Source organism: Streptacidiphilus sp. MAP5-3 (assembly GCF_041262505.1).
Classification (GTDB): domain Bacteria; phylum Actinomycetota; class Actinomycetes; order Streptomycetales; family Streptomycetaceae; genus Streptacidiphilus.
In genome coordinates this window covers 57,672-110,565 of sequence record NZ_JBGCCL010000025.1, presented here as the reverse complement: position 1 = coordinate 110,565, position 52,894 = coordinate 57,672, and the positions used below count along the sequence as shown (strand labels likewise).

Here is a 52,894-nt window from a genome sequence, read left to right as displayed (position 1 = left end):
CCCCCGCCGCGGGCCCCCCCCCCCCCCCCCGCCGCGCGCCCCCCCCCCCCCCCCCCGGGGGGCGCCCCCCCCCCCCCGCCCCCCCCCCCCCCCCGCGGCCCCCCCCCGGGGGGGGGGCCCCCCCCCCCCCCCCCCCCCACTGTCGCGTATATCACACACCGGCCGCACACCGCCTGTGCGATGTCCGGGCACTGCCCACCCACCGCACAGGCACTCCCGGTGTGACGGTTGTCACACGGACCGTCAGAACTGGCTCCGGACCTCGTCCGCAACCGCCGCGACGCGGGTGTAGACGCCCGGATGGCCCGGTTGGGCACAACCCGTGCCCCACGAGACGATGCCGACCAGCCGTCCGGCCACCACCAACGGCCCGCCGCTGTCGCCCTGGCAGGCATCCCGGCCACCCAGGGTCTGCCGCCCCGCACAGACCATGCTCTCGGCCCGGAAGGTGCCGTCCGATCCTGACGCGTAGTCGGACGCGCACGTGCTGTCAGCGAGGATCGGCACCTGCACCTGGTGGAGCGTGGTCGGGTAGTCGCCGTTGCCGCGCAGATCCCCCCAGCCGTAGACGGTGGCCGAGGTGCCGGGGGCATAGGGAGCCGTGGCTCCCTCGGGGACCATCGGCAGCACGTCGTGCGGGTTCTGCGGGGTGGCCAGCGTGAGCACCGCCACGTCCCACATGTTGGTGTTCATGTCGTAGTTCGGGTCGACCCAGGTGGAGACGACCGGAACCTCCCTGCCGGCAGAACCGCCCAGGTCGGTGCGCCCGACGATCACCTTGAGGTCGGGACGGTCCACCCGCTGCATGGTCTGCTCGTCGTAGAGGCAGTGCGCGGCTGTCACCACCTTGTTCGGCGCGACCAGCGTGCCGCCGCAGAACTGCCCGGAGCGGGTGCCGCCGTAGACCGAGCGGCTGGCCACGGCGACCATCCACGGGTCCTTGGCCGTGGTCGTCGGGCCACCGCCGACGATGGCCTGCGCCGGAACGGCGGGGGTGGCGAGCGCCGTCGGCACGGACGCGAGCAGGACCAGCAGCACGCGCCTGCGCCGCCAGAACCCCCGGCCGGCTCTGCCCTCGCCGCGGCCCGCTCCGCCTCCGACGCCGCGAAGCACGTCCCGATCCGCTCCCTGATCGGGTACCCGGTCGACTCCCACCCTTGATCCTTCCGCCGCACAGACTCCTGCCGCGCCACAGCGTAGGGATCCGGACACGCAACGTGCCCACCCGCCACGCCGGGTGACGGATGGGCACGTGTGCCCGAAGGGTGATGACCTTCGAGAAACGCCTGTTCAGACGGGTCGGCCCGGATCAGTGGATCCGGGCCGGTCGGTCCCGCTCAGTGGGCCGGATCAGTCCAGGTAGTCCCGGAGGACCTGCGAGCGCGACGGGTGGCGCAGCTTCGACATGGTCTTGGACTCGATCTGGCGGATGCGCTCACGGGTGACCCCGTAGACCTTGCCGATCTCGTCCAGCGTCTTCGGCTGACCGTCGGTCAGACCGAAGCGCATGGAGACCACGCCGGCCTCGCGCTCGCTCAGGGTGTCCAGCACCGAGTGCAGCTGCTCCTGGAGCAGGGTGAAGCTGACCGCGTCGGCCGGGACGACCGCCTCGGAGTCCTCGATGAGGTCACCGAACTCGCTGTCACCGTCCTCACCGAGCGGCGTGTGCAGCGAGATGGGCTCGCGACCGTACTTCTGGACCTCGACGACCTTCTCGGGCGTCATGTCCAGCTCCTTGGCCAGCTCCTCCGGAGTGGGCTCGCGGCCCAGGTCCTGGAGCATCTGGCGCTGGACGCGGGCCAGCTTGTTGATGACCTCGACCATGTGCACCGGGATACGGATGGTGCGGGCCTGGTCCGCCATGGCGCGGGTGATCGCCTGACGGATCCACCAGGTGGCGTAGGTCGAGAACTTGTAGCCCTTGGTGTAGTCGAACTTCTCGACCGCACGGATCAGACCGAGGTTGCCCTCCTGGATCAGGTCCAGGAAGAGCATGCCGCGACCGGTGTAGCGCTTGGCCAGCGAGACGACCAGACGGAGGTTGGCCTCCAGCAGGTGGTTCTTGGCGCGGCGGCCGTCCTCGGCGATGATCTCCAGCTCGCGCTGCAGACGCGGCGCCAGCTTGTCCTCGGTGGCCAGCTTGTCCTCGGCGAAGAGACCGGCCTCGATGCGCTTGGCCAGCTCCACCTCCTGCTCGGCGTTGAGCAGGGGGACCTTGCCGATCTGCTTGAGGTAGTCCTTGACCGGGTCGGCCGTGGCACCGGCGACGGCGACCTGCTGCGCCGGGGCGTCGTCCTCGTCCTCGTCGGAGAGCACGAAGCCCTCGGACTCGCCCTCCTCGCCACCTTCGGCGGGCCCACCCTCGGCCGGGGCGGCCGAGTCCTCGGTCAGCTCGTCCTCGCCGGCGGCCTGCTCGTCGCCGTCCGCGTCCTTGCCGGACCCGGCCTTGGCGGCGGTCTTCTTGGCGGCGGTCTTCTTGGCCGGGGCAGCCTTCTTGGCGGCGGCGGCCTTCTTGGCCGGGGCAGCCTTCTTGGCAGCCGCCTCGGCTGCTGCCACGAGCTCCTGGACCTGGTCGACCTCGGCCGGAGCAGCGGACTTGGTGACCGAGGTCACCGACGCCGCAGCGGCACGCGGGGCAGCGGTTCGGGTCGTGCTCGCGGCAGCCGCAGGGCGCGGAGCGACGGACTTGGTCGCCGTCGTCTTCGTGGCAGTGCTCTTCGCCGCGACGCTCTTCCGGGGGCGCTTGGGGGCGGACGACTCCGCCGCGCTCACCATCAGCGTCACACCTTCCTCATCGAGGACCTGGTTGAGGCTGCGCATGACGTTCTTCCACTTGGTGACCGGAATCTGGTCCACCTCGAAGGCATGGCGCACGTCATCGCCGGCGATCTGCCCCTGTGCCTTACCCCGCTCAATGAGCGCCATGAGAGCGGCAGACTCGGTGATCTCGGGTGGGAGCGAACGGGATGTGCTTGCCGACACGAACAACCTCTCGGACGTGAGTGGACAGAAGGCCGGCCGCAGGGACGGCCCTCTGAAAACTGCAAAGCTTTGGCTGGCGGTTCTGGCACCGCCTTCGTACACATCGCTCGGCACGGGAAAGCGTTACGCACCACTTACGTGGTGCAGGTCACAATGCCCCGGGGCGAGTCCTTGTATGGGGTCTACCCCGTTCAACCATGCCAGATGGGCGGTGATTCCGAGTGTCGCCTGAATCGGGTAGCGGACGGCCGAGGCCGCCACCCGGTGGTCGTCTCTCCGGGGGCGGCCTCGGCCGATCGGTGTGCTGCCTCGATGAACCGCGTCGGTGCAGTCGGTGCAGCCGTTGTGCGGGGCTTTCGGGTCCTGCGGCGGCGGGTCGTGCGGAGGTGGCGGGTCGTGCCGCTGTGCGCTCAGTGCTCGCGGGGGCCGGGGACGAGCGGGTCGACCTCCGGCTGAACGGTCAGCAGCGCACGCATCGCCTGCTCGGCCGCGGTCCCGTCACCGGTGCCGAGGGCGTCGACCAGGCGCACGTGCAGTCCGACCGAGGGCTCGGACGGGCGGTCGCACGCGGTGAACGGTCCGCCGGAGACCTGGAGGGCGGAGCCGACGATCCCGGCCAGGTGCTCCAGCATCCGGTTGCCGGCCAGCGCCAGCAGCACGGCGTGGAACTCGGCGTCGGCACGACCGTAGGTGAGCGCGTCGCCCTGGGCCGCGGCGTGGCTCATGATCTCGGTCATGTCGTGCATCCGCTGCTGGACCTCGTCCCGGCCGTGGCCGGCGGCGAGGCGGGCGGCGAGCGGCTCGATGGCCCAGCGCAGCTCGAACAGCTCACGACGCTGGTCGTCACGCTGCGGGCCGTAAGCGCGCCACTCGATGATGTCCGGGTCGAGCAGGTTCCAGTCAGCGACCGGCCGGACCCGGGTGCCGACGTTGGGGCGCGCCGAGACGAGGCCCTTGGCCTCCAGCACGCGCAGCGATTCACGGACGACGGTGCGGGACACCTCGAACCGCTGTCCGATCTCCTCGGGGACGAGGGGACGGTCGGCGCCGAGGTCACCGGAGACGATCATCTGCCCGAGCTGCTGGACCAGCTGACCGTGCAGCCCGCGGCCACGACTGCCGGCGGCGCGACGTCCGCTGCGGCCGAGATCGGGGTCGGAGCCGTCCCAGTGCAGTGCGGCGGCGCTGGTCGCAGCCGCGGCATGGGGCGAGGCGACGGGGTGGGATGCGGGGAAGCGGTCCAGCTGAGCGGACGTCATCTGGGCGGGGGTCATGGTGGGGTGCGCAACGGTACTCACGTCTCCTTTGTCGGCTATGCGGCGCACAGGCTTGAGGACTTTCGTGAAAAGCACACGAAAGGGTGATCGCCCATCACTACACAATTGACGCCATATCGGCAGTTATTGCCCAACTGAGAGGCGAGGGCCGCTGAGAGCCCACGGCCCCCGCGCGATCCCGTGCGGCCCCGCGTCAGTCGTGAGCAGCCAGCACCGGCTCGTTCCGGTCGTTCGTGGAGACGACCGTCGAACCCGAGCACGCCCAGGAAGGTTCGCCCTGGTCAGAGTGCGCTGCGGCGCGGGAGGAGGAGCAGGTAGGCACCGAGCAGCAGCAGGATCGGGGCGGCCACGGCGACGGCCAGATCGGCCGACGAGAGCGCGGTGCCGCTGCGGAGCCCGGAAAACGTCCCGTAGAGCCAGTCGTGGCCGCGGTCGACCGGGAAGAGCGCACGCCAGTGGAGGGCACGCAGACCGCCGGAGGCCAGGGCTCCGCGCTCGACCAGCGCGCCGGCCACAGGCTCGGCCAGGATCGGCACGGTGATCAGCAGCAGCATGCCTGCCGCCGCACTGCGCAGCAGCACCCCGCCGAGCAGCCCGATCCAGCCGCCCGCGACGGTCAGCGCCAGATACCCGACGAGCGCGGCCGGAACGTGACCGTGCCGGGCGGCGGCCTCGAGCGGCGCTGCGGCGGCGTGGTCCCCGAGCCGGAGCAGCAGGCCGTCCACCGCGAGGGAGACCGCACCGAGGAGCCCCGCGAAGACCCCGACCACCAGCAACTTGGCCAGTAGCAGCCCGAACCGCCGACGCAGCGGACGCAGGATCCCGCCCGGAGCCGGGTAGCGGAACTCGTGCCCGGCCGACAACGCCCCCACCGCACCCGCTCCGAGCGCCGCCAACGGCAGCGGCAGCAGTGGCACCCCGGCAGTCAGCACCCGGATCGGGTCCGTCAGCCCCGGCTGGCGCAGCGTCAGCTCGGCCACGACGGCGTCGGCCGCCAGCACCGCGACGGGGATCAGCCAGCTGGAGCGCACCCCGATGAGACGGCGGCGCTCGTAGGTCAGTGCGTGCACGGCTGCTCGTCTCACTCTCGGTTCGGGCCCGCCCCCGGTCTAGGAGCGGGTCGCGTGGATGCGCTGGGTGGAGGGGTACGCGGGCGGCTGCGCGGCGGTTCGGGTACGCGGGCGGGTGCGCGGCGCGGCGGGGTACGCGAAGGGGCGGGGAAGGCGAGGTCGGGGCTGCCCCGGTCGCGAGCGGCCGGTCAGTCGTCCTCGTCGCGGAAGAGCGGCGCGGCAACCCTGGTGTCGCGGCGGGACAGGACTGCTGACGCTCCGGACATCCCGGTGAACGGGGGCACCACCATCGGCGCCAGCACCGTCTCGCCCTTGCCGACCGACACCGTGGTCCGGACGGAGGGCGACTCGGGATCCGGATCGGCGGTCCGCCCGCCGCCGGGGACGCCCGGCTCCAGGGCAGACGCTCGCCGTGGCGTCGTCGGGGCGTGGTCGACGGTCTGGTCAGCCAGCTCGTGCAGCAGGATCCCGTGACGGAACGCCAGTTCGCCGATCTCGGTCCGGGAGAGGCCCTCGACGGAGATGGCGTTCCCGCTCTCCCGCCGGACTGCGACGCCCGACTCGCTCAGCAGGTCCCCGAGGCGCGCGACCTGGGGGCCGCGCACCGAGACCTCGTCGCGCAGCCGGGTCCGCCGGAACTCGTCGATCGGCTGGTCCGCCCGCAGCCGTCCGTCGTCCAGGGTGACCACCCGGTCGGCCAGCACAGCCGCCTCCTGTGGGCTGCGCAGCGTCACGACAACCGCCCCACCTCCGGTGGCGAACGCCCGGAGGAAGGCGTGGAACCACTCGACGTTCTTGGGCGAGAGGCCCTCGGTGGGCTCGTCCAGGACCAGCGTGCACGGGTCGCCGAGGAGCGCCTGGGCGAGCTGCAACCGTCGTGTCATACCGGGCGAGTAGGTGCGCAGCCGGTGCTCGGCCGCCGGACCGAGGCGTGTCTGCTCCAGCAGCTGGTCGGCACGGCGCGCGGAGACGCCCGCCGCAGCCGCCATCATCCGCAGATGGGCGCGGGCCCGGCGCCCCGGGTGCCCGGCGGGACGGTCGGCGTCCCCCAGCACGACGCCCACCTCCCGCTCCGGGTGAGGCAGCCGCCGGTACGGACGCCCATGAAAGAGGGCGGCTCCCTGCCCGTTCTCCAGACCGAGGGCGAGGCGCAGCGCCGTGGTGCGCCCGGATCCCTCCCGACCGAGCAGGGCGGTCACCTGGCCGGGACGCGCGTCGAAGGACAGGTCCAGCAGCGCCGGAGGACGGCCACGCCGGTAGCTCTTGGTCAGTCCGATCGCCTGAAAGGACTGGTACGTCGACTGGTGGGCCTGCGTCTGGGCTTTCTGGGCGTGGGCCTTCTGGGCGTGGGCCTTCTGGTTTTGGGCCGTCTGAGCCACGGTCGGACTCCTCCGTGCTGGTCTCCCCCGTCGCCAGCACGATAGACCGACATAGTTACTTTGCGTGGTATTGACCGATACGGCGCGTAGGAGTCGCCGGAGTCATCCACGGCCCCGTCTCCGAACGACGGCCCGTCAGCTGTCGGGCCGCAGCATGGGCGGGTTGAGCACGGTGGCCCCGCCGGCCCGGAACAGCTGGGCCGGGCGACCACCCTGACGCGTCGTGGTCCCGCCCGCGGGGAGCAGGAACCCGGGAGTACCGGTGACCTTGCGGTGGAAGTTGCGCGGGTCCAGCTGCACGCCCCACACCGACTCGTACACGCGCCGCAGCTCGCCGACGGTGAACTCCTCCGGACAGAAGGCCGTGGCCAGTGCCGAGTACTCGATCTTGGATCGGGCCCGCTCCACACCATCGGCCAGGATCTCGGTGTGGTCGAAGGCGAGCAGCATCCCGTCGTCCCCCTTGCCCCGGCCGAGGAGCTCCTCGACCGGCGCCCACCTCGCGCTGCGCACATCCCCACCGGGGCGCGGTGTGGGCAGGTCCGGGGCGAGCGCCAGGTACGCCACGCTGACCACGCGCAGGCGCGGGTCGCGCTGCGGGTCGCCGTAGGTGGCGAGCTGCTCCAGGTGGGCGCCGACCCCGGGACCGGTCCCGGGGGCGCCGTGGGTGCGCAGACCGGTCTCCTCGGCCAGCTCGCGGGCCGCCGCCTCGATCAGGCCCTCGTCCGGGCGGACGAAGCCACCGGGCAGCGCCCAGAACCCCTGGAACGGCGGCTCGCCCCGGCGGACCATCAGCGCGCACAGGGCATGGTCGCGCACGGTCAGGACAACCAGGTCGACAGTGACCGCGAAGGGAGGGAAGGCCGACGGATCGTAACGCGACATGCGCCGCATCTTAGTCGTCTCTGTGACGATAAACAGCGTCGCGTTCCGAAGGGACGGCCATCCGGCCCGCCGGATCCACACAGATGCCCATGAATCCCCGCAGATGGGCCCAGAGATGCATGCGGATGCACGGGGCTCCGCACGGCTACCCGTCGGAATCCGGATCCCGACGCTGGTGCGGCATCGAGCCGGACGCACTGCCCGGATTGCCCGAGGTTTCGGGATCGGCGCCCGCGCAGCTGCCACCGGCTCCCTCCGGGCCGCGGCCGAGGCGGCAGCGTCGACGGCGACGGGAGCCGCGCTGTCGGGCCGCCCGCTCGGCGCGCAGCGTGGCGCAGAGGGAGTCGGGAACGGCTCCGCAGTTGATCGCCTCGTAGAGCAGCGCGGCGAAGGTGTAGTCGGGATCGGCGGTCAGTGCCCGCCCCAGGGCCACCCGGGCCGTCACGGTGTCGCCGGTGACCCACGCCGTCCAGCCCAGCAGTGAGAGCGGGGCCGCCGCGTGGTCCGCGAACGGGCCCACACAGCGGCGGGCGAGGTACCGCCAGACGTCGGCCGCGTGGTGGACGTCGGGCGGGTCGAGCCACTCGGCCGCCCGGTCGCGAGCAAGCCTGTCCTGCAGACCCAGCACGATCCGGGCCGCGTGCTCGTCGTCCAACGTCCGCTCGCCGGAACGGAACCGGGCGACCGCCGCCGCGACCAGGTCGGCGGTGGCCGAGCGCAGCCGTTCGCAACCTCGCTCCCGGCCGATCTCGGCGGCGACTGCGGGCATCACCCGCTCGAAGGCGCGCATGAGCGGTTCGACCGTGGCGACCGGCACCGGCGCCAACTCACGATGGAGATCCCGCAGGTTGCCGCGTACCTGGATGCCCGCGAACGCCGCCGCGGCGGCCACGGCCGACGTGCTGCCGGGAGGACGGATCGGCGCGCCCTCGGCCGGACAGCACTCGGGATCGTCGCAGGTGTACGAGAACCACCGGCCTTCGGAGAGGCAGAGCGACTCGTGCACGGGGATGCCCGCCGCCCCGAAGGCCTCGCCCAACAGCAGGGCCAGCGGACGCAGGGACTCGGCCACCGCACGCGGGCTGCCGCCGATGACCGGGTCCTGGCAGAGGTAGAGGATGACGGCGTCCGGCAGCGTGTCCCGCTGCTCGGAGAGGGCGAGCAGGTACCGCATGACCTCCTCGGCCGCCCCGGGCCAGGCCGCGCGGGCGGGAAGATCCACCCGGACGGAACCGCCCTGCCGTCGCCTCGGCCCCTGCAGGCCGAGCGCCACGATGCTGTCGTTCGGGAAGAAGCCCAGCAGGAAGGGCAACGCCTCGGCGATGTCGGCCGGCGTCTTCATACGGACGACGGGGCGCTCGAACGGGGAGAAGGACGGTTCCGGAACCGGCGGGGGAAGCGGGGCGGACGCGGAGGGCATGTCGTGCTCGTTCATGGCGCCGAGCCTGCCCCTGGCCGACGACGACGCCGAACGGCTTCTCACGCGCCTGTGGAGAACTGGCGGGTGTGGAAAACCTGCTCATCCGATCGGGCGAAGGGACAGGACGCTCCCACCCGAACCAACGTTTCTCCACAGGCTGGTGAGGCCCCGTTGGCTTTTGTCGGTGGTCCCGACTATCAAGGACATCACGAAGACACGAGAACACGAGAAGCGAAGCCACGAAGCCGCGCAGGTGTGCAGCCGCGCAGGCATGAAGCTGCGTCAGGGGCGGCCCTACCCCGCGACGGCGAGGACCATCGGGAGCACCTGACCGGCGCCGTTCTGGCGCAGCAGACGTGCGCCCACGGCCAGGGTCCAGCCGGACTCGGTGTAGTCGTCGACCAGCAGGACCGGCCCGGGTGTGGCGGCCAGTGCGGCGGCGAGGTCCTCGGGGACGGAGAAGGACGAGGCGAGGGCCCGCAGCCGCTGGGCGGAGTTGCTGCGGTGGGCGGCCAGTTCGTCCGCCTGCGGCGTGTAGGTGAGGCTGCCCAGCAGCGGGAGCCGACCGACCCGGGCCAGCCCCTGGGCCAGGGCGGTCACCAGTTGCGGACGGGTGCGCGAGGGCATCGCGACGACGCCCACCGGCCGGGCGGCCGCGTCGGCGCCGCCGGCGGCCCAACCACCGGGCGAGCGCGCCCAGTCGGCGACCACGGTGACCACCGCGGCCAGCACGTCGTCCGGCACCGGAGCGTCGGGAGCCTGGGCGGCCAGCAACGGACGGAGGCGGTTGCCCCAACCGATGTCCGAGAGGCGGCCCAGGGCGCGGCCGACGGCCGCCTGCTGGCCCTCGGGGATGCGTCCCTTGAGGTCGACCCCGACGGCCTGCATGCCCGAGGGCCACATCCGGCGCGGCTCGACCTCGACGCCCGGCCGGGCCAGCTCGCCGGTCGCGGCCGCGACCGCCTGCGGGGAGACCGCGGCGTCGAGCCAGGGCCCGGCGCAGTTGTCGCAGCGACCGCACGGGGCCGCCTTCTCGTCGTCGAGCTGCTGCTGCAGGAACTCCATCCGGCAGCCTGTGGTCGCGACGTAGTCCCGCATGGCCTGCTGTTCGGCCTCGCGCTGCCGCGCGACCCAGGCGTACCGCTGGGTGTCGTAGGTCCAGGGCCGGCCTGTGGCGGTCCAGCCGCCCTTCACCCGGGCGACGGCGCCGTCCACGTCCAGCACCTTGAGCATCGTCTCCAGCCGGGAGCGCCGCAGATCCACCAACGGTTCCAACGCGGGGAGCGAGAGCGGGCGTCCCGCCTGCTCCAACGCCCCGAGAGTGCGGCGCACCTGCTCCTCGGGCGGGAAGCCGACCGAGGCGAAGTAGGCCCAGATCGCCGCGTCCTCCCGGCCCGGCAGCAGCAGGACGTCGGCGTGGTCCACCCCGCGCCCGGCACGGCCGACCTGCTGGTAGTAGGCGATCGGCGAGCTGGGCGAGCCAAGGTGCACGACGAAACCCAGGTCGGGCTTGTCGAAGCCCATGCCCAGCGCGGAGGTGGCCACCAGTGCCTTCACCCGGTTGGCCAGCAGATCCTCCTCGGCCTGCAGCCGGTCCGCGTTCTCCGTGCGGCCGGTGTAGGACGCCACCCGGTGGCCGCACTGCCGCAGGAAGGCCGCGACCTCCTCCGCCGCCGCCACAGTGAGGGTGTAGATGATCCCGGACCCCTGCAGATCGCCCAACCGCTCCCCCAGCCAGGCCAAGCGGTGGGCCGCGTCGGGCAGTTCCAGCACCCCGAGCCGCAGGCTCTCCCGGTCCAGCGGCCCGCGCAGGACCAGCGCGTCCGCTCCGCCGGTGCCCAGCTGTTCGGCGACGTCCGCCGTCACCCGCGCGTTGGCCGTGGCGGTCGTGGCCAGCACGGGGACGTCTGCGGGCAGCTCCGCCAGCATGGTCCGCAGCCGGCGGTAGTCCGGGCGGAAGTCATGGCCCCAGTCGGAGATGCAGTGCGCCTCGTCGACCACCAGCAGACCGGTGGTCGCGGCCAGGCTCGGCAGCACGGTGTCCCGGAAGTCGGGCGAGTTCAGGCGCTCGGGACTCACCAGCAGGACGTCCACGTCCCCCGCCGCGACCTCCGCCTGGATGGCGCCCCACTCCTCGGGGTTGGCCGAGTTGATCGTGCGGGCGGCGATCCCCGCGCGCGCGGCCGACTCCACCTGGTTGCGCATCAGGGCCAGCAACGGCGAGATGATCACAGTCGGCCCGGCTCCGCGCCGCCGGAGCAGCGAGGTCGCCACGAAGTAGACCGCGGACTTGCCCCACCCCGTGCGCTGCACCACCAACGCGCGGCGGTGGGCCACCACCAGCGCCTCGATCGCCTGCCACTGGTCCTCGCGCAGGCGCGCCTCCGCACCTCCGCTCCCCACCAGGCGGGCGAGTACGGCGTCGGCCTCGGCACGCAGATCCACGTCACTCATGCCCCCATGCAACCCGACAACACCGACAAGAAGCGAACCCACCGCTTGGCGAGGCGGGAAGAGAGACCGGGAGACACGGCCGGCGGCGGACCGGAGGGACCACCGGTTGCCGGGGCGCACCCCACCGGTCGGGGGGCGGCGCTGCGCCGGTCGGGTCGGCTTCCCGCCCGAACGGACCAGCTGGGACCGCTCGCCGGGGGGACTTATCCGCCTGATCTTCGGAACCGGGGACACTTCCGGCGGGGTCACCGTTGCCGCATGGTCCGTCGGACGTGAGAATTGGCAGGTATCCCGGCCCGGACGCGTCGTTCCTGACCGGTGTGCGAGGTGCCCGCGCGGGCACGGGGAAGGAGGATCTTGAGCATCGGCCATCCCCCCGAGCTGCCCATGGGCTCGCACTCCCCGGCCGTCCCCCGCTCGCTGGACGCGGCCACCTGGGCCGATGCCGACCTTCCGCTGCTGCCGGAGCCCCGCACGGTGATCGAGGACCTCCACCGGATCCACCAGCCGCTGCCGGGCGCGACCGTGCTGGGTGTGCTGTCGACGGACTCGCGGGTGGTGGCGGGTGCGTCCTTCACCGTGCCGGAGCGGCTCACCGACGGCTGGCACCTGCGCAACATCCTGCTGGCGCACCTGCGCCACACCGTGCCCCACGGCCTGCGCCGCCGCGCGCCGCTGCACACCGCGGTGCTGATCCAGTGCCGCCGCGGACCGTCCGGGTGGACCGAGCAGGACGGCGCCTGGATGTGGGCGCTTCGCGACGCCGGCCAGCTACACGGAATACGGTGCGGCGGCTACGTCACTCTGACGGACGAAGGCTGGCAGCTGATCGGAGACGCCCGGCGCGGCCGGAGCCCGCACGCGGGCTCGTGGGCACAGCGTCCGGTCACCACGATCAGCGAACTGACCGCGGCCAACGAGCCGACGCCGAGCTTGGAGGCGCCGAAGCCACGCCTCGCGCTGCTCCCCGTCGAAGAGCCGCGCGTGGCCGTCAACTGATCGGTGTCGAGTGATCCCTGTCGAGCCCGCCCCACATCGGGATCACCCGACATCGGGCACACCGCTGACCGTTCCCGCCCGACCGTGCACAGGTCGGGCGGGAGCGGTCAGCGGCTGCGGGTGTGCTACTCCGGGCGGCGGGGCGCGGGCAGGGGTGCGTCGCCGCAGACCACCAGCAGAGCGGTGGCTCGGGCAAGAGCCGTCGCCATGGCGTCCTGGACGGTCGCGGTGTCACCGCCGTTGACAGCGAGCACGACCACCTCGCGCCGCACTGGGCGGCAGCCGTCGGCGGCGGCGTAGAAGACGTCGTCGGCCGCGTCCAGCTGGGACCAGTACCGGTCCTCGCCGAAGGACCGCTCGTGCTGCTGCCACGGGTGGGCGGCGTCGGTGGTCAGCACCAGGATCTGACCGGGCGCACGCCCCGCGTCGAGGAGCAGGTCGACGGTCTCGTCGGCGCGCTCGACGGCAGCCTCACGGGCGGCCGGGACCACCTGCAGCTCAGGGAGTGTGGGCACGGCCTCCGCTGCGGGACGACGCGACGCGACGCCGGGCTTCGGCGCGCGGGCGGGCCCAGCCGGCGGACCGGGAACCGGGCGTCGCGCCGGCGGTCCCGGCCGGGGCACGGGACGCGGGGCAGCCGCCACGCTAGAGGGGGAAGGCACTGCGGTCACGGCGGTGCGGGCTACCGGGTCCGTCTCGTCGGTGGATGGAACGCCCTGGCCCGAGTCGGTCTTGTGGATCTCCAGCTCCTCGGCACGATTTCTGACGACGCACCGGACGGCGCCGCACAGCGCCTGAGAGCTTACTCGTTGCCGAAGATCAGCCGATAGGGGGGCCCACCCGCAGATCAGTGCGATTTCGCAAAGCTCATCCCCGCCCCGCCGGGAAGCCGCCACGCCGTCGCTTCCCGGTCATCTGCGGACACGGTTCGCGGCTCCCCGCGCGGTAACTGATCATGCGTCAGGCGGCGGGAGCCGATGGAAACCGTCAGAAGCCGAGGGAGAGCTGCTCCCCCGCATCGACGGACTCGCGGACAACCTTGAGGTGACGCCACTGCGGGAGGTCGTCGAGGAAGGCCCAGGAGAGCCGGTGCAACTCGGTCGGGCCGAGACGTTCCAACGCCTCCCGATGCACCGGGGAGGGGTAGCCCGCGTTGTCGGCGAAGCCGAAATCGGGGTGGTCGCAGCCGAGCTCGGCCATCATCGCATCGCGCCGGACCTTGGCGATCACGGAGGCCGCCGCGACGGCGACGCAGGACTGGTCGCCCTTGATCACCGTACGGACCCGCCACGGGCCGCCCAGGTAGTCGTGCTTGCCGTCGAGGATCACCGCGTCGGGCGGTTCCGGCAGCCCCTCCAAGGCGCGGACGGCGGCCAGGCGGAGCGCCGCGGTCATCCCGAGCTCGTCGCACTCGCGCGGAGAGGCATGGCCGAGCGCGTAGGCGTTCACCCACGCCGACAGGACGGGGGCGAGCTCCTCGCGGCGTCGCGGGGTGAGCAGCTTGGAGTCGGTCAGCCCGGCAGGGGGCTTGCGCAGGCCGGTGACCGCCGCGCAGACCGTGACCGGCCCGGCCCACGCGCCGCGTCCCACTTCGTCCACGCCGGCCACGAGGGTGGCACCGGCCCGTCGCAACGAGCGTTCGACGGAATGGGTGGGCGGATCGACGGGCATGCCCTCAGCCTAGGGCCTGCCCGGACCGCCGATTCCCGCCCGGACCGCCGATTCCGTCGGGATCGCCGATTCCCGCACGACCGCCGACCACGAGGGCCCGACCAACACGAGCGCCCGACCCACGACGACGGCCCGCCCCGGTCACCCGAGCAGGAGCGGCAGCAGCACCTCGTCGACCAGAGCGACCGCCTCCTCCTCGGTGAAGCGCCCCTGGCCGGTCTTGGCCCGGTACAGCATCATCGCCGGGACCACGTCCAGGACCATCGGCGTGACCGCGCCCGGGCGGATCTCGCCGCGCCCGTCGGCGGCGCGGAGCGCGGCGAGGAGCAGGCCGCGCGCGGGGGTCAGGATCCGCTGTTGGACCAGGCCCATCAAGGCCGCGGCCCGCTCGTGGTCCAGCTCGCTGATCACCGCCCGCGCGGCGCAGCCGGGGCGCGAGCTCATCGCGGCGCGCAGACGTTCCAGCACCGCGAGCAGGTCGCCCCGGAGGCTGCCGGTGTCGGGGGCGTCGCCGAGCAGGGGCAGGCTACATCCGAGCGCTTCGAGAACCAGGTCCTCCTTGCTGCCCCAGCGCCGGTAGAGGCTGGCCTTGCCGGTCTGCGCGGCGGTGGCCACGGCCTCCATGCTGAAGCGCGCATAGCCGGAGGCGACCAACTGCTCCAGCGTGGCTGTGAAGATCGCCTGCTCCAACGCCTGCCCGCGACGCCGGGCGACGACCTGCTGGGCGTGCCGCACCGATGCGCAGGGGCCACCGCGCTCGGCTCCGCCTTCACCGGTTACTTTCGTCAACTGCTCACCCCGGAGGGTTGAATGTCCTATTTGTCCGGGTCTACCGTCGATGTTAGTGAACGGAGCCGTTCACTCCAAGACCCGCCCCAGAGCCGGCCACCCAGGCGATCCATCCCAGGGGGAAGCCGTGGCACTTCCAAAAACCGTTACCCGCAGCGCGCCCGCGCAGGCGCGACGCGGTCAGCATTCGGGGATCTCGCTGGCCGTGATCGCCACCACGCAGCTGATGGTCGTGCTGGACATCACCATCGTGAACATCGCGCTGCCCCACATCTCCACCGCCCTGAGATTCAGCCCGACCAGCCTGTCCTGGGTGCTCAACGCCTATACCCTCACCTTCGGCGGCCTGCTCCTGCTGGGCGGCCGGATCGGCGACATCCTCGGCCGAAGGCCCACGCTGATCGCGGGAGTGCTGCTGTTCAGCTTCGCGTCGCTGCTCGGCGGTCTCTCCACGAGCGCCGGGATGCTGCTGGCCGCCAGGTCCTTGCAGGGCATCGGCGGAGCCGTCGCCTCGCCGACCGCCTTCGCGCTGATCGCCACCAACTTCAAGGAGGGCCCGGATCGCAACCGGGCCTTCGGCGTCTACTCGGCCGTGGCGGGCGCGGGCGGTGCGATCGGGTTGCTGCTCGGCGGCATCCTGACCTCCTGGCTCTCCTGGCGGTGGGTGCTCTTCGTCAACGTGCCGATCGGCCTGGCGCTCGCCTTGCTGGCACCGCTCTACATCAACGACTCCGAGAGGCACCCGGGCCGCTTCGACCTGCCGGGCGCGCTCAGCGCGACGATCGGCATGGTCAGCCTGGTCTACGGCTTCATCCGGGCCGCGCAGAGCGGCTGGACCGACACCTGGACGCTGACCGCGTTCGCAGTCGCGGTGGTGCTGCTGACCGCGTTCCTGGCGATCGAGTCCCACACCGAACAGCCGATCACGCCGCTGCGGATGTTCCGCAACCGCAACCGGTGGGGCTCGTACGTGATCATGCTGTGCCTGGCCGCGGCGATGTTCGGGATCTTCTTCTTCATGACCCAGTTCATCCAGGACATCCTGGGGTTCAGCCCGATCCGGGCCGGGCTCGGCTTCCTGCCGATGAGCGTGGCCATCATCGTGGCGGCGCAGGTCTCGGCGAGGTTCCAGACCCGGGTCGGAGCACGGCCGTTCCTGCTGCTGGGCACGGTGATGATCACGGGCGGGGCCTACTGGATCACCCGGCTCGACGTGCACAGCACCTACGCAGCAGGTGTGTTGGGGCCGACCGTGGTGTTCGGCCTCGGCATGGGCTGCATCTTCGTCCCGGTGATGCTGACGGCGGTGTCGGGTGTCGCCCCGCACGAGACGGGAGCCGCGACGGGCCTGCTCAACACCATGCAGCAGGTGGGCGGTTCGCTTGGTCTGGCGATCCTGGTGACGGTCTTCGCCACGGCCTCGCGCGACGAGACCAAGGCGCAGTTGCCGCACCCGAACAGCAACGAGGTCTTCGTCCACGGCATGACGAGCGCGTTCGAGGCGGCGATCGCCTTCACGGTGCTGGCCCTGGCGATGGCGGTCTTCGTGGTCCGGCCCGCGCGGGCTTCGCGGGGCCCGGCGACGCCCGTCGCGGAAGGGACTGTTCAGCACGACTGAACGGTTGGGCGTAGCAGATGTTGCTGGTGCTTCACCGCGAGCCCGGGTCAAGCTGGCCTCATGCACTCCGACATGCCTGCCACCGGCGCTCCCTCCCCCTTCGGCCGCGTGCTGGCCGCGATGGTCACGCCGTTCCGGCCCGACGGCGCCCTGGACCTGACCGGAGCACAGGAGCTCGCCGCCCACCTGGTGGCCGAGGGCTGCGACGGTCTGGTCCTCAGCGGCACGACCGGCGAAGCCCCGACGACCACCGACGCCGAGAAGGAGCAGCTGGTCCGGGCCGTTGTCGAGGCGGTGGGCGGCAAGGCCACCGTGGTCGCGGGCGTCGGCACCTACGACACCGCCCACTCGCAGGAGCTCGCCCGGTCCGCCGAACGAGCGGGCGCGGACGGGGTGCTGGCGGTCACGCCGTACTACAGCCGCCCGCAGCAGGAGGGCGTGCGGCGGCATCTGCGCGCCGTCGCCGATGCCGTGACGCTCCCCGTCATGCTCTACGACATCCCGCACCGCACCGGGACGCGGCTCGCCCCGGAAACCCTGAGCGCCCTGGCCGGACATCCGCGGATCGTCGCGGTCAAGGACGTCAGCTACGACCTCGCAGGCGCGGCCAGGACCATGGCCGAGACCGGACTCCAGTACTACTGCGGCGCGGACGAGCTCAACCTGCCACTCGCCGCGATCGGAGCCGTCGGCGTCGTCAGCACGGTGGCGAACGTCGCGCCGCGCGAGATCCGCGCCGTCCTGGACGCCTACGCGCGGGGCGAGAACGCCGAGGCCGCGCGCCTGCACCAGGGGCTGCTGTCACTGGTACAGGCGATGATGGACGAGGCGCCGGGCACGGTCACCGCCAAGGCACTGCTCCGCGCCGCCGGACGACCGGCCGGCCCGGTCCGGTCACCGCTGGTGGACGCGGAACCGGAGCTGGTCGAGCGCCTGGTGAAGGTGCGTCAGGAGGCCTGCTCGCGGTAGCCGGCCAGCACCTCGGCGGTCTTCGTGGCGGTGAACTCGACCACGTCGTAGGCGGCCACGCCCGCCTTTGCGAAGGGGTCCTCCGCGAGCAGTGCGTCCAGCGCCGCGCGGTCCAGCCCGCCGACCAGCAGGATGCCGCCGGTGCGCGGGACCTTGGCACCCGAGGCGAGCAGCGCGCCCTTCGCGTACTGCTGGTCCAGCCAGGTCCGGTGGTCCTCCAGGTGGGCGTCCACCTGCTCCATGGGAACGGTGTAGGACAGGGTCACGACGAACACGCTTACTCCTCCGCACAGCGACAGGACGGCATCCGTTCGGGCGCGCCGGATCAGGCCCAGCGGTCGAACGGACGGTCAAGCGTATATCGCCCGTCCGGACCGAGGAGCAGGGTCCTCATCTCGCCGTTGTCGGGATTGGAGAGCGCCTCGAACTCCTCCACGGTCCAGTGGAACCAGCGCATGCAGAAGAGCCGCATCATCAGCCCGTGCCCGATCAGCAGCACATTGGGCGGATAGTCGGGACTCAGGAAATTGCGGTGCAGCGTTTCGAAGAACGCGCCGACCCGGTCGTAGACGTCGGCGCCGGACTCCCCCTGGGTCAGCCGGTAGTAGAAATGGCCGTAGGCGTCGCGGGCCTTGCGCTGCTCGCGGATGTCGTCGAGGTCCTGGAGGTTGCCCCAGTCCTGCTCGCGCAGTCGGGGCTCCTCCATCACCCGGATCCGGGCGGGCTCCAGTCCCAGCAGGTCCAGGGTCTGCCGGGTGCGGGTGTAGGGCGAGACGTAGACCTGCACCCGCTCGACGCCGAACATCTCCCGCAGTTCGGCGCCGGCCTCCCGCGCCTGTTCCCGTCCGCGTTCGGTCAGTTTCAGGGCGTGGTCGGGGACGCGCTCGTAGATCGACTCATCGATATTTCCTTCCGACTCCCCATGTCGGAGCAGGACGATTCGTCGAGGTCGCGCCATACCGGCCACAGTAACCCAGCGGCCCGGACGGGGCCCGGGCGTCTCAGCGCGGAGCGCTGTACCAGCGCCACTCGGTCAGCCGTTCCCGTCCGGGCAGCTCACCGCGGCCGGTGGCCCAGAGCAGGGTCGCCCAGGGATCGGTGTCCGCCGGCGCGTCCGGGAAGAGCCGGTGCAGCACCCGAGCGCAGATGTCGGCCGGGGCAGCCCAGTCCAGTGCGAGCCCGGCTGCCAGGTCCGCGCCGTGGGCGAACAGCTCGACCAGGCCCATGGACGCAGAGCCCTCGGGATCGGCCGTCCCCATGCCGTGGAAGGCCCGCGCCTCGGGCGCGGCCGTCCGCACCATGGCCACGTGCAGCGCCCCGCAGGACTCCAACACCTGGACGAGCCCCTCCGTCCCGCACTCACGCTCGCTGAAGATCACGCTCGCGGGCTTGCCCGGTCCCAACCGGCGCCAGGCGAACGGCACGAACGTCTCAGCGGGCGGTGACTGCGGACCGAGCTGCGCGGCATAGGAGAACAGGCAGTCGGCGAGATGCTCGGCCGTCTCCCAGCAGTCCAGGTCCAGCGTCCCGGCCGGCCGGCTCCAATCCGCGGCGAGCCCGGCGGGCTGCCGCAGCAGCGCGACCACGAGCCGGACTCCCTCGGCGAGGTCGTCGGCGGTGACCGGTCCGACGACGGCACCCGGCGCGGACGATGCGGGCACTGAGCGATCAGGCATGGTCATGGGCGGCGGCCGCCTTCGTCACGTCGTTGAGCAGCGGACCGAGCTTGTCGGTCAAGGTCTGGAAGTCCACGGCCCGGCCATCCGACCATTGGGCGAGCCCGACCACCAACAGCTTTTCGGTCCCGGCGAAGGCCTGCACCAGACCGCTGTCGGTCGGCAGCGCGCGCAACCCCGAGCCGGACGGCGGCGTCACGAACCCGACCTCGTGGTCGGTCGGGTCGGCGCCGAGCGAGACCATCAGGTGCGCGACGTCGGTGGGGTCCTTCATGCCGAACACGACGATCGTGTACTCGTTGTCCGCCGCGTCCCGGTAGAGGGCCTCGATCACACCGCGGCAGCCCTTGCTCTGGTCGATCATCGTGGTCAGGTTCGGTCCGACCATGCCGTTGCCCGTGCAGTTCGGCACGCCCGACTGCTCGACCCTGGTGAACCCGTCGAGCTGCGCGGGGAACGCCTGATCGGCGGTGACCATCGGACTGCTCGCAGATTTCGTCGCCGTCGGGCCGGCCGAGGCAGCCGCGCTCGGTCGGGGCGGGGTGCTGCTCCGTCTCCCGGGCCCGACCTCGTAGCCGATCCCGGCGACGGCCACCGCGACGCACAGGGCCGCGATCGCAGCCCAGATCCGACGCCGCGACGGCTTGGCCGGAGCGACGGCCAACCGCTCGGCGGCACTCGGCTCGTGTATCGCCCCGCCCTTTTCGATCTCCCGGACGAACTCGTCCCAGAGCTCGTCCCCACTCCCTTGGTGATCTCCGGTCACCCGCGAACCCTAGTGAGGGGCGCCGACCGCGTGCAATAAAGATGATCTAGTCAGCGGGCCTTCACGGATCGGCCACCCGTCGCGTCCGAACGACCGCTAGCATCGAGCACGTGAACTCCTTCTGGCACGTCGCGCTGCCACCGCTCCGCGCCTGACCGGGCGCAGACGCTGACCGCTTGCCCGTGACCCCGGCCGCCCCGAAGGGCCGCCAGGGGCACGTGTCGTGCGCCCGTTGTGCAGTCAGTCCCCACGACGGAATCGACGACGGAAGTTCACCACCGTGCCGAACCACACCTCTGCCACGTCCTCTTCTTCAGCCTCCACGGTCGCTCCATCACCGGCCCCGACGGCGTCGGCGCGCAGCGGCTTCGCCCGACGACTGAGCGGGCCGGTCCCGATCCTGGTCACGGCGCTGCTCTGGGGCACCACGGGGACGGCGAGTTCGCTCGCGCCGCGAGGCGCCTCACCGGCCGCGATCGGTTCGGCCGCGCTGACGCTCGGCGGTCTACTGCTCTTCCTCTCCAGCCGCGCGGCGCGGGTCCTGCCACGGACCTGCACGCCTCGTGAGCGACGACTGCTGGCCGTGGGCTCGGTCGCCGTCGCCGGATACCCACTCAGCTTCTATCCGGCCGTGTCGCGCACGGGAGTTGCGGTGGCCACGGTGATCGCCCTGGGCAGCGCACCCGTCTTCGCGGGGCTGCTGGCCTGGCTGTCCCGGCAGGCCCGGCCGACCGCACGCTGGGCATGGGCCACCGTGATCGCCGTGCTCGGCTGCGCGTTGCTGGTCCTCGGCCCCCAACTCACCGGCGGCGGCGCCGCAGTGAACCTGCTCGGCGTGCTGCTCGCCGCCGTCTCCGGGTTCTCCTACGCGGCCTACTCGCTGATCGGCGGCAACCTGATCGGTCGAGGGCACGCCTCGGACGGCGTCATGGGCGCGATGTTCGGCGGAGCGGCACTGCTGGTGCTGCCGGTCCTGCTGCTCAGCAACGAGCGGTGGCTGCTCGATCCGCGCGGCCTCGGGGTCGTCCTGCACCTCGGCGTGGTCACGACGTTCCTCGCCTACCGGCTCTTCGGCCTCGGCCTGCGGCGCACTTCCGCGCAGGTCGCGACGACCCTGACGCTGGCCGAGCCTGCGGTCGCCGCCGTCCTGGGCGTCGCCGCGCTCGGCGAACGGCTGCCCGTCGCCTCGTGGTGCGGACTCGCCGTGCTGGCCGCCGCGTTGGCCTTCCTCACCGTCCCGGTCCGGCGGCGGCAAGGCTCCTAGCCAGGGAAAGCCCGGAGGGGGTGCCGACCGAGGTCGACACCCCCTCCGGGGTCCTACTCACTGATCAGAATCAGCTGCAGCCGCTGGTCGAGCCGCAGCCCTCGCAGACGTAGCAGCTGCCCGCGCGGCGCATCTTGGTGCCGCAGGAGAAGCAGAGCGGGGCGTCGGAGTTGATGCCCTGCTGGATCTCCAGCAGCTCGGCCGTGTTGTGCGCGGACGCAGCTGGCACAGCCACCGGAGCCGTCGCGGCGGGCGTCGAGGTCTCGATCACGACCGGGGCGGCCGGAGCTGCCGAGGCGGCCGGAGCGACGTGGGAGCGCGGCGCGGACTGGGCCAGGCCCTCGACGTCGACATCCTCGTCGGTCGGCTCGTAGGAACCGGTCTCCAGGTGGCGCTGACGCTCCTCGACGGAGTGGATGCCGAGCGCGGAGCGGGTCTCGAACGGCAGGAAGTCCAGCGCCAGGCGGCGGAAGATGTAGTCGACGATCGACTGCGCCATCCGCACGTCCGGGTCGTCGGTCAGACCGGCCGGCTCGAAGCGCATGTTGGTGAACTTCGAGACGTAGGTCTCCAGCGGCACGCCGTACTGGAGGCCGACCGAGACGGCGATGGAGAAGGCGTCCATCATGCCCGCGAGGGTCGAACCCTGCTTGGACATCTTCAGGAAGACCTCGCCCAGACCGTCGTCCGGGTAGGAGTTGGCGGTCATGTAGCCCTCGGCGCCGCCCACCGTGAAGGAGGTGGTGATGCCGGGACGGCCCTTCGGGAGGCGCTTGCGGATCGGGCGGTACTCGACGACCTTCTCGGTCGCGGCGACAGCCGGGGCAGCAGCCTCGGCCGTGACGGCGGCGACCTCGGACTTGGTGTCCTTGGTCTTCGCCGACAGCGGCTGGCCCACCTTGCAGTTGTCGCGGTAGATCGCCAGGGCCTTGACGCCGAGCTTCCAGGCCTCGAAGTAGATCTCCTCGACCTCCTCGACCGACGCGCTCTCCGGCATGTTGACGGTCTTGGAGATGGCGCCGGAGATCCACGGCTGGATCGCGGACATCATCCGGACGTGGCCCATCGGGGAGATGGAGCGCTCACCCATGGCGCAGTCGAAGACCTCGTAGTGGGCCGGCTTGAGACCGGGCGCGTCCACCACGTTGCCGTGCTCGGCGATGTAGGCGACGACCGCCTCGACCTGCTCGTCCTGGTAGCCGAGACGCTTGAGCGCGCGCGGCACGGTGCCGTTGACGATCTGCATCGAGCCGCCGCCGACCAGCTTCTTGAACTTGACCAGGGCCAGGTCGGGCTCGACGCCGGTGGTGTCGCAGTCCATCATCAGGCCGATGGTGCCGGTCGGGGCCAGCACGGACGCCTGCGCGTTGCGGAATCCGTTTCGCGCGCCGATCCGGACGACGTCCTGCCAGGCCTCGGTGGCCGCGGCCCAGACCGGGGTGTCCAGCTCGTCCATGCGCGTGGCGACGTCGTTGGCGTCGGCGTGCTGGCGCATGACCCGCTGGTGCGGCTCGGCGTTGCGGGCGTAGCCGTCATACGGGCCGACGATGCCGGCCAGCTCGGCGGAGCGCTTGTACGCGGTACCGGTCATCAGCGAGCTGATGGCGCCGGCGAGCGCGCGGCCGCCCTCAGAGTCGTAGGCGTGACCGGTGGCCATCAGCAGCGCGCCGAGGTTGGCGTAGCCGATGCCCAACTGGCGGAAGGCGCGGGTGGTCTCGCCGATCTTCTCGGTCGGGAAGTCGGCGAAGCAGATGGAGATGTCCATCGCGGTGATGACCAGCTCGACGACCTTGGCGAAGGTCACCGCGTCGAAGCTGTCGTCGTCACGCAGGAACTTCATCAGGTTCAGCGAGGCGAGGTTGCAGCTGGAGTTGTCCAGGTGCATGTACTCCGAGCAGGGGTTGGACGCGTTGATGCGGCCGGACTCGGGGCAGGTGTGCCAGTGGTTGATGATCGAGTCGTACTGGATGCCCGGGTCGGCGCAGGCCCACGCGGCCTCGGCCATCTTGCGGAACAGGCCCTTGGCGTCGACGGTCTCGATGACCTCGCCGTTCAGGCGGGACCGCAGGCCGAACTGCCCGCCCTGCTCCACGGCGGTCATGAACTCGTCGGAGACGCGGACCGAGTTGTTGGCGTTCTGGTACTGCACCGACGTGATGTCGTCGCCGCCCAGATCCATGTCGAAGCCCGCGTCACGCAGGGCGCGGATCTTCTCCTCCTCCTTCACCTTGGTCTCGATGAAGGCCTCGACGTCCGGGTGGTCCACGTCGAGCACGACCATCTTGGCCGCGCGACGGGTGGCGCCACCGGACTTGATCGTGCCGGCGGACGCGTCCGCGCCGCGCATGAAGGAGACCGGGCCGGAGGCGTTGCCGCCGGAGGAGAGCAGTTCCTTGGAGGAGCGGATCCGGGAGAGGTTGAGGCCGGCGCCGGAGCCGCCCTTGAAGATCATGCCCTCTTCCTTGTACCAGTCGAGGATCGACTCCATGGAGTCGTCGACGGCCAGGATGAAGCAGGCGCTCACCTGCTGGGGCTGGGAGGTGCCGACGTTGAACCAGACCGGCGAGTTGAACGAGAAGACCTGGTGGAGGAGGGCGTAGGTCAGCTCGTGCTCGAACACCTCGGCGTCGACGGTGGACGAGAAGTAACCGTTCTTCTCACCGGCGGCGCGGTAGGTCTTCACCACGCGGTCGATGATCTGCTTGAGGCTCCACTCGCGCTGCGGCGTGCCGAGCGCACCGCGGAAGTACTTGCTGGTGACGATGTTGACCGCGTTGACCGACCAGAAGTCGGGGAACTCGACGCCGCGCTGCTCGAAGTTGATCGAGCCGTCACGCCAGTTGGTCATGACGACGTCACGACGCTCCCAGGTGACCTCGTCATAGGGATGGACGCCCGGGGTGGTGTAGATGCGCTCGATACGCAGCCCCGCGCCCGCCTTGGCGCCGGCCTTACCCTTGGCCGTGCCGCCCTTGCCGGTACGGGAGCCGCTGGTCGTATCAGTCATTGCCGCCTCCTCCTGGGCAAACGCCCTGAGCGCCCCGCTGCTTCCCGGGGTCGCCTACTGGTTCATATGTGGTGCTGAACGTGCTGCTGAAAGTCGTGCTGAAGGTGCGCGCGCACGCCTCGAAAGGTGCGGGGGTCTCAGGGCGTGGGCGCGGGGGGCCGGTCGGCGCGGAGTTCCGCGATCGCGGCTTCGAAGTCCTCAAGAGAGTCGTAGGCCCGGTACACCGAGGCGAAGCGCAGGTAGGCCACGACGTCCAGCTCCCTGAGCGGGCCCAGTATGGCCAGGCCGACGTCATGGGCGGACAGCTCGGCGCTCCCGGTGGAGCGCACGGCCTCCTCGACGCGCTGGCCGAGCAGCGCGAGGGCGTCCTCGGTGACCGGTCGGCCCTGGCAGGCCTTCCGCACTCCGGAGATCACCTTGTCGCGGCTGAAGGGCTCGGTGACCCCGCTGCGCTTCACCACCATCAAGGCGGCGGTCTCCACCGTGGTGAACCGGCGGTTGCACGCGGGGCACTGGCGCCTGCGGCGGATCGAGCTGCCGTCGTCGGTGGTGCGGGAGTCCACCACTCGGCTGTCCGCGTGTCGACAGAAGGGGCAGTACATGTCCCGCTCCCCTCCCGTTTTGTCGTGTCTGCGCGTCGCTCTTGCTCCGAGGCAGCCGTCAGTCTAGGCGATCCGCAGGGGTGGGTGAGACCACGGGCCTGTTGCCGGGACCACAACTTGTGGGCTGCGAGCACCAATGTAACCACTAGATCTGGTGCGTGGCGCGCCTATCCGGGACCGCGTGTCGTGTCCTTCGGATCACGCTTCGCGATCGGCGCAGGTCAGTCGGGAGAGGCTCGGCGCGGGGCTCACCCGAACGGCTGCGGACACCCGCCGAGGCGTCCGATGGGGCGTCCGGCGGGGCGTCCGACGCGCCGTCGGAAAGCCGTCCGGGTGGGCGCTTTCGGCCACATTGCAGGCGCATGGACAGTGATCCGTGAGAGGATTCCACTCGAACAAGCGATCGCATGGACGGGTTGAAATACACCCGGAACCTTGATCGAGTCAGGGTTTCCGGGAATAATTCACTCGAACGTGTGTTTGGCGCAACCTTTCGATAGGACCTACCGTTGGCCTATTCAAGGGAGAACGTCCGCAGGTAGCAGAGAGGGGCCGCCGTGACCATCGCCGAGAGCAGCACCGTCCCGGTGCAGGAACGCTCCCAGTTCGCCAGTCAGGAAGATTCGCGAAAGCTTGCTTCCGGGCTCGTTCCGGACCAGGCCGGCGCCCCTTCCGTAACGCAGTCAACGGGGCACTCCTTGGATATTCCAGAAGGTAGCCCGGTCCGCTCGCTCGCCGGCCGACCGCCCGGTGTGCGCACCGACGAGGCCGGTCTGACCGAACGCCAACGCCGGGTCATCGAGGTCATCAGGGATTCCGTGCAGCGCCGGGGCTATCCGCCGAGCATGCGCGAGATCGGTCAGGCCGTCGGCCTCTCCAGCACCTCCTCGGTCGCTCACCAGTTGATGGCCCTGGAGCGCAAGGGCTTCCTCCGCCGCGACCCGCACCGGCCGCGCGCCTACGAGGTCCGCGGCATGGAGGTGGCGCGTCCCGCGCCCGAGTCCAACAGCGGTCGCCCGGCCACGTCCTACGTCCCGCTGGTCGGCCGGATCGCCGCCGGTGGGCCCATCCTGGCCGAGCAGTCGGTCGAGGACGTCTTCCCGCTGCCGCGTCAACTCGTCGGCGACGGCGAGCTCTTCGTGCTGAAGGTCAGCGGCGACTCGATGATCGACGCCGCGATCTGCGACGGCGACTGGGTCACCGTCCGCCGTCAGCCCGTCGCCGAGAACGGCGACATCGTCGCCGCGATGATCGACGGCGAGGCCACGGTGAAGCGCCTCAAGCGCGAGGACGGCCACATCTGGCTGATGCCGCACAACTCGGCGTACGAGCCCATTCCGGGTGACAGCGCCACCATTCTCGGCAAGGTCGTCGCGGTGCTCCGCCGCCTCTGACCCCACCTCGCAAGAACACCACGTCAGGGTGTCAGGAGCCTTCCGCTCCTGACACCCTGACGTTTTTTCAGCGACCTGTGTCCAGATCACTGGTGGGCGAATTCAGCGTTTCCGCACCGGTGCCGCGGACGCGTTGATGGCGACCAGCGAACGGCGCACCTGATTGCGGTCGGTGGTGTACCAGAAGTCCGGCATCGAGGAGCGGAAGAATCCGCCGTAACGGGCCGTCGCCAGACGCGAGTCCAGCACCGCGACCACGCCGCGGTCCTCCGCCGAGCGCACCAGACGACCGGAGCCCTGGGCCATCAGCAGCGCCGCATGCGTCGCCGCTACGGCCATGAAGCCGTTGCCGCCGTGCTCCTCCACGGCCTTCTGACGGGCGCTCATCAGCGGGTCGTCGGGGCGCGGGAACGGGATGCGGTCCATCACCACCAGTTGGCACGCCGAACCGGGCACGTCCACGCCCTGCCAGAGCGAGAGCGTGCCGAAGAGGCAGGTCTCGGCGTCCGCGGCGAAGTTCTTGATCAACTCGCCCAGCGTGTCCTCGCCCTGGAGCAGGATCTGCCCCGGCACCCGCTCCCGCAGCGCCTCGGCCGCGGCCTGCGCGGCACGCATCGACGAGAACAGACCCAGCGTCCGCCCACCGGCCGCCTGGATCAGCTCGGCCAGCTCGTCCAGCATCTCCGGACGCTCCGGATCCCGGCCGGGCGGCGGCAGATGGCGAGCGACGTAGAGGATGCCCTGCTTCGGGTAGTCGAACGGCGAGCCCACGTCCAGACCACGCCAGACCGGCGCAGCGTCGGACGCGTCGAGCGTCTCGCCCACATCGTCCCGGCCCGTGCTGGAGAGCCCCAACGAGGCTGCCACGCCGGTGAAGTCACCACCCAGCTTGAGCGTGGCCGAGGTGAGCACGACCGAGCGCTCGGTGTAGAGGTTCTCCCGCAGCAGCCCGGAGACGCTGAGCGGCGCCACTCGCAGGGACGCCGGGGCGGCCAGGAAGCGGTCGTTGCGGTCGATCCAGATGACGTCGTAGACGCTGCCTTCGAGCAGGCGGTCGGTGGTGTCGTGGATGTTCTCCAGCGAGGCCATCGCCTGCTTGCGCACCGCGTCCTCGTCGGTGAGCCCCTTGTCCCGGATCTCGCCGAGGGAGGTGATCACCTCGCGGCATGCCTCGCGGATCGCGGCGACGGCGTAGTGGAGGTTCTCCGGGAGCTCCTCGACCCGGCCGCCGTCGACGAGCTCCATCAGGCCGTGGTAGTTCTCGGCGGCGGCCTGGAGCTTGTCCACGGCCTTCTCGTTGGCCAGCTTGGCCGCCCGCTTGACCGCGCGGTGCACGGCCGTGGTGGTGAGCTCGGCGGTGGCGATGCCGGTGACCCGGGAGACCAGCTCGTGCGCCTCGTCGACGATCAGCAGGCCGTGCTCGGGCAGGACGGGCGCGCCCTCCAGCGAGTCGATGGCCAGCAGGGCGTGGTTGGTGACCACCACGTCGGCGAGCTTGGCGCGTTCACGCGCCTTCTCGGCGAAGCACTCGCCGCCGTAGGGGCACTTGGTGGCGCCCAGGCACTCCCTTGAGCTGACCGACAGCTGCGCCCACGCCTTGTCGGAGACGCCGGGCGAGAGGTCGTCACGGTCGCCCGTCTCGGTCTCGTCGGCCCAGTCGCGCAGCCGCATGATGTCCTGGCCCAGCTTGCTGCTGGGACCGCCCAGGGCCTCGGCCGGGTCGAAGAGGCCGTCCTCGTCGTCGCTGGGCGCGCCCTCGTGGGCACGGTGCAGGCAGAGGTAGTTGGAGCGGCCCTTGAGCATGGCGAAGAGCGGGCGGCGGCGCAGCAGCGGGTGCAACGCGTCCACGGTGCGCGGCAGGTCGCGCTCGACCAGCTGACGCTGGAGCGCCAGGGTGGCCGTGGCGACGACGACCTTGTCCCCGTGGCCCAGAGCGGGGACCAGGTAGGCAAGTGACTTGCCCGTGCCCGTGCCGGCCTGGACGAGCAGCTGCTCACTGTTCTCGACCGCGGCGGCGACGGCCTCCGCCATCGCCACCTGGCCCTCGCGCTCGACGCCGCCGACGGCCGCCACGGCGGCGTGCAGCAGCTCGCGCACGCGCGAGGGCCCGCCCCCGGGTGAGCCCGACCCTGCGGGGTCGGGCGATGCGGGTTCGGCCGTTGCGGGGTCGGCCGTTGGGGAGTCGCTGGAGTCGGCCGCGTCGGGCTCGAGGGTGTCGTCACTCATGGCGCACCAAGCCTAGAGGGCACCACTGACAATCCTCGGCCGGACGGGCGCGGTCAGCGACGGATCCACCAGCACGGGTTCCTCCTCGCGCGCCGCACGGACCGCGGCCGGGTCCAGGACCGCGACGGCGAGCCCGGGGTCGGCCTCGCCCGCGTCGTCCAGCAGTTCGCCGAGGGGACCCCAGATCGCGCTGTGGCCGCCGCCCGCATAAGGACCGCTGGGCGCGCTGTGGTTGGAGAGGGCGACATAGACGGTGTTGTCCAGCGCCCGGGCCGGGAGCAGGAAGCCGTTCGACTTCGCGAGGAACCCGGCGCTGAACATCGAGCCGTTGAGGTAGACGTGACAACCGTCCAGGGCGGCGGCACGGGCGTGCTCCGGAAAGGACGAGTCCCAGCAGACGCTGAGACCGAGCCGCCAGCCGTCCAGCACCAGCGTGCAGCCGGACGCGCCCGGGGCGAAGCCCGCGGCCCGCTCGCCCGCAGTCGCGTGCTGCTTGTCATAGGTGGCTGCTAGCTTGCCGTCACGGTCGAAAGCGAGCGCGGAGATGTGCAGCGCGCCCTCGTCGGTACGGGTGGGTGCGCCGACGACGAGAGCGGTGCGGTGGGTGGCGCAGGCCTCCCGCAGGGGGTCGAGACGCGGGTCGTCTGCCCCGGTGGTGTGACGCGCCGGATCGGCGGCGATGCCCGGCAGTTCGTATCCGGTGAGAAAGAGCTCGGGCAGGAGCAGCAGGTCAGCGCCGCGATCGGCGGCGCGGCGGACCAGGTCGGCGGCGGTCACCGCGTTGGCGGCCAGGTCCAGCGGCACGCAGGCGGCCTGGCCTGCGGCGAGGGTGAGGGGTGCGTCCGGCATTTCCGGCGCTCCGGGTGATTCCGGCGCTTCCGGCGTCGTGTGGAGGTCGTCCATGGCCGGGAGCGTAGCGGTCCGAACAGGGGGTGTGAGGGGTGAACCGGGGTTTCGGGACTTGCAGGGCTCTCAGGACTTTCAGGTTCGCGCGGGGAGGGGATGGTGCCCTTCGGTCTCGTGGTGGCGGTGCTCGGCCGGCAACTCCCTCGCGTCGGGGTCCGGTGCTGTGTCCACGACGCCGGTCAGGTCATCGGCGCTGCTCGGGCGGCCGAAGCTGGACCACGCGGTGCGCTCCGGCAGGCGGTGGACGGGGTGTCCCAACCGGTCGGCGCAGACGGCGTTGAGGATGACGGCGGCCCGGTGCGCGCCGAGGCCGAGATCGGGCGTACCGACGCCGTGGGTGTGCAGTTCGGCGTTCTGCACGTACAGGCCCGCGGTGACGTCCGGTCGCAGCTCCACGCGGTAGTCCAGGCCGACGCGATAGCGGTTCTGTTCGTCCCAGTCGATCAGGTCGAGCAGCGGGTCGAGCAGTGCGGGCCGTCGGGCCGCGTAGCCGGTCGCCAGTACTGCCACGTCCGTGCGCAGGGTGTAGTCCGCCCCGCTCTGAGCGTGGGCACAGCGCAGTTCCAGGCCGCCGCAGGGGTCGCGCCGGGCCGAGCGGATCTCGGTGCCGGGCACGATCTCCACGTCCGCGGCGACGCCGCCGGTCGTGCGGTCGTAGAGCGCCTCGTGGACGGCGGCCAGGGTCTCGGCGCTCGCGGCCTTGTACAGCTGCCACTGACTTGGCACGAGGGAGTCGCGGACGGTCCCGGGCAGGCCGTGGAAATAGCGGGTGTAGTCGGGCGTGAAGTGCTCCAGGCCGAGCTTGGAGTACTCCATCGGGGCCAGGGCGGCGCTGCGGGTGATCCAGCGCAGATGTGGTCCGGCACTGCCGCCGCGCCGCCGGAGCAGGTCGAGGAAGACCTCGGCCCCGGACTGGCCGGAGCCGACGACGGTGATGTCGGAGAAACGCGGCTGCCCGACACTGCCGGAGCTGCCGGCGTCTCCGGAGCTGCCGGAGTTGTCAGTGGCGTCCGCTAGCGTTCCCGGTGAGTGAGGCGAGACGAGGTAGTCCTCGGAGTGGAGGACGGGGCCGCCTTCGTCCAGGAGGGCGGCGAACGCTGTCGGCACCACCGGTTCGGTGCCGACGCCGAGCACGAGATTGCGGGCCAGCAGCAGGGGTTGGCCCGGGATCTCGACGTGGAAGAGCTTGCGGTGCCCGTCCCAGCGGACGCCCTCGACGGGGCTGTCGAAGCGGCAGTTGGGCAGCGAGGACGCCGCCCAGCGGCAGTAGTCCTGGTATTCACGCCGGGTCAGGTGCCACTGCTCGGAGAAGTAGAACGGGAAGAGTCGCTGCTGCTCGCGCAGATAGGCGAGGAATGACCACGGGCTGGTCGGGTCCACCAGCGAGACCAGATCGGCCAGGAACGGCACCTGCATCCGGGCGCCGTCGATCAGCAGGCCGGGGTGCCAGCTGAACTCCGGTTTGGCGTCGAGGAAGAGGCACCGCAGGCCGTCCACGCCGTCGGCGAGTGCGGCCAGGGAGAGATTGAACGGACCGAGGCCCACCCCGACGAGGTCGTAGGGCAGATCGAGGTGGTGGACGGTGCGGTCGTGGGCGCGGGGCGGCACGCCCAGGTGCGGCGCGCGGAAGTCGGACGCACGGTCCGACGTCGTCGAGGGTTCCAAGGACACGGTGCTTTCCGGTGTAGGAGCGAGGAGGGTCAGCCCCGCTCGTAGAGCATCAGGGCGGCGTGCTTCTCCGGGAGGATGAGCTCCGAGTCGTAGCGGAACCCGGCCCGGAGGAAGGCACGGATGGAGGGAAGGTTGCGGACGTCCGGTTCGGCCACCACACGGCGCGCTGCCTGGCGCTCACGCAGGGCCCGGCGCGTCAGGGCGCCGATCAGCGTCCCGCCCAGACCCCGGCCGCGGGCCTTTGCCGGCCCGATCAGGACGTGGAGTCCGGTGTCGTGCGGACGCGCCGGGTAGTGCCGGGCCAGGGGGTCGAGGTCGGCCCGGTACACCTCCCAGTAGCTCATCGGCGTGCCGTCGAGCAGGCCGAGGCAGGGGACGCTGCGGCCGTCGCCGTCGAGTTGGGCGCGGACATGGTGCTCGGTCATCCCGGCCGGGCCGCACAGCTCCCAGAAGGCGGAGACGACGGGGTCGTTCATCCACTCGACCAACAGGTCCAGATCACGCGGCAGCCGCACGGGCTGCAGCCGGAACTCGCCGAAGACGGTGTACATGGTCCCCCAGCGGGCGACGCCGTCCAGCAGGTCGGCGGGGCGTGCCGCGCTGCGGGGGCGCGAGGGCACCGGCCGGGACTGCGCGGGCACGTCGGAGCGCCCACCTCCCGGCGCGAGCGTGGCCCGTCCCTGCGGGCCGTCCGGGAGGTGACGGCGGCTCACGCCTCGACCCCCGCCATCGCGACGGCGAGCGGCGAGCGCTCCGGTGGCGTTGCGCCACCCCCCTGCGATGCGGCAGCAAGGGGATTGGCGAAGTCGACGTACACCGACTGCGTCTCCACCGGTCCGACCAGCTCGTCCATACCGTGCAGCCGGGTGAGCAGGTTGGCCTTGCAGCGCAGCGTCCCGGCGTCGAGGAGCCGCTCCGGCAGGGAGGAGCCGGTCGCCCGGCCAGGACCGGCCAGAAAGCGCCGGAGGGCGGCCAGCAGCAGCCGCTCGTCGGCGAGTTGCTGCGAGCCGAACGCACCGACCAGACCCAGGAGGTGGTTGATCCCCAGGTAGTACGCGAAGCGCTCGTCGGCCACCTGGTCCGGCACGAAGGTGTCGCTGGCGCGGCCGATGCCCGGGAGGCGGGCCTCCAGGGCAGCGGCGTGGGAGTCGCGGAAGTAGTAGCCCTGGTTGTCACGGTACCGGCCGCCGACCGGCCAGCCCTCCTCGTCCAGCAGGACCAGGCTGTTCTGCTGGTGCGCCTCCAGGGCGATCCCGGCCCGGCCGTCGAGCCAGAGCAACGGCAGCGCCACAGCGTCGAGGTAGCGCAGGAACCACTCGGCGGCGACGGTCGCGGCGGACCGGCCGCTGCGCGCGGCCAGCCGGTGGACGACCTCGGCCAGGTGGGACGCGTCGCCGCCCGTCCAGGGGCGCTCCGCGACAAGACCGGCAAGGCAGTGCATCCGGTCACGCGCGCCGAAGGGGTTCTGCCGCAGCACGGTGTCGAAACCACTTGCCCCTCCGGGCAGGTCGACGCCGATCCAGGCCGGGTCGCGGACGATGTCGAAGCCGGGGTGCTCGGCCCGCCACTCCGCGCACAGACCGGACTCCAACAGCCGGTGCACCTCGGCCCCGCGCAGCAGTTCCTTACGGAGGTTCTCCCGGCAGGAGTTGGTGATCCGCAGCCCGAGCGAGAGCTTGAGCATCCAGGGCGTGCCCGGCTGGTAGACCGTGCGGACCGAGGAGGTGGGGTGCCACAGGCCACCGGCCGCACCCAGGTCGTGAACGCGTCCGGCGTCGATCAGCGCACGGACCGCAGGTCGGTTCGTCAGTTCCCGTGCCTGCCAGGGGTGCACGGGCAGCAGCACGGTCCCGTCAGGGTGCTGCGGCGCGTCGGCGCCGCGCAGCCCGGACATGATCCGGCCGATGCCGTCCACGCCGAACCGCGCGTCGCCGCAGCCCGACGGCGCGGTGCCCTCGGCGGCGGCCACCAACTCCCGTGCCACGGCGAACCAGTGCAGCCGCAGTGCGCCGCGTAGCTCCGGCGCGTACGCGACGCCCTCCGCGTCGCCCACGCCCTCGCGGCTCTTCGGCGTCGGGTGGAACGGGTGCCCCAACAGCAGCGCCTGCTCGGAGCGGAGGAACGGCGTCGCCGCCGTCCCGGGCTCCGCAGCGGCCCGGCGCGCTGCCACGAACCCGGCGACACGGCGGACCGAGTCCGCCACCCGCCCGGCCAGATCGGCTACCTGGACCGCCGCATCCGCCGCGGACGCGGCGCCCCCACTGCCGCCGACGTCCGCGTCCGCGTCCGCAGCGGCGGTCCGGGCGAGCAGGGCCGCGACGGTGACCGCGTCCGCCGGTCGCCCCGCAGGTCGCCCCGCCGCCTCGCCCGAGGCGGGACGCAGCTGGACCGGACCGAACCGGTGCCAGCCGGACGCGGAGCGGTAGCGGACCGGAGCATCCAGCACCAGGCCGTCGACCAGGGCGAGTTCGAGCACCTCGGGAGCGGCGGGCACGGCCACGCCGGTCTCCCGGGCCCAGCAGCGCAGCAGGTTCTCGACGGCTGCGGCGTCGGCGACGACGGCCGGGGCCGGATGCAGCAGCGGATCCTCCGTCTGCGCAGGAGAACTGGCAGGTGAGACGGCTTGCTGCTGCGCGGGGACGGTGGTCACGCGGGGTTCTCCTGGGAGTGACGGGGATCAGCATCGGGCCGGGCTCGCTCCGTCGACGCCCCCGCCGCGACGACATGAGCGATCAGGCGGTCCAGATCCGCCTCGGTGGTGTGCGGGTTCAACAGGGTGAGTTTGAGCAGAACCTTCGGGGCGGCAGAGCCGCCCGGCCCGAGCAGTTCGGTGCGCCCGACGACCGCCCGGCCCTCGGCCAACAGACGACGTCGCAACTCCGCGTTGACGGCGTCCACGTCGTCCGCGTCGAGCTCGCGCTCGGGCAGGTAGCGGAAGAGCACGGTGGTCAGCCTCGGCTCCGCGAGCAGTTCCAGCCGCGGGTGCGCGGCGATGGTGGCGGAGGCGTGGCGGGCCAGCGCATGGCAGCGGTCGACCAGTGCGCCGAGCCCGGAGCGTCCCAGCGTCCGCAGGGTGACGGCCACTTTGAACGCGTCGGGCCGACGGGTCGTCCGCAGCGAACGGCCTAGCAGGGACGTGTACCCGGCCTCCTCGTCGTCGGCCGGGTTGAGGTAGGCGACGCGCTGCTCCAGCGGCGTCAGCAGGTCGGAACGACGGGCAAGCAGCACCCCCGCCGCCACCGGCTGCCAGCCCAACTTGTGCAGGTCGAGCCCGACGGTGTCGGCCAGTGCCAACCCGTCCAGCAGCGGCGCAAGCCTCCGCGAGAAGAGCGCGCCACCCCCGTAGGCGGCGTCGACGTGCAGCGGCACGCCGTGACGGCCCGTTACCGCGGCCACCGCGCGCAGCGGGTCGATCGCCCCGCGGTCGGTCGTCCCGGCGGTGGCGACGACACAGCACGGCACCTGGCCTGCGGTGCGCGCATCGGCGAGCGCCCAGTCCAGCAGCCGGGGATCGAGCGATCCGTCGTCGGCGGTCTCCACCGGGACCACCGCCTGGGCTCCGAGCCCCAGCACCGAGGCGGCCCGGGCGACGGAGAAGTGCGCGGCGGCGGAGCAGAGGACGCGCAGCCGGGAGGCCGCCTCCGCCGGGATCCCCGCGCCGTCGGCAACGCCGAACTCCCGTGCCAGGACGTGGTCCCGGGCGAGCAGCAGCGCCATCAGGTTGGACTCGGTACCGCCGGTGGTGAAGACGCCCGTGGCTCCGCCGGGCTCCCCCGCGTGCTCGAAGCCGACCAGCTCCGCGAGGGCGCCGAGCACCGCGGTCTCGATCTCAGTCCCGCCGGGAGCCTGGTCCCAGGAGTCGAGGGAAGGATTCAGCGCGGCCACGGCCAGGTCGGCCACGGCGGCGAGGGCGAGCGGCGGAACGTGCAGGTGGGCGGCGCAGGCCGGGTCGGCGGGGTCGGCCGCCGTGGCGGCGAGGGCGCGGGTCAGCAGGGCGAGCGCGTCCGGGTCTCCCTCGTCCGGAAGCAGCGAACCGGAGGCGAGGAGCTCGCGCAACGATGCGGCCACCCCTTCCGGCCCCCCGCCGGGCAGCGGGCCGCCGCGCGCGACGGCGCCCTCGCGCAGCGCGCCGAGCGCCACGGCCAGCATCGGCGCCAGCGCCTCCGGCCCGGCGACGCCACCGGCGAGAGCGGTGACGGAAGTTCCGGGTCCAGGCCCGGACGCGGGACCGGGTCCAGGCCCGGACGCGGGACCGGGTCCAGGCCCGGACGCGGGACCGGCAGAGTCCGATCCGGCAGGCGGAGGCACTCCCTCGGTCATGGTCACGCCGCCCCTCCGGAGCGGGCGGCGGGGACCAGTTGACGGTGCCGGTCCGGCATGGCGGGCGCGCCGGACAGCACGCCGGCATCACGCGCGGCCGCTGCGATCGACTCCGCCAGCCGCTCCATCACCGCCTCCGCCTGTTCGTCCGTCATGGTCAGCGGTGGCAGCAGCCGGACCACCGAGCCGTACCGGCCGCCGAGCTCCACGATCAGGCCCCTACGCAGCGCCTCCGCCCGTACGGCGGAGGCGAGTTCAGGTGCGGCCGGGTGGGCCCCGAGCTCGTCCGGTGTGCCGGTGCGGTCGACCAGCTCGACGCCGAGCATCAGCCCACGTCCCCGGACGTCGCCGATGGCGGGCAGTTCGCGCTGGAGGCCGCGCAGCCGGGCCAGCATCCGGGTGCCGAGCTCGGCGGCGCGCTGCGAGAGACCCTGCTCGCTGACGAAGCGCAGCGTGGCCGCGCCTGCGGCCATGGCGAGTTGGTTGCCGCGGAACGTTCCGGCATGCGCGCCGGGCGCCCAGACGTCCAGCTCCGACCGGTACACGATCGCGGCCAGCGGCAGGCTGCCCCCGATCGCCTTGGAGACGACCATGACGTCCGGCTCGATCCCGGAGTGTTCGACGCCCCAGAAGGTCCCGGTGCGCCCGACCCCGGTCTGGACCTCGTCGACGATCAGCGGGATGCCGTGACGTGCGGTCAACTCCCGCTGCTCGACCAGCCACTCGTCCGGCGCGGCGATGACCCCGCCCTCGCCCTGGACGACCTCGACCAGCATCCCGGCGGGACGGTCCACCCCGGCCTTCGGGTCCTCCAGCAGGGACCGGGTCCACCGCGTCCCCAGCCGCGCGCCCGCCACGCCTCCGACGCCGAACGGGCAGCGGTACGCGTACGGGTAGGGAAGCCGGGTGACCGTTGCGCCACCCCCCTCAAGGGCAGCGCGAACGGCCGTGTCGCCGCTCGCGGCCAAGGCACCCGCGGTCTGCCCGTGGTACCCGCCGGTGAACGCCAGCAACCCGTCCCGCCCGGTCGCCAGCCGCACCAGCTTGAGCGCGGCCTCGACGGCGTCGGTACCGGCCGGGCCGCAGAACTGGATCCGCGCGCCCCGCGCGAAGGCGGGCGGAAGGGTCTCGAAGAGGGCGGTGGTGAACTCGTCCTTGACCGGCGTGGCCATGTCCAGCACGTGCAGCGGCGCCTCCGAGTCCAGCACGGAGCGGATGGCCTCCAGCACGACCGGGTGGTTGTGCCCGAGTGCGAGCGTGCCGGCGCCGGCGAGGCAGTCGAGGTAGCGCCGCCCGTCCGCGCCCTCGACGGTCATCCCTCTGGCCCGCACCGGGACGATCGGAAGTGAGCGCGCGTAGGTTCGCGCGGCGGATTCGCGTGCCGCCTGCCGTCCGAGGATCGCGGTCGCGCTGGTGCTCGTGGGCAGCGCCGTGGTGGACATGGCCTGACTACCTCCTGGCGGTCGGGGCGACGCGCGGCGGCGGGCTCCCACACCGTCCGGGACAACCACCCGAACGAGCAGGCCTCACAGCGGCGGCGCGCACCCCCTTCGGGTGACGTCCCGTTGGGCTAACGACCCAGCACCAGGAAGAGAAACGGTCGAGCACAAACCCCGCACATACGCGGGGAGCGGTAGTTGCACCACGGGAGGGGCGCGGGGAACTGCGCGACAAGCCACCCGAGGTGGTGAGTCGCCGATCGAGCAGCGCCATCCGGACAGGGTGGTTGCTCGCGCAGTTCCCGCGCCCCTAGAAAGTGCAACTACCGGCGGCAGCACACGAGATCAGCCCGCGCGAGCGGTCAGCTCTGTGCCACCACCGCGAAGCGCTCCAGCTCCGCTGCGAGATCGGCCAGGACCCTGGCCTTCAGCAGGGTGCCCTCGCCGATGTGGTCCTCGCTCAGGACCTCGCCGTCGCGGTGGACGCGCGCGACGAGGTCGCCGCGCGTGTACGGGACCAGCGCCGTGATCTCGATCGACGGGCGCGGCAGCTCGGACTCGATCAGCTGCAGCAGCTCGTCGATCCCGTGCCCCGTACGCGCGGAGACCGCGATCGCGTGCGGCTCGCGCCGCAGCAAGCGGGCCAGGACCAGCGGGTCGGCGGCGTCCGCCTTGTTGATCACGACGATCTCGGGCACGTTCTGCGCGTCGACCTCGACGATGACCTCGCGGACCGCGGCCAGCTGCGCCTCCGGCTCCGGGTGCGAGCCGTCGACCACGTGCAGGATCAGGTCGGACTCGCCGACCTCCTCCATCGTGGAGCGGAACGCCTCGACCAGGTGGTGCGGCAGGTGGCGGACGAAGCCGACGGTGTCGGCCAGGGTGTAGAGCCGACCGCCGGGCGTCTCCGCGCGGCGGACCGTCGGGTCCAGGGTGGCGAACAGGGAGTTCTCCACCAGGACACCGGCGCCGGTGAGCCGGTTGAGCAGCGACGACTTGCCGGCGTTGGTGTAGCCGGCGATCGCCACGGACGGGACGTGGTTGCGACGGCGCTCCTGGCGCTTGGTGTCGCGGGCGGTCTTCATCTCCGCGATCTCGCGGCGCAGCTTCGCCATCTTCTCGCGGATCCGGCGCCGGTCCGTCTCGATCTTGGTCTCACCGGGACCACGGGTGGCCATACCGCCACCGGAGGAGCCGGAGCCACCACCACCCATCTGCCGGGAGAGCGACTGACCCCAACCACGCAGGCGCGGCAGCATGTACTGCATCTGCGCGAGCGCGACCTGGGCCTTGCCCTCTCGGGACTTGGCGTGCTGGGCGAAGATGTCCAGGATCAGCGCGGTCCGGTCCACCACCTTGACCTTGACGACGTCCTCGAGGTGGATCAGCTGGCCGGGACTGAGCTCACCGTCGCAGACCACCGTGTCCGCGCCGGTGGAGAGCACGATGTCGCGCAGCTCGTTGGCCTTGCCGGAACCGATGTAGGTGGCGGGGTCCGGCTTGTCGCGGCGCTGGATCACGCCGTCGAGGACGACGGAGCCGGCGGTCTCGGCGAGGGCGGCGAGCTCCGCGAGGGAGTTCTCCGCCTCCTCCGCCGTGCCGTCCGTCCAGACGCCGACGAGCACCACGCGCTCCAGACGCAGCTGGCGGTACTCGACCTCGGTGACGTCCTCGAGCTCGGTGGAGAGGCCGGAGACACGACGCAGCGCGGCTCGCTCGGAGCGGTCGAACTGGTCGCCGTCGTACTGGTTGGTGTAGAGCCGCCCGGGAATCCCGTCGATTCCCGCGAGGTCCTCGTCCATCAGGGCCTCTGCGCGCAGGTCGGCCGGGCGGCGGGCGCCGCGGCCGTGCTTCGTGTCGGCATCGGCGTCGCGGGATTCGAAGGTGGAGGTCATTGGATCCTTAAGCCAGTCGGTCGGGGCCCTACTCCCGCGACAGCTCGGGCTCGGAATGCCGGTGGCCGGCACGCCGTCGGGGCTGTGCGGAATCCCCCGCAGGAGACAACGCGGCAGGTCTGCCACGCATTCCCCTTGATGGTCGCACGCCCTCGCCCCCGGGGTCACCATCATTTCCCCCGTGCGTCCCCTCACCGGCAGGCCCACCATTGGGCCCTGCCGCGGCCCCGCCCGTAGACGTGCCGGTCGCCCCGCCCGCAGACCTGCCCGCGGATCCGGCGTCGGACCTGTCCGCGCCCCGGTTGGCCGGTACGGCCCGGTAGACGTCGTAGACGCCCGGCACCCGCAACATGACCCGCATCAGCTCCGGCAGTGCCTCGGGATCGGGCAGCTCGACCGTGTAGGTGTGGCGCACCCGCAGCTCCTGCGGCGGTTCGACCTCGGCCGAGATGATGTCGACGCCGATCCCGGACATGGCGGCGGTCAGGTCGGCCAGCAGCCGTGGCCGGCCGAGGGAGTCGGCCTGGACGGTGACCCGGTAGCCCGTCGGCGTCAAACTCTCCAGCCAGCTGGCCTCGACGGGGGCGCGTCCGGCCGCACGCATGGCGAGGCCAGTCGGGCAGTCGCCGCGGTGCACCGCCAGGGCCCCGCCGCGGATGGCGAAGGCCAGCAACTCGTCCGGCGGGAGCGGGGTGCAGCAGCGGGCCAGGCGGACCGTCGCGTCCGGCAGCGTGGGGGCGCTGACGACCGCCCGTTCGGTGTCGACGGGGCCGCCGCCGAGCAGTTGACGGCCGCGCGGCGGCCCGACCAGCGGGCCCGCGTGCAGCCGCGCGGACTCCTCCTGCCCGGGGTGCTCCGCCAGCCAGCGCTCGATGGCGATCCGGGCGCCCGGCGTACGGGCGTGCGGGAGCCACTCCGGCGCGGGACCAGCGGGCGGCTCGCCGGGAGGCTCGGTGAGCAGGTCGACCACGTCGCCGTCCTGCAGCGGCGTGGAGAGCGCGGCGAGCCGTCCGTTGACCCGCGCACCGAGACATCGGTGTCCGCGCTCCTCGCCCGCCGCGTAGGCCGCGTCGACGCCGGTCCCGCCCACCGGGAGCTGCACCCGCTCGGCGGGGGCGTGCTCCCGGGAGTTCTCGACCAGGACGGTGATCTCGCCGTCGCCCGCGAGGTCGGCGGTGAGCTGAGACCAGAAGGTGTCCGGGTCGGGCGTCTCGCGCTGCCACTCGAGCAGCCGCGAGAGCCAGCCGGGGCGGGCCGGGTCGGTGTGGTCCAGCGGATCGCGTCCCTCCGCGTCATCGGCCTCGCCGACCGACTGGGCGGACTGGGCGGACTGGGCAGTCTCGGCCGCCTCCGGGCCGAGCGCGGTGGCTGCTCCCGGGGCACCGAGGGCGACGACGCCGAACTCGGCGATCCGGTGCATCTGCCCGGTGCGCACCAACACCTCGACCACCTCGCCCTGTTCGGTGGTCACCGAGGTGTGCAGCGACTGGTAGAGGTTGAACTTGGGCGCGGCGATGAAGTCCTTGAACTCCCCGGCCAGCGGCGTCCAGCAGGTGTGCAGCTCGCCCAGGACCGCGTAGCAGTCGGCGTTCTCCTCGACGACGACCAGCAGCCGGGCGAAGTCGGTCAGGCCGAGCTCACTGCGGCGCAGCCGGGCGCGCTGGACCGAGACGCAGTGCCGCTGCCGGACGCTGACCTGCGCCGGAACCCTGGCCTCGCGCAGTTGGCGCCGCAGTTGCGCAGCGAACGCCTCCAGCGGATCCCCCGCCGACGCGGACGCCTGCTCTCCCGCGGCGGCGGCGAGCTCGTTGACGTGTGCCCGGAGCAGCGCCTTGGTGGCGCTGTACTCCTCGGGGTGGAGCGTGGCGAAGACGATGTCCTCCAGCTCCGACTTCACCACCTGGATACCGAGCCGCTCGGCGAGCGGGATCAGCACGTCGCGGGTGACCTTGGCGATCCGGATCTGGCTGGCCGGCTTCATATGACGGATGGTCCGCATGTTGTGCAACCGGTCCGCCAGCTTGATGACCATCACCCGGACGTCCTGTCCGGTGGCCACCAGCATCTTGCGGAAGGTCTCGGCCTCGGCCGCAGCGCCGAAGTCGACCTTCTCCAACTTCGTGACGCCGTCGACGAGATAGGCCACCTCGTCGCCGAAGCCCTCGCGCACCTGATCCAGCGTCATGGCCGTGTCCTCGACGGTGTCGTGGAGCAGGGCAGCGACCAACGTCGTGGTCTCCGCGCCGAGTTGGGCCAGGATCATGGCAACGGCGAGCGGGTGGGTGATGTAGGGCTCGCCGCTCTTGCGGGTCTGCCCGCGGTGGGACGCCTCGGCGACCTGGTAGGCGCGGCCCAGCAGGGCGACGTCCACCCCGCCATGCGGCTGCTGCAGCCGCATGGCACGCACCACCGGCTCCAGGGCGTCGGCGAGTTGCGAGCGTCCGCCCGCAAGCAGCGCCGCTATCCCCGCCCGCCCCAGCCCCGTCCTGCGGAACCCGGGCAGCGCACGCCCGAACGGGCGATCCGCGGGCCGGTCCGGGGACCGATCCCCGGGGCGGACGGCGACAGGGTCGGGCACGCCATCGCCCGGAAGGCCGTCCGAAAGCCCGTCCGGACTCTCGCCCGGGCGATCGGCGGGATGACCAGGAGCCCGATCTGCAGAGACGGTTCTGCGCCCCTCCAACGGGACGCCAGGTACGGCGTGGAGATCACCGGCATTCATGCGCACCTCCGGCAGCGATCACCGGAGCAGGCCGCAGCTCCGATGGTCCATGCTAGCGAGTGCAACACACACCGCGACGCCTCGTGTTCCCAACGTCACCTTGATCACCCGTTCGGGGGATTTGAACCGATTCCCACGGGGCATGCATAAAAGTTTCGATTTTTCGGCACGTGAAGCAACCGACAGCCGCCGGACCAGACCGCCCTACGCGTCGAGCCAGGAGGCGTCGAGCTCGCCCTCCGCGAGGACGACGGCTGGGCCGGTCATCTCGACCTCGCCGTCGGGCCGCTCGGTGATCACCAGGCGTCCGCCCGGCACGTCCACGGTGTACGTGACCGGCTCACCGGTCACCGCCGGGTCGACGCCGTCGCGCCGCGCGGTGGCGACCATGACGGCGCACGCGCCCGTCCCGCAGGAGCGGGTCTCCCTCGACCCGCGCTCGTGCACCCGCAGCGCGACGTGGCGCGGCGCGCGGTCCACGACGAACTCGACGTTCACGCCCTCGGGATAGGCGGCGGCCGGGGTCACCTCGGGTGCGTCGTAGAGGCTGCCCGCGTCGGCGAGGTCCTCGACGAAGGCGACCGCGTGCGGGTTGCCCATGTTCACGTTCCGCGCGGGCCAGCGGTGCGTGCCGACGGCCACCTCGATCCCCGTCTCCGGCCCGGGCAGTGCGGCCTTGCCCATCCGCACGGTGACGTCCCCGCTCTCGGCGACGTGCACCCGCTTGATCCCGCCACGGGTCGCCACGGCGAGGTCCCCCTGCGCGCAGAGCCCGGCCAGCACGAGGTAGCGCGCGAAGACGCGGACGCCGTTCCCGCACATCTCGGCGATGCTGCCGTCGGAGTTCCGGTAGTCCATGAACCACTCGGCGTCAGCGGCGTAGCGCTCCGCCTCGGGGTGCGCGGCGGACCGCACGACGCGCAGCACGCCGTCCGCGCCGATCCCCGCCCGCCGATCGCACAACCGCGCCACCTGCGGGGCAGTGAGCGCAAGCAGGCCGTCGGGGTCGGGGAGGATGACGAAGTCGTTCTCGGTCCCGTGGCCCTTGAGAAAGCGGATGCCCTTCACCGTGTCGTTCACGGCATCCATGGTACGGGCCTGAAGATCCAGCACCGCAGGCGAGACGTTGCACTACCCGCCGGCCTTGGTGCCTACCCGTGCAGGTGCGCCACGCGCCAGAGGCCCAGTGCCAGGAGGACGAGCGCGGTGGCCGTGTAGGCGAGCAACGGGCGCCAGCCCGCCTTGCGGCCGGAGCCCTGGCGCGGGAGGCCCGGCCAGCTGTAGCCCGCGCGACGCGCGGCCATCGCGCCCCACCCCGCGGACGCCGCGGTCAGCAGCAGACCGAGCATGCCGACCAGGCTGCCGCCGGAGTCGCCCGTACCACCGCCGCCCTCGAAGGCGAGCGGGAAGGCGAACATCAGTGAGCCCAGTATCGCCAGCGCCACGATCGGGAAGATCTGCCAGACCCGGAGCCGGCCCGCCGGGCGCAGCTCGCGACGGTGCAGCGCCTCCTCGTCCTGCTCGGGCAGGAACGGAAGAGGCGTCAGTTCCCGTGCGGAAAACTCACCTGCGGACACCGCGTCGTGATCCTCGGGCTCGAAGGGATCGTCGGGGAGTCGGTGCGTGTCGGGGCCGGTATCCATGGACACGCGGCCTCCCCTGCGCTTGTCGCCGGGGAGTTGCGCTCCACCGGACCACCGATGCTCTCGATGCTCGATGATGGCACGACGACCGCCTGCGGCGACGCCCGGCAAGGGCCTTCGCGGTGATCCGTGGCCATGACGTGATCAGGTCGTGACCGGGTGTCTCGGACATGGCTACAGACGTGCGAAAACCGCCTGAAAAGCGCCGCTCCGGTCACTCGACAACGCCCGCGCACCACCCGGCGCACGCGCCGCACACACCCGGCGCACGGCTCCCACCGAGGTCCGACGCCACCTTCCGGCGTCGTCGTTCGGCAACCGTTCAACACCCGTTCGGGGGCCATTCGGCAACCACCCTCAGAGCAGCGCGAGTGCCTGTTCCAGGAGGTCGTCCAGCGGCGCGGCGGTGTCGCGGTCGAGCCAGTTCACGCGTGGATCCCGTCGGAACCACGACTCCTGACGCCGTGCGAAGCGCCGGGTCGCCCGGACCGTCTCCGCACGGGCCGCGGCCTCCCCGTACTCGCCGTCGATCTGGGCCAACGCCTGCTGGTAGCCGAGCGCGCGCGAGGCAGTGCGGCCCTCCCGGAGGCCCTGCCGGGCCAGCGTCCCGACCTCGTCCAACAGCCCGTCCTGCCACATCCGGTCGACCCGGAGCGCGATCCGCTCGTCCAACTCGGGGCGCGGCAGCCGGACGCCGATCTGCACGGCGTCGTAGACGGACTCGTGGCCGGGCAGATTGGCAGTGAAGGGCAGACCGGTGATCTCGACGACCTCCAGGGCCCGGACGATCCGGCGGCCGTTGCTCGGCAGGATCACCCGCGCGGCCTCCGGGTCGACGGCGGCGAGGCGGGCGTGCAACACGCCCGGACCCTCCGTCGTAAGCTCCGCCTCCAGGCGGGCGCGGACCTCCGGGTCGGTGCCCGGGAAGTCGAGTTCGTCGATGGCGGCGCGCACGTACAGGCCGGAGCCGCCGACCAGGACGGGCGTGCGGCCCTGGGCGAGCAGCTCGTCGATGGAGGCGCGGGCGAGCCGCTGGTACTCGGCGACGCTCGCGGCCTCGGTGACGTCCCAGATGTCCAGCAGGTGGTGCGGCACGCCCTCGCGCTCGGCCATGGTGAGCTTCGCGGTGCCGATGTCCATGCCCCGGTAGAGCTGCATGGAGTCGGTGTTCACCACCTCGCCGCCCAGCTTGTGGGCGAGGGCGACGCCGAGGTCGGACTTTCCGACGGCCGTCGCACCGACGACCGCGATGACGCGCGGAGCCGCGACAGGAGAAGGGGACGAAGGACTGGTCACCCCCCTAGTCTGGCAAATCCCCGCACCGGAAATACCATATGGACATGGATGGGCTGTATGCCCGATTTGGCGACCCGGGTCAGGCGGCCCGGCACACGAAACGGAGCGGTCATGGGCCTCACGGATTCCCTGAAGGGCGCGCTGGACCAGGCCTCCAAGAAGGCCACTGAGTACGCGGGCAGCCACAAGTCGCAGATCGGTGCAGGCCTCGACAAGGTCGGCGACATGGCCGACAAGGCAACCAAGGGCAAGTACCACTCCCAGATCCACCAGGGCAGGGACAAGGCCAAGGACGCCGTCAACAAGTTCGGCGGCGCGAAGGACACCATCCCGGGGGAGGCCACGGAGAAGCCCGCCGAACCCGGACAGACGGGCCGGCCCGGCGACACCGGCTCAGCCGGCCAGACCAGCGAGACTGGCGAGACCGGGGGGACCAACCCCTGATCACCGGAGAGAAGCCCTGATCAACTGAGGCGCGGGAGGCGACCTCAGACCCAGGAAGCGACGAAGTAGCCGACGCCGTACGGCGCGTCGTCGAAGAGCAGTCGGGCGGCGGAGATGGCAGAGCCCTCCGCCGCACCGCTCAGCACCTGCCAGGGCGCACGCCCGGACACCATCAGCTCGAAGGCCAGCTCGGAGTCGAGCGACGGCAGTTCGCCCTCGGCCAGCCCCGCGGCGACGGCCTTGTCGAAGGGCTCGGCCCGCTCGTCCAGGTAGCCGGGGGCCTTGAGGGTCCGGCGGGCACTGCCTTCGCCCAGGACCAGCACACCCACCCGTTCGGCGGAACGGGCCAGCTCCAGGCCGTTCTCGCGGCAGAGCGCCTGCTCCAGATAGTCGGGGACGGCGAGCCCGAAGGCGGGACCGTCCCAACCGGCCCGTTCCAGCAGCCAGGCACCCACGGCGAGCGACGCCGGGAGCGTCTCGGACGCCTCGCCCTCGCCCAGGCCCATCGTGACGTCCACACCGAAGCTCCGGAAGCCGCCGACTCCACCGTGATCGAACATTCGGTGCTCGGCGCCCGGCCCCACCACCCAGATCCGCGACGGCGCTGCCGCGAGCAGCGCGGTCAGTGCCTCGTCGCAGGCGGCCCGCAGGCCGTCCAGCTCCGGCGCGGCCCCCACAGCGACCTCAGGCACGAGCAACGGCGGGCAGGGGCAGACGGCAGCGGCAACCAACATGCCTCAAGACCCTACCCGCAGAAGTTGCACAGGCCGGGGGCGGGGATCTGCGGGTATCTGCAGGCGAGGAACCAGGCAGCTGCTCAGGGGCACGGGGCTCAGGTGGTGCCCCGCCCCTCTCAGCGGGCGGTCAGCAGGCGCAGCCCTTGGCCTCCGCCACCGGGAGCGGCGCGGGAGCGCCGATCGTCGGGAGGCCCAGCATCACGCCGACGGGCTTCGCCGCCTCCGCGGGAGCCGCCTGGCGGCGCTCCCACGCGTCACCGGCGCGGGTGCGGCGGACGGCGAGGGCCGGACCCTCGGCCAACAGGTGGTGGGGCGCGGCGTAGGTGATCTCGACGGTGACGACGTCGCCGGGTCGCACAGCGAGCCCGGCGTCGGACAGCGCAGTGCCGGGTCGCACAGCGAGCCCGGCGTCGGACAGCACAGTGCCGGGACGGACCGGCTCCTCGGGACGCGTGCTGTGCTGGTCGTTGGTCCCTCGCAAGCTCGGGACGAAGTGCACCAGCCGGTTGTCGGGCGCACGCCCGGACAGGCGCGCGGTGGCCCCGTCCTTGCGGCCCTCGCCCTCGGCGACCAGGACCTCCAGCGTCCGGCCGACCTGCTTCTTGTTCTCCTCCCAGGAGATCTGCTCCTGCAGCTCGACCAGCCGCTCGTAGCGGGCCTGGACGACGGCCTTGGGAACCTGGTTCTCCATCTCCGCCGCCGGAGTCCCCGGGCGCTTGGAGTACTGGAAGGTGAAGGCCTGCGCGAAGCGGGCCTGGCGGACGACCTCCAGCGTCTGCTCGAAGTCCTCCTCGGTCTCGCCGGGGAAGCCGACGATGATGTCGGTGGTGATCGCCGCGTCCGGCATGGCGGCCCGCACCCGCTCGATGATGCCGAGGTAGCGCTCCTGCCGGTACGAGCGGCGCATCGCGCGCAGCACGTCGTCGGACCCGGACTGCAGCGGCATGTGCAGCTGGTGCATCACGTTCGGCGTCTCGGCCATGGCGGCGATGACGTCGTCGGTGAAGTCCTTCGGGTGCGGGGAGGTGAAACGGACCCGCTCCAGGCCCTCGATCTCGCCGCAGGCGCGCAGCAGCTTGCCGAAGGCCTGGCGGTCGCCGATGTCGGAGCCGTAGGCGTTCACGTTCTGGCCGAGCAGGGTGACCTCGACGACGCCCTCGTTCACCAGCGCCTCGACCTCGCCCAGGATCTCGCCGCTGCGGCGGTCCTTCTCCTTGCCGCGCAGGGCCGGGACGATGCAGAAGGTGCAGGTGTTGTTGCAGCCGACCGAGATCGAGACCCACGCGGCGTAGGCGGACTCGCGTCGGGTGGGCAGCGTGGAGGGGAAGACCTCCAGCGACTCCAGGATCTCGACCTGGGCCTCCTCCTGGACCCGCGCGCGCTCCAGCAGCGCGGGGAGGTGGCCGATGTTGTGGGTACCGAAGACGACGTCGACCCAGGGCGCCTTCTTGACGATGGTCTCCCGGTCCTTCTGCGCCAGGCAACCGCCGACGGCGATCTGCATGCCCGGACGCCCGGACTTCACCGAGGCGAGCCGGCCCAGGTTGCCGTAGAGGCGGTTGTCCGCGTTCTCGCGCACGGCACAGGTGTTGAACACGACCACGTCCGCGTCGCCGCCCTCGGCGGCCCGGACGTAACCGGCGTCCTCCAGCAGACCGGAGAGGCGCTCGGAGTCGTGGACGTTCATCTGGCATCCGTAGGTGCGGATGTCGTACGTCTTGGAAGTGTCAGCGGAAGCTTCTGCGGTACCCACGCACCCAAGGGTACGGGCAGTGGAAACCCGCCAGATCCGGGCGGGATCCGCGCTCGGTCGGCGTTCGGCGCGCGTCCGGTCCGCACTCGGCACGCGTCCGAAGCGCGAACAGGCCCTTGGCCCGGGGGCTCGTGGCTGGCAGGATCCCGGCATGTCCCTGACCCTGCTGCGCCGACTGCGCCTCCCGCTGGCCGTGGTGGTCGTCTGCGCGGTCGGCCTCGGGCTGTGGCTGGGGGCCAGTGGCGGGCCCGGGTATCCGACCGGCACCTACCGGATGGCGACGGGTACGCAGTCCGGCGTCTACGCCCTCTACGGCACGCTGCTCGACTCCGCCGTCCACAAGGAACTGCCCGGTGTCGACCTGAAGCTGGACCCGACCGCGGGCGGGCCGGAGAACCTCTCCCGGATCATCTCCGGCCAGGACGACTTCGGCATCGCCACGGCCGACGCGGTGTCGAACTACTCGGGCCCCGGCAAGTCGCAGCTGCGCGCGCTGGGCGAACTCTACGACGACTACGTGCAGTTGGTCGTCCCGACAGACTCGCCGATCCACCGGGTGGCCGACCTGCGCGGTCACCGGGTCGGGACCGGTCAGGCGGACAGCGGCGTCGAGTTGATCGCCCGCCGGATCCTCGCGGTATCCGGACTCACGCCGGGACGCGACCTGACCTCCGTGCCGCTCGGTATCGAGGACGCGCCCGCCGCGCTGGAGCAGCACCGGATCGACGCGTTCTTCTGGTCCGGCGGTCTGCCGACCGGCGGCGTCACCGACCTGATGCGGCGGGACCACGTCCGCCTGGTGCCGCTGGGCGGCCTGGCCGCCCAGATGGACGCGCTCGCGCAGAAGCAGGACGGGGGCACGGACGACATCCAGATCTACCGCACCTCGACCATCCCGACCTCGGCCTATCCGGGCAGCCTGCCGGACACCCCGGTCTCCACCCTGGCGGTGGCCAACCTGATGGTCACCCGGGCCGACGTGCCCGACGCGCTGGTGGAACGAATCACCGAAGTGATCATGAACAGCCGCGACAGCATCGGCCAACAGGTCCACGCCGCCCAGCTGGTGGACATCCGCTCGGCCATCTACACCGACCCGCTGCCGCTGGCCGACGGCGCCCGCCGGTACTACGTCTCGGTCAAGCCCTGAGCGTCTGGGTCAGGCCCTGAGTGTCTCGGTCAGGCCCTGAGCGCTGAGCGGAATGCCGTCACAGTTCCTTGGCGAGGGCCTCGCCAAGGCCGGAGGGCAGGAAGTTGACGGAGGCCTCCAGCAGGACGGTCGCCTCGGTGCGCATCGCGCGCGCCAGTTCGGCGTCGACCGCGGCCTGGGCGAGCGGGCGCAGGCGGCGGACGGCCTCGGCGGCACGGGCCGCGTCCGCGTCGGTGAGCGGGGTCGCCCCGACGTAGCGGGAGAAGACCTCGACCGCGCTGAACTGGACGAAGCGGCGGGCGAGATGGCCGATGTCGCGGCGCAGCTCCTCCAGGTGCGCGACGCTCGCGGCGAGCGGCACGCCGAGGTCGTACAGCTGGGCCGCGACCTCCAGCTCGGCCGGGCTGGGCACGCGGTAGGCCTCGGCCGGACACCCCTCCACAGCATCGTCGTGACCGACTTCAGCGGCCGGATCCGCGCCCTGCTGCGCCCCCTGCTCCGCGTCCTGCTCCGGAACCAGCACGCCCAGGCGGAGGGCGGCGGCTATCGCCTCCGGGTCCTCGACGCCGCCGAAGCGGGCGCACAGCTCGGCGCGGGTGATCCGGCCGGGCTTCTCGTCGGTCCAGGGCGCGGTCACCTCCGCCACCAGGCCGAGCACGCCCCCGAGGCCACTGCCGTCCTCCCAGGCATCGAGGAGTTCCTTGATCCCGGCCAGGGTGTGGCCGCGGTCGAGCAGCCCGGCGATCAGCTGCAGCCGCTCCAGGTGAGAGGCGTCGTAGACGTTCGCCCGGCCGCGTCGGTCGGCGCGGGGCAGCAGGCCGCGGTCCTGGTAGGCCCGGACGTTGCGCACCGTGGTGCCGGCCGCCTGGGCCAGGTCGTCGATCAGGTACTCGTCGCGCGACCGGGGCGCCTTGCCCATGGCGTCCATGGTGTCGATGGCGTCTTCCTCCACAGTGCCCGCAGCCTCTCTCCGGTGGTGAGCCGAGCTCAGCTCGCGCGCGCTTCCTTCACGTGATCTACGCGCTTGACCGACGGGATGCTACCCACCCGGACCTGGTCGACGAATTCGGCGACCCATCCGGCGACCTGTCCGGGCCGGGTGAGCGGCAGCCGGTCGCCCGGCCCGACCGCGTCGACCGTGCGGCGGTGCAGCACCGGGGTCCACCGATCGATGTCCTGGTAGAGCCGCGAGGAGAGGTACGGGTCGTGTTCGGGCAGGACCACCTGCACCGGGACGTGCGCGACGCGGTCCTCCAGGGGCTCCGGCGCCCGGGAGTACAGGTTCGCGCGGTAGAGCCAGGCGCCCTGTTCGGCGAGGGCCCACAGGTTGGCGGGCGTGGGGTGCCGCAGCCGGTCGCGGGCCCAGAGCGCGGCGTGGTCCAGGCAGGGGCCGGAGATGCTGGTGAAGGAGGCCAATCCGCCCTGGAGCCGGGGCGAGGTGGCGAACTCCCAGCCCTGCGCCGAACCCCAGCCGTGGCCGATCAGGTGGACCGGTCCGTAGGGGGCGAGTTCGTCGAGGACGGTCAGGAAGTCCTCCTCCAGCCGCGCGAGCGCGTAGTGACGGCGTCTCGGCGGCGGCGCGGAGGAGCGACCGGCGCCCCGGGCGTCGTAGGCGACGACGTGGTAGTCGGCGGCGAGCCACGCCATGACCGGTTCCCAGACCTCACGGCAGTCGGGGAACCCGTGCAGGAACCAGAGAGTCGGTCGGACCGGATCACCCGCCTCGACGACGGCCAGCTCCACGCCGTCGTCGGTGACGACGCGATGCTCCCGGGCGCCTTGGATCATGACCCTCCTCGTACGGGGCGGCGAGGCACGTTCCCAGCGATCTTTCTCAGCGGTCAATGTGTCAGTGCTTGATGGCGCGGTCAATGCTCCTGACGTGATCGGCGACCGGTGATCGGCGGTCAGTGGCCGGGACCGGGGCCGGGACCAGGACCGGCCTCCGCGCCCGGGAGGGTCAACGTGACCGTCAGGCCGCGCGGGTGGTGCGGCTCGAAGCCCAATGCACCGCCGTTGGCGGCCAGCAGGGCGCGGGCGATCGAGAGGCCGAGGCCGGAGCCGTCGACGTTCTGGTGCCGTGGGCTGCGCCAGAACCGGTCGCCGATCCGGGCGAGCTCCTCCTCGTCCAGGCCCGGCCCGGAGTCGCTGACGCGCACCACCACGCCGTCCGGTCTGCCGGCAGCGGCCGTCCCGGCCCCGTCGAGCGCCGTGACCCGGACCCGGACCGCCTCGCCCCGCGGCGTGAACTTGAGCGCGTTGTCCAGCACCGCGTCCAGCGCGCTGCCCAGACCGACCGGATCGGCCAGCGCGGCAAGCGGCGCGGGCGGGGGCGTCCACTCCAGGCGCACGCCGCGCTCGTGCGCCAGCGCGTGCCAGCCTCCCACGCGCTCGGCCACCAGGGCGCAGACGTCCGTCGGTGCGACGACCGGGCCCGCGTTCTCGGCGCGGGCCAGGCCCAGCAGGTCGTCCAGCACCTGGGCCAGTCGGCGGCCCTCGACGCGGACCCCGGTCAGCTCGGCCTCGTGGCCCTCGGGCAGTTCCATGCCGAGCGCCTCGACCCGGAGCATCAGCGCGGCCAGCGGATTGCGCAGTTGGTGCGAGGCGTCCGCGACGAAGGCCCGCTGCTGGTCGAGCACCTCCTCGACGTGGTCCGCCATCTCGTTGAACGCCCGCGCCAGCCGCCGCAGTTCGGGCGGCCCTCCGGCGGGCGCGACGCGGGAGGCGAGACGCCCCGTGGCGATGTCGTGGGTGACCGTGTCCAGGTCGTGGACCGGTCGCAGCACCCAACGGGTCAGCGCGACGGCCGCGCCGACCGCGAAGAGGATGGCCAGCGCCTCGCCGCCGATCAGCCAGAGCCAGCCGGTGAGGATCCGCGCCCGCAGCGCGTCCGTCGGCGACTCGGTGACGATCACCGCCACCACGTCGCCGTCCCAGACCACCGGTGAGGCGATGACCAGTTGGGCGCCGGCGCCCTCCCAGGGCCACGCCTGGGCCGGGTCGTGGCTGCGGCGGCCGTCCAGCGCCTCGCGGAACGGGTCGGCGGAGAGGCCGGTCGCGGCGTTCTGCCAGGTGGTCGGATAGGCGTGCACGGCACGCCCGTTGAGGTCGAAGACCCCGGCCGCGACGCCGTAGACGTCGTGGTAGCGGCGCAGCTCGGAGTCGAGTTCGCGCTGCTGCTCCTCGGCGGTCGGGGTTCCGGCCTGGCCGAAGGGGTTCTGGGCCAGCGCGGCGAAGCGGGCGGCGTCGTCGATCCGGTCGACCACCACCAGTTGCTGCTCGCCCTGCGCCTCGCTCACCGCGAGCGGCACGCCGAGGGCGGCCAGCACCGCGACGAGCAGGGCGAGCAGGATGCCGAGCAGACGGGTACGCATGGAGCGGCTGCCGCCTCAGTCGCGGACGAGGTGCGTGGGCACGGCCAGCTTGTAGCCGATGCCGCGCACCGTCTCGATCAGCCCGGGCAGGCCGAGCTTGCGCCGCAGCGACGCGACATGGACCTCCAGCGACCTGGCGGTCCCGTCCCAACTGCTGTGCCACACCTCGCTGATGATCTGCTCACGCCGGAAGACGACACCGGGGCTCTGCGCGAGCAGCGTCAGCAGCTCGTACTCCTTGCGCGTGAGCGCGACGTCCTCGCCGCGCACCACCGCGCGCCGTGCGGCCTGGTCCAGCTCCAGGCCGAAGGCCCGGCGAAGCATCGCGATCGGGTCCTCGGCCGGGGACTGCGGCGTTGCGGACGCCGGACGGGCGGCGCTGTCGCGCCGCGCCACGGCGTGGATCCGGGCGAGCAACTCCCCCATGTCGTAGGGCTTGACGATGTAGTCGTCGGCACCGATGTTGAGGCCGTGGATCCGGTCCCTGACCTCGGACCGGGCGGTGACCATGATCACCGGGATGCCGCAGCGCCGCCGGATCTGGTCGCAGACCTCGAAGCCGTCGCGGTCGGGCAGCCCGAGGTCCAGCAGCACCACCCGGAACGGCGGACGACCGTCCGGCACCAGCGCGTCCAGCGCCTCGTTGCCCGAACGGGCATGGCGCACTTCAAAACCGTGCTTGCCGAGCACCGTGACCAGTGCGGCGGCCACGTGCTCGTCGTCCTCGACGAGGAGCAGGCGCATCGGGTCAATCCTCCGGATTCCGATTGTGGTCCATTTCTCGTTCACGTCTCGTGTGACGCATCCACTCCCAGATGACGGCCTCGGGTCAAGGGGCAGAGGCGGACGCGCGGAGACCGTTACCGAGCTGCGATGATCACGCCGGACCGGCGGCCGGAGCCGCACCGAGGCGAGGACCGGGGCCGGACCGGGGTCGGCATGGGGCCGGACCGGACCGGGTCGGCGCGGGGTCGGGACCGGGTCGGCGCGGGGGTCGAGCCGGGGCGGGACCAGGTCAGGGTGGGTCCAAGATCCTCAAATCCCCCTCAGATGTGCACTGGCGGTCCTCCGCCCACCGTAGAGTCGACCTGTCGGT

General features: G+C 72.0%; 42 protein-coding genes. 7 read left to right on the top strand and 35 right to left on the bottom strand.

Annotated elements, in window-relative coordinates; translation table 11 throughout:
* Window positions 1–243: 243 nt before the first annotated feature.
* The 8 genes from ABH928_RS28500 to ABH928_RS28465 all read right to left on the bottom strand — a co-directional run bounded on the left by ABH928_RS28500 (window position 244) and on the right by ABH928_RS28465 (window position 11,467).
* The gene (locus ABH928_RS28500; RefSeq protein WP_370071487.1) at window positions 244–1,113 is read right to left on the bottom strand and encodes a trypsin-like serine protease; all 870 of its coding nucleotides are present in this window, start codon (window positions 1,111–1,113) and stop codon (window positions 244–246) included.
* Between the two features lie 237 nt (window positions 1,114–1,350).
* Entirely contained in the window at window positions 1,351–2,988 is a 1,638-nt protein-coding gene (locus ABH928_RS28495; RefSeq protein ID WP_370071486.1) for an RNA polymerase sigma factor, read from the bottom strand.
* Window positions 2,989–3,392: 404 nt separating this feature from the next.
* Window positions 3,393–4,334, bottom strand: a complete 942-nt coding sequence (locus ABH928_RS28490) for a FadR/GntR family transcriptional regulator (protein WP_370071485.1) — start codon at window positions 4,332–4,334, stop codon at window positions 3,393–3,395.
* Window positions 4,335–4,540: 206 nt separating this feature from the next.
* Complete coding sequence (locus ABH928_RS28485) at window positions 4,541–5,329, bottom strand: hypothetical protein (RefSeq protein WP_370071484.1); 789 nt, start codon at window positions 5,327–5,329, stop codon at window positions 4,541–4,543.
* 188 nt (window positions 5,330–5,517) lie between these two features.
* Entirely contained in the window at window positions 5,518–6,708 is a 1,191-nt protein-coding gene (locus ABH928_RS28480) for an ATP-binding cassette domain-containing protein (protein ID WP_370071483.1), read from the bottom strand.
* Window positions 6,709–6,843: 135 nt separating this feature from the next.
* Complete coding sequence (locus ABH928_RS28475; protein ID WP_196198602.1) at window positions 6,844–7,593, bottom strand: NUDIX domain-containing protein; 750 nt, start codon at window positions 7,591–7,593, stop codon at window positions 6,844–6,846.
* Window positions 7,594–7,738: 145 nt separating this feature from the next.
* Window positions 7,739–9,028 (bottom strand): DUF4192 domain-containing protein, encoded by a 1,290-nt coding sequence (locus tag ABH928_RS28470; protein ID WP_370071482.1) that lies wholly within the window; start codon window positions 9,026–9,028, stop codon window positions 7,739–7,741.
* Window positions 9,029–9,307: 279 nt separating this feature from the next.
* The gene (locus tag ABH928_RS28465; RefSeq protein ID WP_370071481.1) at window positions 9,308–11,467 is read right to left on the bottom strand and encodes a DEAD/DEAH box helicase; all 2,160 of its coding nucleotides are present in this window, start codon (window positions 11,465–11,467) and stop codon (window positions 9,308–9,310) included.
* A gap of 357 nt (window positions 11,468–11,824) precedes the next feature.
* On the opposite strand from ABH928_RS28465, the gene ABH928_RS28460 reads away from it, so the two are divergent.
* Complete coding sequence (locus tag ABH928_RS28460) at window positions 11,825–12,466, top strand: hypothetical protein (protein ID WP_370071480.1); 642 nt, start codon at window positions 11,825–11,827, stop codon at window positions 12,464–12,466.
* A 125-nt stretch (window positions 12,467–12,591) separates the two neighbouring features.
* Here the strand turns inward: ABH928_RS28460 and ABH928_RS28455 are convergent, their stop codons facing one another.
* From ABH928_RS28455 to ABH928_RS28445, 3 genes are all read right to left on the bottom strand, one after another.
* Complete coding sequence (locus ABH928_RS28455; protein WP_370071479.1) at window positions 12,592–12,981, bottom strand: hypothetical protein; 390 nt, start codon at window positions 12,979–12,981, stop codon at window positions 12,592–12,594.
* Window positions 12,982–13,453: 472 nt separating this feature from the next.
* Complete coding sequence (locus tag ABH928_RS28450) at window positions 13,454–14,137, bottom strand: ribonuclease HII (protein WP_370071478.1); 684 nt, start codon at window positions 14,135–14,137, stop codon at window positions 13,454–13,456.
* 141 nt (window positions 14,138–14,278) lie between these two features.
* A complete protein-coding gene (locus ABH928_RS28445) occupies window positions 14,279–14,926 on the bottom strand; it encodes a TetR/AcrR family transcriptional regulator (protein WP_370071477.1) in 648 nt (215 codons plus the stop codon).
* A 127-nt stretch (window positions 14,927–15,053) separates the two neighbouring features.
* Here ABH928_RS28445 and ABH928_RS28440 point away from each other — a divergent pair, with 127 nt between their 5' ends.
* Window positions 15,054–16,544: an MFS transporter gene (locus tag ABH928_RS28440; protein WP_370071476.1), complete on the top strand. Its 1,491-nt coding sequence runs from the start codon at window positions 15,054–15,056 to the stop codon at window positions 16,542–16,544.
* Between the two features lie 60 nt (window positions 16,545–16,604).
* Window positions 16,605–17,513, top strand: coding sequence for a 4-hydroxy-tetrahydrodipicolinate synthase (gene dapA, locus ABH928_RS28435; protein WP_370071475.1), 909 nt, complete (start codon window positions 16,605–16,607; stop codon window positions 17,511–17,513).
* On the opposite strand, the gene ABH928_RS28430 is transcribed toward dapA, so the two are convergent.
* The 4 genes from ABH928_RS28430 to ABH928_RS28415 are packed head-to-tail and all read right to left on the bottom strand — an operon-like array spanning window position 17,492 to window position 19,955.
* Window positions 17,492–17,788: a YciI family protein gene (locus ABH928_RS28430; RefSeq protein WP_370071474.1), complete on the bottom strand. Its 297-nt coding sequence runs from the start codon at window positions 17,786–17,788 to the stop codon at window positions 17,492–17,494. The genes dapA and ABH928_RS28430 overlap by 22 nt on opposite strands.
* Window positions 17,789–17,838: 50 nt before the next feature.
* Window positions 17,839–18,471 carry a histidine phosphatase family protein gene (locus tag ABH928_RS28425; RefSeq protein ID WP_370071473.1) on the bottom strand — a complete coding sequence of 211 codons (633 nt, stop codon included), beginning with the start codon at window positions 18,469–18,471 and terminating at the stop codon, window positions 17,839–17,841.
* A gap of 43 nt (window positions 18,472–18,514) precedes the next feature.
* Entirely contained in the window at window positions 18,515–19,195 is a 681-nt protein-coding gene (locus tag ABH928_RS28420) for a hypothetical protein (protein ID WP_370071472.1), read from the bottom strand.
* Window positions 19,182–19,955 carry a hypothetical protein gene (locus tag ABH928_RS28415; RefSeq protein WP_370071471.1) on the bottom strand — a complete coding sequence of 258 codons (774 nt, stop codon included), beginning with the start codon at window positions 19,953–19,955 and terminating at the stop codon, window positions 19,182–19,184. The genes ABH928_RS28420 and ABH928_RS28415 overlap by 14 nt, the downstream gene beginning before the upstream one ends.
* A 280-nt stretch (window positions 19,956–20,235) precedes the next feature.
* Between ABH928_RS28415 and ABH928_RS28410 the strand changes: the two genes are divergently transcribed.
* Window positions 20,236–21,219 (top strand): DMT family transporter, encoded by a 984-nt coding sequence (locus tag ABH928_RS28410; protein ID WP_370071470.1) that lies wholly within the window; start codon window positions 20,236–20,238, stop codon window positions 21,217–21,219.
* A 70-nt stretch (window positions 21,220–21,289) separates the two neighbouring features.
* Here the strand turns inward: ABH928_RS28410 and ABH928_RS28405 are convergent, their stop codons facing one another.
* Together ABH928_RS28405 and nrdR are read right to left on the bottom strand one after the other, a co-directional pair.
* Window positions 21,290–24,226, bottom strand: coding sequence for a vitamin B12-dependent ribonucleotide reductase (locus tag ABH928_RS28405; RefSeq protein ID WP_370071469.1), 2,937 nt, complete (start codon window positions 24,224–24,226; stop codon window positions 21,290–21,292).
* 137 nt (window positions 24,227–24,363) lie between these two features.
* Complete coding sequence (gene nrdR / locus ABH928_RS28400) at window positions 24,364–24,828, bottom strand: transcriptional regulator NrdR (protein ID WP_370071468.1); 465 nt, start codon at window positions 24,826–24,828, stop codon at window positions 24,364–24,366.
* A 698-nt stretch (window positions 24,829–25,526) separates the two neighbouring features.
* On the opposite strand from nrdR, the gene lexA reads away from it, so the two are divergent.
* Complete coding sequence (gene lexA / locus ABH928_RS28395; protein WP_370071467.1) at window positions 25,527–26,222, top strand: transcriptional repressor LexA; 696 nt, start codon at window positions 25,527–25,529, stop codon at window positions 26,220–26,222.
* 102 nt (window positions 26,223–26,324) lie between these two features.
* On the opposite strand, the gene ABH928_RS28390 is transcribed toward lexA, so the two are convergent.
* From ABH928_RS28390 to miaA, 12 genes are all read right to left on the bottom strand, one after another.
* Window positions 26,325–28,448: an ATP-dependent DNA helicase gene (locus ABH928_RS28390; RefSeq protein ID WP_370071466.1), complete on the bottom strand. Its 2,124-nt coding sequence runs from the start codon at window positions 28,446–28,448 to the stop codon at window positions 26,325–26,327.
* A gap of 12 nt (window positions 28,449–28,460) precedes the next feature.
* Window positions 28,461–29,351: a carbon-nitrogen hydrolase family protein gene (locus ABH928_RS28385; protein ID WP_370071465.1), complete on the bottom strand. Its 891-nt coding sequence runs from the start codon at window positions 29,349–29,351 to the stop codon at window positions 28,461–28,463.
* 78 nt (window positions 29,352–29,429) lie between these two features.
* The gene (locus tag ABH928_RS28380) at window positions 29,430–31,025 is read right to left on the bottom strand and encodes a lysine N(6)-hydroxylase/L-ornithine N(5)-oxygenase family protein (RefSeq protein ID WP_370071464.1); all 1,596 of its coding nucleotides are present in this window, start codon (window positions 31,023–31,025) and stop codon (window positions 29,430–29,432) included.
* Between the two features lie 29 nt (window positions 31,026–31,054).
* Window positions 31,055–31,738 carry a GNAT family N-acetyltransferase gene (locus tag ABH928_RS28375; RefSeq protein ID WP_370071463.1) on the bottom strand — a complete coding sequence of 228 codons (684 nt, stop codon included), beginning with the start codon at window positions 31,736–31,738 and terminating at the stop codon, window positions 31,055–31,057.
* Complete coding sequence (locus ABH928_RS28370; RefSeq protein ID WP_370071462.1) at window positions 31,735–33,675, bottom strand: IucA/IucC family siderophore biosynthesis protein; 1,941 nt, start codon at window positions 33,673–33,675, stop codon at window positions 31,735–31,737. The genes ABH928_RS28375 and ABH928_RS28370 overlap by 4 nt, the downstream gene beginning before the upstream one ends.
* Complete coding sequence (locus ABH928_RS28365; protein ID WP_370071461.1) at window positions 33,672–35,174, bottom strand: aspartate aminotransferase family protein; 1,503 nt, start codon at window positions 35,172–35,174, stop codon at window positions 33,672–33,674. The genes ABH928_RS28370 and ABH928_RS28365 overlap by 4 nt, the downstream gene beginning before the upstream one ends.
* A 173-nt stretch (window positions 35,175–35,347) precedes the next feature.
* Window positions 35,348–36,787, bottom strand: a complete 1,440-nt coding sequence (locus tag ABH928_RS28360; RefSeq protein WP_370071460.1) for a diaminobutyrate--2-oxoglutarate transaminase family protein — start codon at window positions 36,785–36,787, stop codon at window positions 35,348–35,350.
* Between the two features lie 359 nt (window positions 36,788–37,146).
* A complete protein-coding gene (gene hflX, locus ABH928_RS28355; RefSeq protein WP_370071459.1) occupies window positions 37,147–38,679 on the bottom strand; it encodes a GTPase HflX in 1,533 nt (510 codons plus the stop codon).
* A 28-nt stretch (window positions 38,680–38,707) separates the two neighbouring features.
* Window positions 38,708–41,257 (bottom strand): bifunctional (p)ppGpp synthetase/guanosine-3',5'-bis(diphosphate) 3'-pyrophosphohydrolase, encoded by a 2,550-nt coding sequence (locus ABH928_RS28350; RefSeq protein ID WP_370071458.1) that lies wholly within the window; start codon window positions 41,255–41,257, stop codon window positions 38,708–38,710.
* Between the two features lie 348 nt (window positions 41,258–41,605).
* Window positions 41,606–42,481 (bottom strand): diaminopimelate epimerase, encoded by an 876-nt coding sequence (gene dapF, locus ABH928_RS28345; RefSeq protein WP_370071457.1) that lies wholly within the window; start codon window positions 42,479–42,481, stop codon window positions 41,606–41,608.
* 71 nt (window positions 42,482–42,552) lie between these two features.
* Window positions 42,553–43,044 carry a hypothetical protein gene (locus ABH928_RS28340; RefSeq protein ID WP_370071491.1) on the bottom strand — a complete coding sequence of 164 codons (492 nt, stop codon included), beginning with the start codon at window positions 43,042–43,044 and terminating at the stop codon, window positions 42,553–42,555.
* Between the two features lie 357 nt (window positions 43,045–43,401).
* Window positions 43,402–44,340, bottom strand: coding sequence for a tRNA (adenosine(37)-N6)-dimethylallyltransferase MiaA (gene miaA / locus ABH928_RS28335; RefSeq protein ID WP_370071456.1), 939 nt, complete (start codon window positions 44,338–44,340; stop codon window positions 43,402–43,404).
* A 111-nt stretch (window positions 44,341–44,451) separates the two neighbouring features.
* On the opposite strand from miaA, the gene ABH928_RS28330 reads away from it, so the two are divergent.
* Window positions 44,452–44,784 (top strand): antitoxin, encoded by a 333-nt coding sequence (locus ABH928_RS28330; RefSeq protein ID WP_370071455.1) that lies wholly within the window; start codon window positions 44,452–44,454, stop codon window positions 44,782–44,784.
* Window positions 44,785–44,828: 44 nt separating this feature from the next.
* On the opposite strand, the gene ABH928_RS28325 is transcribed toward ABH928_RS28330, so the two are convergent.
* Entirely contained in the window at window positions 44,829–45,518 is a 690-nt protein-coding gene (locus tag ABH928_RS28325; protein ID WP_370071454.1) for a class III extradiol dioxygenase subunit B-like domain-containing protein, read from the bottom strand.
* 130 nt (window positions 45,519–45,648) lie between these two features.
* Complete coding sequence (gene miaB, locus ABH928_RS28320) at window positions 45,649–47,274, bottom strand: tRNA (N6-isopentenyl adenosine(37)-C2)-methylthiotransferase MiaB (RefSeq protein WP_370071453.1); 1,626 nt, start codon at window positions 47,272–47,274, stop codon at window positions 45,649–45,651.
* Between the two features lie 151 nt (window positions 47,275–47,425).
* On the opposite strand from miaB, the gene ABH928_RS28315 reads away from it, so the two are divergent.
* Window positions 47,426–48,424, top strand: coding sequence for a TAXI family TRAP transporter solute-binding subunit (locus ABH928_RS28315; RefSeq protein WP_370071452.1), 999 nt, complete (start codon window positions 47,426–47,428; stop codon window positions 48,422–48,424).
* Between the two features lie 58 nt (window positions 48,425–48,482).
* Here ABH928_RS28315 and ABH928_RS28310 read toward each other — a convergent pair whose 3' ends face one another.
* The 4 genes from ABH928_RS28310 to ABH928_RS28295 all read right to left on the bottom strand — a co-directional run bounded on the left by ABH928_RS28310 (window position 48,483) and on the right by ABH928_RS28295 (window position 52,542).
* Entirely contained in the window at window positions 48,483–49,343 is an 861-nt protein-coding gene (locus ABH928_RS28310) for a MerR family transcriptional regulator (RefSeq protein ID WP_370071490.1), read from the bottom strand.
* 68 nt (window positions 49,344–49,411) lie between these two features.
* A complete protein-coding gene (locus ABH928_RS28305; protein WP_370071451.1) occupies window positions 49,412–50,212 on the bottom strand; it encodes an alpha/beta fold hydrolase in 801 nt (266 codons plus the stop codon).
* A gap of 119 nt (window positions 50,213–50,331) precedes the next feature.
* On the bottom strand, window positions 50,332–51,798 hold the full coding sequence (locus ABH928_RS28300) for a sensor histidine kinase (RefSeq protein WP_370071450.1): 1,467 nt from the start codon (window positions 51,796–51,798) through the stop codon (window positions 50,332–50,334).
* Between the two features lie 15 nt (window positions 51,799–51,813).
* Window positions 51,814–52,542 carry a response regulator transcription factor gene (locus ABH928_RS28295; protein WP_370071449.1) on the bottom strand — a complete coding sequence of 243 codons (729 nt, stop codon included), beginning with the start codon at window positions 52,540–52,542 and terminating at the stop codon, window positions 51,814–51,816.
* Between the last annotated feature and the right edge of the window lie 352 nt (window positions 52,543–52,894).

What these genes read in the sequence shown, in the direction of transcription:
- ABH928_RS28420 (WP_370071472.1), bottom strand. Translation starts at nt 19,195, where the DNA reads ATGACCATGCCTGATCGCTCAGTGCCCGCATCGTCCGCGCCGGGTGCC.
- ABH928_RS28315 (WP_370071452.1), top strand. Translation starts at nt 47,426, where the DNA reads ATGTCCCTGACCCTGCTGCGCCGACTGCGCCTCCCGCTGGCCGTGGTG.
- ABH928_RS28465 (WP_370071481.1), bottom strand. Translation starts at nt 11,467, where the DNA reads ATGAGTGACGTGGATCTGCGTGCCGAGGCCGACGCCGTACTCGCCCGC.
- dapA (WP_370071475.1), top strand. Translation starts at nt 16,605, where the DNA reads ATGCACTCCGACATGCCTGCCACCGGCGCTCCCTCCCCCTTCGGCCGC.
- ABH928_RS28300 (WP_370071450.1), bottom strand. Translation starts at nt 51,798, where the DNA reads ATGCGTACCCGTCTGCTCGGCATCCTGCTCGCCCTGCTCGTCGCGGTG.
- ABH928_RS28450 (WP_370071478.1), bottom strand. Translation starts at nt 14,137, where the DNA reads ATGCCCGTCGATCCGCCCACCCATTCCGTCGAACGCTCGTTGCGACGG.
- ABH928_RS28340 (WP_370071491.1), bottom strand. Translation starts at nt 43,044, where the DNA reads ATGGATACCGGCCCCGACACGCACCGACTCCCCGACGATCCCTTCGAG.
- ABH928_RS28385 (WP_370071465.1), bottom strand. Translation starts at nt 29,351, where the DNA reads ATGGACGACCTCCACACGACGCCGGAAGCGCCGGAATCACCCGGAGCG.
- nrdR (WP_370071468.1), bottom strand. Translation starts at nt 24,828, where the DNA reads ATGTACTGCCCCTTCTGTCGACACGCGGACAGCCGAGTGGTGGACTCC.
- ABH928_RS28310 (WP_370071490.1), bottom strand. Translation starts at nt 49,343, where the DNA reads ATGGGCAAGGCGCCCCGGTCGCGCGACGAGTACCTGATCGACGACCTG.
- ABH928_RS28305 (WP_370071451.1), bottom strand. Translation starts at nt 50,212, where the DNA reads ATGATCCAAGGCGCCCGGGAGCATCGCGTCGTCACCGACGACGGCGTG.
- hflX (WP_370071459.1), bottom strand. Translation starts at nt 38,679, where the DNA reads ATGACCTCCACCTTCGAATCCCGCGACGCCGATGCCGACACGAAGCAC.
- ABH928_RS28330 (WP_370071455.1), top strand. Translation starts at nt 44,452, where the DNA reads ATGGGCCTCACGGATTCCCTGAAGGGCGCGCTGGACCAGGCCTCCAAG.
- ABH928_RS28390 (WP_370071466.1), bottom strand. Translation starts at nt 28,448, where the DNA reads ATGAGTGACGACACCCTCGAGCCCGACGCGGCCGACTCCAGCGACTCC.
- ABH928_RS28475 (WP_196198602.1), bottom strand. Translation starts at nt 7,593, where the DNA reads ATGTCGCGTTACGATCCGTCGGCCTTCCCTCCCTTCGCGGTCACTGTC.
- ABH928_RS28325 (WP_370071454.1), bottom strand. Translation starts at nt 45,518, where the DNA reads ATGTTGGTTGCCGCTGCCGTCTGCCCCTGCCCGCCGTTGCTCGTGCCT.
- ABH928_RS28365 (WP_370071461.1), bottom strand. Translation starts at nt 35,174, where the DNA reads ATGCTGGCCGTGGCGCTCGGCGCGCTGCGCGAGGGCGCCGTCGCGCGC.
- ABH928_RS28470 (WP_370071482.1), bottom strand. Translation starts at nt 9,028, where the DNA reads ATGAACGAGCACGACATGCCCTCCGCGTCCGCCCCGCTTCCCCCGCCG.
- ABH928_RS28295 (WP_370071449.1), bottom strand. Translation starts at nt 52,542, where the DNA reads ATGCGCCTGCTCCTCGTCGAGGACGACGAGCACGTGGCCGCCGCACTG.
- ABH928_RS28405 (WP_370071469.1), bottom strand. Translation starts at nt 24,226, where the DNA reads ATGACTGATACGACCAGCGGCTCCCGTACCGGCAAGGGCGGCACGGCC.
- ABH928_RS28360 (WP_370071460.1), bottom strand. Translation starts at nt 36,787, where the DNA reads ATGTCCACCACGGCGCTGCCCACGAGCACCAGCGCGACCGCGATCCTC.
- ABH928_RS28425 (WP_370071473.1), bottom strand. Translation starts at nt 18,471, where the DNA reads ATGGCGCGACCTCGACGAATCGTCCTGCTCCGACATGGGGAGTCGGAA.